The sequence below is a fragment of the uncultured Polaribacter sp. genome (assembly GCF_947500975.1).
GTDB lineage: Bacteria > Bacteroidota > Bacteroidia > Flavobacteriales > Flavobacteriaceae > Polaribacter.
Genome location: NZ_CANMUE010000004.1, coordinates 230,685 through 288,355, shown reverse-complemented (window position 1 = coordinate 288,355; position 57,671 = coordinate 230,685). Strand labels below are relative to the sequence as shown.

At 29.0% G+C, this 57,671-nt stretch carries 64 protein-coding genes, 1 tRNA gene and 1 pseudogene (2 of these 66 cut by a window edge); 33 read left to right on the top strand and 33 right to left on the bottom strand.

Translation table 11 applies throughout. The features are described from left to right. On the top strand, positions 1 to 1,684 hold the 3' portion of the coding sequence (locus Q0733_RS06775; RefSeq protein ID WP_298780503.1) for a SulP family inorganic anion transporter. Its footprint begins 209 nt before the window's first position; only the last 1,684 of its 1,893 coding nucleotides appear in the window; its start codon lies beyond the left edge, outside the window; the stop codon is at positions 1,682 to 1,684. Positions 1,685 to 1,745: 61 nt separating this feature from the next. On the opposite strand, the gene Q0733_RS06770 is transcribed toward Q0733_RS06775, so the two are convergent. Beyond that, a complete protein-coding gene (locus tag Q0733_RS06770) occupies positions 1,746 to 3,962 on the bottom strand; it encodes a molybdopterin cofactor-binding domain-containing protein (protein ID WP_298780500.1) in 2,217 nt (738 codons plus the stop codon). Beyond that, positions 3,959 to 4,429 (bottom strand): (2Fe-2S)-binding protein, encoded by a 471-nt coding sequence (locus Q0733_RS06765; RefSeq protein ID WP_298780548.1) that lies wholly within the window; start codon positions 4,427 to 4,429, stop codon positions 3,959 to 3,961. Before Q0733_RS06765 ends, Q0733_RS06770 begins: the two co-directional genes overlap by 4 nt. A gap of 120 nt (positions 4,430 to 4,549) precedes the next feature. Here Q0733_RS06765 and Q0733_RS06760 point away from each other — a divergent pair, with 120 nt between their 5' ends. Next, positions 4,550 to 5,617, top strand: a complete 1,068-nt coding sequence (locus Q0733_RS06760; RefSeq protein WP_298780497.1) for a T9SS type A sorting domain-containing protein — start codon at positions 4,550 to 4,552, stop codon at positions 5,615 to 5,617. A 58-nt stretch (positions 5,618 to 5,675) separates the two neighbouring features. Here Q0733_RS06760 and Q0733_RS06755 read toward each other — a convergent pair whose 3' ends face one another. From Q0733_RS06755 to Q0733_RS06740, 4 genes are read right to left on the bottom strand one after another with little or no spacing between them, the layout of a single operon-like run. After that, complete coding sequence (locus Q0733_RS06755) at positions 5,676 to 6,191, bottom strand: pyridoxamine 5'-phosphate oxidase family protein (RefSeq protein WP_298780493.1); 516 nt, start codon at positions 6,189 to 6,191, stop codon at positions 5,676 to 5,678. Between the two features lie 9 nt (positions 6,192 to 6,200). After that, positions 6,201 to 7,910 (bottom strand): M14 family metallopeptidase, encoded by a 1,710-nt coding sequence (locus Q0733_RS06750; RefSeq protein ID WP_298780490.1) that lies wholly within the window; start codon positions 7,908 to 7,910, stop codon positions 6,201 to 6,203. Positions 7,911 to 7,960: 50 nt separating this feature from the next. After that, positions 7,961 to 8,416 (bottom strand): pantetheine-phosphate adenylyltransferase, encoded by a 456-nt coding sequence (coaD, locus tag Q0733_RS06745; RefSeq protein ID WP_298780488.1) that lies wholly within the window; start codon positions 8,414 to 8,416, stop codon positions 7,961 to 7,963. A 10-nt stretch (positions 8,417 to 8,426) separates the two neighbouring features. Next, entirely contained in the window at positions 8,427 to 9,404 is a 978-nt protein-coding gene (locus Q0733_RS06740) for a D-alanine--D-alanine ligase (protein WP_298780486.1), read from the bottom strand. Between the two features lie 92 nt (positions 9,405 to 9,496). Between Q0733_RS06740 and Q0733_RS06735 the strand changes: the two genes are divergently transcribed. Both Q0733_RS06735 and Q0733_RS06730 read left to right on the top strand, forming a co-directional pair. Then, positions 9,497 to 10,054 carry a PASTA domain-containing protein gene (locus Q0733_RS06735; RefSeq protein ID WP_298780484.1) on the top strand — a complete coding sequence of 186 codons (558 nt, stop codon included), beginning with the start codon at positions 9,497 to 9,499 and terminating at the stop codon, positions 10,052 to 10,054. A gap of 56 nt (positions 10,055 to 10,110) precedes the next feature. After that, positions 10,111 to 11,148 (top strand): RluA family pseudouridine synthase, encoded by a 1,038-nt coding sequence (locus Q0733_RS06730; RefSeq protein ID WP_298780480.1) that lies wholly within the window; start codon positions 10,111 to 10,113, stop codon positions 11,146 to 11,148. Positions 11,149 to 11,179: 31 nt separating this feature from the next. Here the strand turns inward: Q0733_RS06730 and Q0733_RS06725 are convergent. The 10 genes and pseudogenes from Q0733_RS06725 to Q0733_RS06680 all read right to left on the bottom strand — a co-directional run. Beyond that, positions 11,180 to 11,401 (bottom strand): annotated as a pseudogene (locus tag Q0733_RS06725) (N-acetyltransferase family protein); the annotation flags it as partial. 128 nt (positions 11,402 to 11,529) lie between these two features. Further along, on the bottom strand, positions 11,530 to 11,661 hold the full coding sequence (locus tag Q0733_RS06720; RefSeq protein WP_298780478.1) for a hypothetical protein: 132 nt from the start codon (positions 11,659 to 11,661) through the stop codon (positions 11,530 to 11,532). 2 nt (positions 11,662 to 11,663) lie between these two features. Then, entirely contained in the window at positions 11,664 to 12,137 is a 474-nt protein-coding gene (locus Q0733_RS06715) for a DUF6428 family protein (protein WP_298780476.1), read from the bottom strand. 12 nt (positions 12,138 to 12,149) lie between these two features. Then, positions 12,150 to 12,476: a helix-turn-helix transcriptional regulator gene (locus Q0733_RS06710; RefSeq protein ID WP_298780474.1), complete on the bottom strand. Its 327-nt coding sequence runs from the start codon at positions 12,474 to 12,476 to the stop codon at positions 12,150 to 12,152. A gap of 54 nt (positions 12,477 to 12,530) precedes the next feature. Further along, a complete protein-coding gene (locus tag Q0733_RS06705) occupies positions 12,531 to 12,929 on the bottom strand; it encodes an ACT domain-containing protein (RefSeq protein WP_298780472.1) in 399 nt (132 codons plus the stop codon). 140 nt (positions 12,930 to 13,069) lie between these two features. Further along, positions 13,070 to 13,972, bottom strand: a complete 903-nt coding sequence (locus tag Q0733_RS06700; RefSeq protein WP_298780470.1) for a hypothetical protein — start codon at positions 13,970 to 13,972, stop codon at positions 13,070 to 13,072. Between the two features lie 19 nt (positions 13,973 to 13,991). Next, entirely contained in the window at positions 13,992 to 14,462 is a 471-nt protein-coding gene (locus Q0733_RS06695) for a hypothetical protein (RefSeq protein ID WP_298780468.1), read from the bottom strand. A 47-nt stretch (positions 14,463 to 14,509) separates the two neighbouring features. After that, positions 14,510 to 14,698 (bottom strand): hypothetical protein, encoded by a 189-nt coding sequence (locus tag Q0733_RS06690; protein ID WP_298780466.1) that lies wholly within the window; start codon positions 14,696 to 14,698, stop codon positions 14,510 to 14,512. A 71-nt stretch (positions 14,699 to 14,769) separates the two neighbouring features. Beyond that, positions 14,770 to 15,297 carry a hypothetical protein gene (locus tag Q0733_RS06685; protein ID WP_298780464.1) on the bottom strand — a complete coding sequence of 176 codons (528 nt, stop codon included), beginning with the start codon at positions 15,295 to 15,297 and terminating at the stop codon, positions 14,770 to 14,772. Positions 15,298 to 15,340: 43 nt separating this feature from the next. Next, on the bottom strand, positions 15,341 to 15,880 hold the full coding sequence (locus Q0733_RS06680) for a sigma-70 family RNA polymerase sigma factor (protein WP_298780462.1): 540 nt from the start codon (positions 15,878 to 15,880) through the stop codon (positions 15,341 to 15,343). 182 nt (positions 15,881 to 16,062) lie between these two features. Between Q0733_RS06680 and yaaA the strand changes: the two genes are divergently transcribed. Beyond that, complete coding sequence (yaaA, locus tag Q0733_RS06675) at positions 16,063 to 16,821, top strand: peroxide stress protein YaaA (protein ID WP_298780461.1); 759 nt, start codon at positions 16,063 to 16,065, stop codon at positions 16,819 to 16,821. Beyond that, complete coding sequence (locus Q0733_RS06670; protein WP_298780459.1) at positions 16,822 to 17,469, top strand: ElyC/SanA/YdcF family protein; 648 nt, start codon at positions 16,822 to 16,824, stop codon at positions 17,467 to 17,469. Positions 17,470 to 17,603: 134 nt separating this feature from the next. Here the strand turns inward: Q0733_RS06670 and Q0733_RS06665 are convergent, their stop codons facing one another. Further along, the gene (locus Q0733_RS06665; RefSeq protein ID WP_298780456.1) at positions 17,604 to 19,028 is read right to left on the bottom strand and encodes an L-serine ammonia-lyase; all 1,425 of its coding nucleotides are present in this window, start codon (positions 19,026 to 19,028) and stop codon (positions 17,604 to 17,606) included. A gap of 91 nt (positions 19,029 to 19,119) precedes the next feature. Then, positions 19,120 to 19,461 carry a DUF2853 family protein gene (locus tag Q0733_RS06660; RefSeq protein ID WP_298780454.1) on the bottom strand — a complete coding sequence of 114 codons (342 nt, stop codon included), beginning with the start codon at positions 19,459 to 19,461 and terminating at the stop codon, positions 19,120 to 19,122. A 235-nt stretch (positions 19,462 to 19,696) separates the two neighbouring features. Between Q0733_RS06660 and dnaK the strand changes: the two genes are divergently transcribed. From dnaK to Q0733_RS06600, 12 genes are all read left to right on the top strand, one after another. Further along, positions 19,697 to 21,598 (top strand): molecular chaperone DnaK, encoded by a 1,902-nt coding sequence (dnaK, locus tag Q0733_RS06655; protein ID WP_298780452.1) that lies wholly within the window; start codon positions 19,697 to 19,699, stop codon positions 21,596 to 21,598. 111 nt (positions 21,599 to 21,709) lie between these two features. Beyond that, positions 21,710 to 22,597, top strand: coding sequence for a metallophosphoesterase (locus Q0733_RS06650; protein WP_298780450.1), 888 nt, complete (start codon positions 21,710 to 21,712; stop codon positions 22,595 to 22,597). Positions 22,598 to 22,606: 9 nt separating this feature from the next. Next, positions 22,607 to 23,131, top strand: a complete 525-nt coding sequence (locus tag Q0733_RS06645; protein ID WP_298780448.1) for a hypothetical protein — start codon at positions 22,607 to 22,609, stop codon at positions 23,129 to 23,131. 55 nt (positions 23,132 to 23,186) lie between these two features. Beyond that, positions 23,187 to 24,476 carry an NAD(P)/FAD-dependent oxidoreductase gene (locus tag Q0733_RS06640; RefSeq protein WP_298780446.1) on the top strand — a complete coding sequence of 430 codons (1,290 nt, stop codon included), beginning with the start codon at positions 23,187 to 23,189 and terminating at the stop codon, positions 24,474 to 24,476. Then, complete coding sequence (locus Q0733_RS06635; RefSeq protein WP_298780443.1) at positions 24,469 to 24,780, top strand: hypothetical protein; 312 nt, start codon at positions 24,469 to 24,471, stop codon at positions 24,778 to 24,780. Before Q0733_RS06640 ends, Q0733_RS06635 begins: the two co-directional genes overlap by 8 nt. A gap of 2 nt (positions 24,781 to 24,782) precedes the next feature. Continuing rightward, a complete protein-coding gene (locus Q0733_RS06630) occupies positions 24,783 to 25,136 on the top strand; it encodes a hypothetical protein (RefSeq protein ID WP_298780439.1) in 354 nt (117 codons plus the stop codon). Then, a complete protein-coding gene (locus tag Q0733_RS06625) occupies positions 25,133 to 26,053 on the top strand; it encodes a GyrI-like domain-containing protein (protein ID WP_298780437.1) in 921 nt (306 codons plus the stop codon). Before Q0733_RS06630 ends, Q0733_RS06625 begins: the two co-directional genes overlap by 4 nt. 18 nt (positions 26,054 to 26,071) lie before the next feature. Continuing rightward, positions 26,072 to 26,701, top strand: coding sequence for a GyrI-like domain-containing protein (locus Q0733_RS06620; RefSeq protein WP_298780434.1), 630 nt, complete (start codon positions 26,072 to 26,074; stop codon positions 26,699 to 26,701). Between the two features lie 100 nt (positions 26,702 to 26,801). Next, positions 26,802 to 28,958, top strand: coding sequence for a TonB-dependent receptor (locus Q0733_RS06615; protein WP_298780431.1), 2,157 nt, complete (start codon positions 26,802 to 26,804; stop codon positions 28,956 to 28,958). 131 nt (positions 28,959 to 29,089) lie between these two features. Next, a complete protein-coding gene (locus tag Q0733_RS06610) occupies positions 29,090 to 29,512 on the top strand; it encodes a DUF2141 domain-containing protein (protein WP_298780429.1) in 423 nt (140 codons plus the stop codon). Then, on the top strand, positions 29,512 to 30,129 hold the full coding sequence (locus tag Q0733_RS06605; RefSeq protein ID WP_298780426.1) for a DUF2306 domain-containing protein: 618 nt from the start codon (positions 29,512 to 29,514) through the stop codon (positions 30,127 to 30,129). The genes Q0733_RS06610 and Q0733_RS06605 overlap by 1 nt, the downstream gene beginning before the upstream one ends. An 11-nt stretch (positions 30,130 to 30,140) precedes the next feature. Then, a complete protein-coding gene (locus Q0733_RS06600; protein WP_298780424.1) occupies positions 30,141 to 30,764 on the top strand; it encodes a hypothetical protein in 624 nt (207 codons plus the stop codon). A 58-nt stretch (positions 30,765 to 30,822) separates the two neighbouring features. Here Q0733_RS06600 and Q0733_RS06595 read toward each other — a convergent pair whose 3' ends face one another. The 8 genes from Q0733_RS06595 to kynU all read right to left on the bottom strand — a co-directional run bounded on the left by Q0733_RS06595 (position 30,823) and on the right by kynU (position 37,751). Continuing rightward, entirely contained in the window at positions 30,823 to 31,917 is a 1,095-nt protein-coding gene (locus Q0733_RS06595) for an amidohydrolase family protein (RefSeq protein ID WP_298780422.1), read from the bottom strand. A 111-nt stretch (positions 31,918 to 32,028) separates the two neighbouring features. After that, positions 32,029 to 32,565 carry a 3-hydroxyanthranilate 3,4-dioxygenase gene (locus tag Q0733_RS06590; RefSeq protein ID WP_298780419.1) on the bottom strand — a complete coding sequence of 179 codons (537 nt, stop codon included), beginning with the start codon at positions 32,563 to 32,565 and terminating at the stop codon, positions 32,029 to 32,031. Between the two features lie 153 nt (positions 32,566 to 32,718). Beyond that, complete coding sequence (locus Q0733_RS06585) at positions 32,719 to 32,946, bottom strand: DUF6500 family protein (RefSeq protein ID WP_298780417.1); 228 nt, start codon at positions 32,944 to 32,946, stop codon at positions 32,719 to 32,721. 5 nt (positions 32,947 to 32,951) lie between these two features. Then, positions 32,952 to 34,085: an FAD-dependent monooxygenase gene (locus tag Q0733_RS06580; RefSeq protein ID WP_298780415.1), complete on the bottom strand. Its 1,134-nt coding sequence runs from the start codon at positions 34,083 to 34,085 to the stop codon at positions 32,952 to 32,954. A 7-nt stretch (positions 34,086 to 34,092) separates the two neighbouring features. Further along, positions 34,093 to 34,614 carry a DUF1697 domain-containing protein gene (locus tag Q0733_RS06575; protein WP_298780412.1) on the bottom strand — a complete coding sequence of 174 codons (522 nt, stop codon included), beginning with the start codon at positions 34,612 to 34,614 and terminating at the stop codon, positions 34,093 to 34,095. A 7-nt stretch (positions 34,615 to 34,621) separates the two neighbouring features. Then, entirely contained in the window at positions 34,622 to 35,008 is a 387-nt protein-coding gene (locus Q0733_RS06570; RefSeq protein WP_298780410.1) for a hypothetical protein, read from the bottom strand. 73 nt (positions 35,009 to 35,081) lie between these two features. After that, a complete protein-coding gene (locus Q0733_RS06565) occupies positions 35,082 to 36,491 on the bottom strand; it encodes an NAD(P)/FAD-dependent oxidoreductase (RefSeq protein ID WP_298780408.1) in 1,410 nt (469 codons plus the stop codon). Beyond that, complete coding sequence (gene kynU / locus Q0733_RS06560) at positions 36,492 to 37,751, bottom strand: kynureninase (RefSeq protein ID WP_298780545.1); 1,260 nt, start codon at positions 37,749 to 37,751, stop codon at positions 36,492 to 36,494. Positions 37,752 to 37,851: 100 nt separating this feature from the next. On the opposite strand from kynU, the gene Q0733_RS06555 reads away from it, so the two are divergent. After that, positions 37,852 to 39,039, top strand: a complete 1,188-nt coding sequence (locus tag Q0733_RS06555; RefSeq protein WP_298780406.1) for a C40 family peptidase — start codon at positions 37,852 to 37,854, stop codon at positions 39,037 to 39,039. 335 nt (positions 39,040 to 39,374) lie between these two features. Here the strand turns inward: Q0733_RS06555 and Q0733_RS06550 are convergent, their stop codons facing one another. The 6 genes from Q0733_RS06550 to Q0733_RS06525 form a co-directional block, all read right to left on the bottom strand. Further along, positions 39,375 to 40,103: a phosphodiester glycosidase family protein gene (locus Q0733_RS06550; RefSeq protein WP_298780404.1), complete on the bottom strand. Its 729-nt coding sequence runs from the start codon at positions 40,101 to 40,103 to the stop codon at positions 39,375 to 39,377. Between the two features lie 146 nt (positions 40,104 to 40,249). After that, positions 40,250 to 41,203, bottom strand: a complete 954-nt coding sequence (locus tag Q0733_RS06545) for a hypothetical protein (protein WP_298780402.1) — start codon at positions 41,201 to 41,203, stop codon at positions 40,250 to 40,252. A gap of 157 nt (positions 41,204 to 41,360) precedes the next feature. Further along, positions 41,361 to 42,524, bottom strand: coding sequence for a sigma-54 dependent transcriptional regulator (locus Q0733_RS06540; RefSeq protein ID WP_298780399.1), 1,164 nt, complete (start codon positions 42,522 to 42,524; stop codon positions 41,361 to 41,363). A 1-nt stretch (position 42,525) separates the two neighbouring features. Further along, positions 42,526 to 43,353 carry a mechanosensitive ion channel domain-containing protein gene (locus tag Q0733_RS06535; protein ID WP_298780396.1) on the bottom strand — a complete coding sequence of 276 codons (828 nt, stop codon included), beginning with the start codon at positions 43,351 to 43,353 and terminating at the stop codon, positions 42,526 to 42,528. Further along, entirely contained in the window at positions 43,350 to 44,675 is a 1,326-nt protein-coding gene (locus Q0733_RS06530) for an ABC transporter permease (RefSeq protein ID WP_298780393.1), read from the bottom strand. Before Q0733_RS06530 ends, Q0733_RS06535 begins: the two co-directional genes overlap by 4 nt. 3 nt (positions 44,676 to 44,678) lie before the next feature. Next, positions 44,679 to 45,608, bottom strand: coding sequence for an ABC transporter ATP-binding protein (locus tag Q0733_RS06525; RefSeq protein ID WP_298780391.1), 930 nt, complete (start codon positions 45,606 to 45,608; stop codon positions 44,679 to 44,681). A gap of 179 nt (positions 45,609 to 45,787) precedes the next feature. Between Q0733_RS06525 and Q0733_RS06520 the strand changes: the two genes are divergently transcribed. From Q0733_RS06520 to Q0733_RS06490, 7 genes are all read left to right on the top strand, one after another. Beyond that, entirely contained in the window at positions 45,788 to 46,243 is a 456-nt protein-coding gene (locus tag Q0733_RS06520; RefSeq protein ID WP_298780388.1) for a MarR family transcriptional regulator, read from the top strand. Positions 46,244 to 46,265: 22 nt separating this feature from the next. After that, positions 46,266 to 48,671 (top strand): 3-hydroxyacyl-CoA dehydrogenase/enoyl-CoA hydratase family protein, encoded by a 2,406-nt coding sequence (locus Q0733_RS06515; RefSeq protein ID WP_298780386.1) that lies wholly within the window; start codon positions 46,266 to 46,268, stop codon positions 48,669 to 48,671. Between the two features lie 4 nt (positions 48,672 to 48,675). Then, a complete protein-coding gene (locus Q0733_RS06510) occupies positions 48,676 to 49,866 on the top strand; it encodes an acetyl-CoA C-acyltransferase (RefSeq protein WP_298780385.1) in 1,191 nt (396 codons plus the stop codon). Positions 49,867 to 49,893: 27 nt separating this feature from the next. Further along, positions 49,894 to 51,702 (top strand): acyl-CoA dehydrogenase family protein, encoded by a 1,809-nt coding sequence (locus Q0733_RS06505; protein WP_298780383.1) that lies wholly within the window; start codon positions 49,894 to 49,896, stop codon positions 51,700 to 51,702. A gap of 95 nt (positions 51,703 to 51,797) precedes the next feature. Next, positions 51,798 to 52,388 carry a Crp/Fnr family transcriptional regulator gene (locus tag Q0733_RS06500; protein ID WP_298780381.1) on the top strand — a complete coding sequence of 197 codons (591 nt, stop codon included), beginning with the start codon at positions 51,798 to 51,800 and terminating at the stop codon, positions 52,386 to 52,388. Positions 52,389 to 52,468: 80 nt separating this feature from the next. After that, on the top strand, positions 52,469 to 53,305 hold the full coding sequence (locus Q0733_RS06495) for a sterol desaturase family protein (protein WP_298780380.1): 837 nt from the start codon (positions 52,469 to 52,471) through the stop codon (positions 53,303 to 53,305). Between the two features lie 235 nt (positions 53,306 to 53,540). Beyond that, entirely contained in the window at positions 53,541 to 53,987 is a 447-nt protein-coding gene (locus Q0733_RS06490) for a KTSC domain-containing protein (protein ID WP_298780378.1), read from the top strand. Positions 53,988 to 54,080: 93 nt separating this feature from the next. Here the strand turns inward: Q0733_RS06490 and trxB are convergent, their stop codons facing one another. Further along, complete coding sequence (gene trxB, locus Q0733_RS06485; RefSeq protein ID WP_298780375.1) at positions 54,081 to 55,028, bottom strand: thioredoxin-disulfide reductase; 948 nt, start codon at positions 55,026 to 55,028, stop codon at positions 54,081 to 54,083. A 177-nt stretch (positions 55,029 to 55,205) separates the two neighbouring features. Here trxB and Q0733_RS06480 point away from each other — a divergent pair. The 7 genes from Q0733_RS06480 to Q0733_RS06450 all read left to right on the top strand — a co-directional run. Then, positions 55,206 to 55,280: transfer RNA gene (locus tag Q0733_RS06480), tRNA-Pro, on the top strand. A 321-nt stretch (positions 55,281 to 55,601) separates the two neighbouring features. Beyond that, a complete protein-coding gene (locus Q0733_RS06475; protein WP_298780372.1) occupies positions 55,602 to 55,829 on the top strand; it encodes a hypothetical protein in 228 nt (75 codons plus the stop codon). 74 nt (positions 55,830 to 55,903) lie between these two features. Next, positions 55,904 to 56,119: a hypothetical protein gene (locus tag Q0733_RS06470; RefSeq protein ID WP_298780370.1), complete on the top strand. Its 216-nt coding sequence runs from the start codon at positions 55,904 to 55,906 to the stop codon at positions 56,117 to 56,119. Between the two features lie 38 nt (positions 56,120 to 56,157). Then, a complete protein-coding gene (locus tag Q0733_RS06465) occupies positions 56,158 to 56,634 on the top strand; it encodes a glutathione peroxidase (protein ID WP_298780368.1) in 477 nt (158 codons plus the stop codon). Positions 56,635 to 56,640: 6 nt separating this feature from the next. Beyond that, on the top strand, positions 56,641 to 56,814 hold the full coding sequence (locus Q0733_RS06460) for a Lacal_2735 family protein (RefSeq protein WP_298780366.1): 174 nt from the start codon (positions 56,641 to 56,643) through the stop codon (positions 56,812 to 56,814). Between the two features lie 3 nt (positions 56,815 to 56,817). Next, positions 56,818 to 57,279, top strand: a complete 462-nt coding sequence (locus Q0733_RS06455; protein WP_298780364.1) for a TspO/MBR family protein — start codon at positions 56,818 to 56,820, stop codon at positions 57,277 to 57,279. Between the two features lies 1 nt (position 57,280). Further along, positions 57,281 to 57,671 carry the 5' portion of an SRPBCC family protein gene (locus tag Q0733_RS06450; RefSeq protein WP_298780361.1) on the top strand. Its footprint extends 74 nt past the window's final position, so 391 of the gene's 465 nt are visible here — the first part of the coding sequence; the start codon lies at positions 57,281 to 57,283; its stop codon lies off the right edge, out of view.

The window sequence follows — 57,671 nt, the reverse complement described above, 5'->3', positions numbered from 1 at the left end:
TGCTGTTGCTGTTATTTTTGTTCATATGATACAAGAAGGGCACGCTAAAGGTTTACTCTTTGATTCTCCTGTGGAAAACATGGGTTATTTTTACTTATTAGCTGCCGTTGTTTTAATGGGTATTATACAAGTTTTTGCAGGTTTTTTTAAATTAGGAAAATTTGTACGTTTAATTCCTCACCCAGTAATGATGGGATTTGTAAATGGTTTGGCTATTGTTATTTTTATGGCACAACTTGGTATGTTTAAAGAGAATAAAAAAGATTTCTTTGGACAAAATATGCGTAAAACAGAGTCAAAAGAATTAGTTTATAAAGTAAATGATAATAAGGTAAAAGATATAGTTTCTGGAGCTGTTTTATTTACAATAGAAGGGAATTCTATAAAAAACAAATTAACAAATCAAGAAGTATTTAAAATCTCTGAAGGGCAAGTATTTGACTCAAAAACTAAAAAAGTTATTTTTAATGCTTCTGAAGAAGGATTTTATTCTGTAAAAGACAATGGAGTTGTTAAATCTATGATGCAAGGAAAAACGCTTTACACAATGATTGGTTTAGTGCTGCTTACAATGCTAATTGTTTGGGGGCTACCTAAATTAACAACAAAAATACCCGCTGCATTAACTGCCATTTTAATTGTAACTTTAATTTCAATTTTTAGCGGACTAAGCTCTATTAATGTAGGTGATTTTATTAGAGATGGTGGTGGTGCAGGTTTAAATGGAATTGATGAAATTTCAAAAAAACTAAACATTTTAGAATTATGGAGCAGCCTCCCTTTTAATTTAGATACTTTAAAGTTTATAGCTCCTTATGCTTTTTTAGCAGCCTCTGTTGGTTTAATAGAAACTTTAATGACTATGAATTTAGTTGATGAATTAACAGACTCTAGAGGTAATGGAAATAAAGAATGTATTGCGCAAGGTGCCGGAAACATTGTAAGTGGTTTATTTGGTGGAACTGGTGGGTGTGGTATGATTGGGCAAACCGTTATCAACATTAATGCTGGCGGACGTGGTCGTTTATCTGGTGTAATGATGGCATTAACATTATTAACATTTATTTTATTTGCAGATAAATATATAGAACAAGTACCTATTGCGGCTCTTGTGGGCGTAATGTTTATGATGGTTATTGAAACTTTTGCATGGTCTAGTTTTAGAATATTAAAAAAAATACCCGTCTCAGATGCATTTGTGTTGATTATTGTTTCTGCTGTTACTGTTTTCTTTGATTTAGCAATAGCTGTTTTTGTAGGAGTTATTATTTCTGCATTATCATTTGCTTGGGCTAACGCTAAAAAAATTAGAGCTAGAAAACGTTTTAAATCTGATGGTACTAAAATTTATGAAATTTGGGGTCCTCTTTTCTTTGGTAGTATTACAGACTTTAATGCTAAGTTTGATGTAAAAAACGATCCAGAAAACATAGAAATAGATTTTATAGAAGCCCGAATTTCAGATCATTCTGCCATTGAAGCTATTTTTATTTTAGTAGAAAAATATCAAGCTGAAGGAAAAAAAATAACTTTAAAACACTTAAGTAAAGATTGTAAAATTCTACTTTATAAAGCAAGTCCTATTTTTACTAATATTATAGAAGAAGATATTGATGATCCTCGTTATCATCTGGCTGCAAATCCGGAGAAATTTCCTAAACCTTTGGGTGAGTACAAGTTCTAAAAAAAATAAAATTCCTGCAGAATAGCAGGATTTTATTTTTAATTACTTTTTTTAATACTAATTAAACCAATAATCCTTCATCAATTAAAGGTAAAGATCGGTAGCGTTTACCTGTTGCATTAAAAATAGCATTGCAAATTGCTGGTGCCATTGGCGGTACACCAGGTTCTCCAACACCAGTTGGTTTCTTACTCATATCATCAATAATATCAATATTTATTTTAGGCGTATCTTTCATTCTCGTCATCTGATAATCAAAGAAATTGTTTTGTTCTACAGCTCCATCCTTTGTAGTTACTTTACCATACAAAGCAATTGACATTCCAAAAATAGCAGCGCCTTCTAATTGATTTTTTACATTATCTTTATTCAGCACTAAACCACAATCTATAGTTGTCCAAATATTTTCAACTTTTACTTTTCCATCCCTTACAGAAACCTCAACCGCAGTTGCCACATAACTATAAAAACTATAATGAATTGCAATTCCTATTCCATGATTTTCAGGTAATTTTTTACCCCAATTTGCATTTTCTGCAGTTTTTTTCAAAACGTTTTTCATACGTTTAGAATCATAAGGATATTCAGATTTACCTTGAATAATTCTATCTTTACCAATTAGATTTAAATGAAACTCAACTGGATCTTTTTTGGCAGCAAAAGCCAATTCATCTACAAAGGAGTTATTACCAAACCCGCTATGAATATGAACTACAGAACGCAACCAACCAATTCTTAAATTAGCTTCAGCCTTTACGTTTTCTAGCCTAAAATTATCTAAATTATAAGGATTATTTGTAAAACCTTGCCCAAGTTCAAAACCAGAGGCATAGTCAGATAAAGGTTTAAAAGAAGATGTTATAGAAGGCACAGCAACTCTTTGTAGCCAACCAGAAACATTGCCTTTACCATCTAAAGAACCTTTTAAATATTGTACACTTGTTGCATGATAAAAACTATGTTTTATATCATCTTCACGCGTCCAAACAACTTGTACAGGTGCATTTATTTTTTTTGACAAAGCAACAGCTTCCACCACAAAATCTGATTTTGATTTACGCCCAAAACCTCCACCAATAAAAGTAACATTTACAGTTATATTTTCAATATCAACTTCAAAAAAGTGAGCTAACTCTGCTCTTGCCGTTTGTGGGTCTTGCAAAGGTGCCCAAACTTCTATTTTATCACCCCGAAACCAAGCCGTAGCATTTGGCACTTCCATTGGGGCATGCACCAAAAACGGAACTTTATAGGTAGCTTCTACTATATTCTTAGATTCATTAAAAGCTGAGTTTACATCTCCTGTACTTCCCGGAATCAGCTTTCCTTTCTCATGAACTCTCTTTGTTATTTTTTTAGTAAATTCTTCTGTATTAAAACTTTCGTTTTCTCCATAATTCCACTCAATATTTAAGTTTAATTTTCCTTGAAAAGCAGACCAAGTATTGTTTGCAACTACAGCAACACCGCCTAAAGCTCCAAAAAACGCACCTGTTGGAGGAATCATTCTATCTAATTGAATTACTTTTTCTACACCAGAAATGCTTTTTGCATCTGCTGCATCAAAACTTTTTACCGTTCCGAAAGTTACAGGGCACCTTGCAATAGCTGCAAACTTCATATTCGGAATTCGAACATCTATTCCGTAATTTGCTGTACCGTGCGTAAAATCTTTTAAATCTACGCTTTTTAAGTTTTTACCTATATATTTAAAATCTTCAACTTTTTTTAATTGAAGTTTACTTTCTGCAGGAATTTCTTCTTTTGCAGCTACATTAACCAAATCTCCAAAGAAAATTTTTGCATCTGTTTTTATATTGATAATATGATGGTTTTCTGCTTTACAATCAGCTTCAGCAATATTCCATTTTTTTGCAGCGGCAGCAATTAACATCATTTTTGCTGATGCACCCATTTTTCTCATAGGTTCTAAAATAGTTCTTACACTTCTAGAGCCATCTGTATTTTGATTGCCGTATTTAGAATCTCCTGTTGCTTGTTGAACGGTAATATATTTCCAATCTGCTTCTAACTCATCTGCAATTGCTGATGCTAAAGATGTTCTAATTCCTTGCCCCATTTCAGAACGTGAAGCAATTAAAGTAATAGTACCATCTTTTTGAATTTGAACAAATAAATTTGGTGCAAAAGTCCCTTCCGTTTGCGGAATAAAATCTTTTTTATCCGAAGAAATATTACAACCTAAAATAATTCCTGTAGAAGCTAAACCAAATAATTTTACAAAATCTCTACGATTTATTTGCTGTATATTGCTCATATTGATTGGTTTTTAAGTTCAACAGCCCTATGAATTGCTTTTCTAATTCTTGAATAGGTTCCACATCTGCAAATATTACCACTCATTGCATTATCTATATCTTTATCTGTAGGGTTTTCTACCTTGTCTAATAGTGAAGTTGCTGCAATTAGTTGCCCAGATTGACAATAACCACATTGCGGCACATTACCATCATTCCAAGCTTCTCGTAAAAATTCTAAATTTTCTGAAGTCCCTTCAATTGTAGTAATTTCTTTGCCAACTGCATAAGAAAATGGCATGCTACATGATTTTGTTAAAACACCGTCAATTAAAATTGAACATGCCCCACATTGGCTTACACCACAACCAAATTTGGTTCCTGTTAAACCTACAAAATCTCTAATTGCCCATAAAATTGGAGTATCATCAGCAATATCTATGGTGTATAGTTTTCCGTTTATAGATAAAATTTTATTCACGTGTATAATATTTAAAGCTACAAGTTACGTAAAATGAATAAACTTATATAATTTTATAGCAAAACGTAATTTTTATAATTACATTTACTTTTTAAAAATAGTTAATCAACTCACATATAACTTTTTATGTTCAAAATAAATTTAACCCTTACCCTTTGCTTTCTATTTTTATCAAGAGTTGAAGCTCAAACTGTTTTATCTGCAAACGGTGAGGGTGATACTTATGAATTAATCAATTCTGTTTTAGCTCCAAATTACGATGTTGTAGAAGTACCTGATTGCAATCATGATAATTTTGGTAGACACATAGATGAGACATTTGATAGCGAGTTAAACAAAAATGTATTTAGATTTTACATTCATACAAATGAAGATGATGATCGTTGTATAAATTTTGATAGACAACGAAATGAAATAAAAACCTATGATAAATCTCCAAATAATTTATTAGGCGTTGAAAACGAAAAAGTGATTTATAAATGGAAAATGAAGCTTGATGTTAATTTTCAACCATCCTCTAGTTTTACACATTTACATCAATTAAAATCTGTTGGAGGAGATTACTCTTCTATACCAATGTACACCTTGACAGCAAGAAAAGGAACACCAGATCAACTAGAATTAAGATACACAAATACGGATGATCAAAGTACAATAAAAAAAGTAGATTTAAGTTTATTAAAAGGAAATTGGGTAGAAATAACAGAGAAAATTGCTTATGGTTCCAATACTGAATATTCTATAGAAATTGTAAAGATAAGCACGGGTGAAACTCTTTTTGATTATTCTGATACTTCAACAGAAAATTGGCAATCTGGAGCAGAATTTGTAAGACCAAAATGGGGAATTTATAGAAGTTTAAATGACATTAATAGTTTAAGAGATGAAACCGTTTTATTTGCAGATTTTAGCATTGAGGAAGTTAGCACTTTATCTACGGAAAGTTTTATCATAAATAATTTAAGGGTAAAAATATACCCAAATCCAACTACTGAAAGTATTTTTATTGAAGAAAAAACAGCCAACAGTTATGACTCTATTTTAATTTATGACACTTTAGGCAGATTGATTCAAAGAAATAATAAAGCTGCTGACAACACTATAAGTGTTTCCAATTTAAATACAGGAACTTATTATTTTGTATTTAAAAAAGAAAATGAAATTATTAGTAAAAACAGTGTTTTAATTGATTAATTAAAATATTGTACAAACAAAATGGATTTATAATAACCATTTTCTTAACAAAAACACATTATTTATTAAAATTTAATTCTGGAGTTTTCCAAGTAATTGAATCCCCTAAAACATTATATTTCTCACTAATAATAGTTGCTTTGTTGGGCGTAAATTGTATTAATACATAATCTAAAGTCCTGTTTTTGTAGTAGTTTTTCCATTCTTTTTTCCAGAATTTCTCTTTTTTACTTTGAGCATTTACAATTTTTGCAACTCCTTGTAAAGTAACATAACTTACACTTTTTGTATCAAAATAATACAAGGTTACTTTAGGGTTTTTCTGAATTTGTTTTACTTTTAAACTTTTAGGATTTGTTCCCATCCAAACTGTAAAATCTTCTTCTGGAAAAAATGGATCCATTGTTCTTACATGAGCAACTCCTACAGAATCTACAGTAATTAACGCACAGTTTTTTGCATTATTCATAACCTCTTTTGCAATTTCTTTAAGATCTTTTTTAGCTGTTTTTTGAGTATTATTACAACTAATAATAAAGTGTAAAAATATTAAAATGTAGAAATATTTTTTCATTGATAATAGTTAGTAAACTTTAAAAACGGGCAAACGCATAAATGCTTTTTCATTATGTGGACTTTTTTTGTAAACCCAATTTAATTGTGCTCTTGGGTTATCAGCAAAAGTTTCATCTGAATTCATTTTTTCTATGAATTGTTTTTTAATAGTTGGATTATCAATTAAAAATTGTTCAGCTACATCTTCAAAAACATAACCAGAATATCCTTCTTTTTGCTGTAGAATGGTATCAAAAAAGTTCCAACTAAAAAAAGAATCTGTTGCTTCTGCTTCTAAAGTTTCCAATAAATAACGAACTCCGTTTTGATTTGTAGAAATATACAAATCTCCTTTTCTAAAGTTTATATCTTCTTTAGATTTTTTTATTGATGTATTATAATGCAAATAATGCCCTTCATATGGCGCATTTCTTGTTTGAAATTTATCAATATGATTTACTTCTACCGATATAGTTGTATCTTTTTTAAAACGTGTAAACTGAATATTATTGTTGTTTAATCTATCTACAATTTTATGCCATCCTTGTTGTAAAATATAGGCATTTGGTATTGTTATTTCTTTTTCTGTAATAAAATTATTGTAGTATTTAGTTTCAACATTAAAAGGTAATTTAGTATCGTAAAAAAGCCTTTTACCATTGGTAATTTTACTATCAATATATGTTGCTTCATACCCTTTAAAGTTTAAAATTGACACGTTTTCTTTATCTAATTTATAGGTAATTGGATATGTTTTCTTAGCTAAAACTTCTTCAGTTGCTTTTGATCGTAAGTCTTTTATTTTTTTTGAATTTAACTCTGTAAAATCAAAAACAGAAAACATTAATTCATATGTTTGTTCTACTCTAATTTTATAAGGTTTTAACATGTGTGTCTCTACCATTAAACCTAATGTGTGAAATAGTGTTGTATACCCTGTTGAAAATCTTGGTGAATCAAAAAATTGCGACCAACCATTTTCTGGTGTATTGCCCCAAACATTTACATAAGGGGTAATAATAATATTTTTTTCTTCTAACGATTTTTCAATTTGTGGACGCATTTCTTTTTCTAAAAAGCTACCTAAATTACCTCCTAATTTGTTATGCTGTGTAAATAAATGTGTAATTGCATATTGATAATCTGCGCCATTACTTACATGGTTATCAATAAAAATATCTGGGTTTACAGCATGAAAAATCGCTGCAAAAGCAGCTGCATTTTTAGTGTCTTGTTTTACAAAATCTCTATTTAAATCAAAATTTCTAGCATTTCCTCTAAAACCATATTCAATTGGACCATTTTGATTGGCTCTTGTGTGCGAATTTCTATTTAAAGAACCACCAATATTATAAACTGGAATTACACAAATAATAGAATTTTTATATTTATTTTTTAAAGAATCGTTTTGAACAATATCTCTAATTAACATCATAGACGCATCAATTCCGTCAGATTCTCCTGGATGAATTCCGTTGTTAATTAAAATTCTGTTTTTCTTAGAGCTTTTAATTTCATCTACATTGTAAATTCCTGTTTGATTATAGACAACTAAATGCAAAGGCTCACCAGAATCAGTTTCTCCGAATGAAAAAAGAGAAACCTCATCATAAACTTCAGATAAGTTTTTATAATAAGAAATTACCTCTTTATATTCTGGAGTTTCTGTTCCTTTAGAAGTTTCAAAAAGCGTTGTAAAATCTATATTTTCTTTGGATGAATCTTTACAAGAATTCATTATTATAATTAACAAAAAAAACAAAAAACGCCTAAGATTCTTAATCATAATTATTTAATTCTTACCGTTTTAGGCACTAACTTTGTATAATCACCATTATTTCTTATTACATCTCTTACAATAGATGAAGAAATATAAGATGTACTTGCTGCGGTTAATAAAAACACTGTTTCTATTGGTGCTAAATCTCTATTTGTATGTGCAATTGCCTTTTCGAACTCAAAATCTGCTGGGTTTCTTAACCCTCTTAAAATAAACTCTATATTATTTTTTTGACAAAAATCAACCGTTAATCCTTTATAAGTAACAACTTTAATTTTTGGCTCATCTTTAAAACAATCTTCAATAAACTTCTTACGTTCTTCTAACGAAAACATATATTTTTTATCAGCATTTATACCAATTGCAATTATTAGCTCATCAAAAAGAGTTACTCCTCTTTCAATAATATCAAAATGCCCTAAGGTAATCGGATCAAAAGATCCTGGAAAAATTGCTCTTTTCATTGTTTATTTTTTAGTCGTTAAAAGCTGACTCAATTGCGTTTTCAAATAATTCTGACAAAGTAATTCCTGCTTCAGCAGCTTGTTGTGGCAAAATGCTTTCTTCTGTCATTCCAGGTACTGTATTCATTTCTAAAAAATGAGGTTCTCCATCAACAAAAATATATTCTGATCTAGAAAAACCAGTCATATTTAAAATTGTATATACTTTTTTAGCAACTTCTTCTACTCTACTTTTTTCTTCGGATGAAATTCTTGCAGGCGTAATTTCCTTTGATTTCCCTTCGTATTTTGCTTCATAATCAAAGAAATCATTTTCAGAAACAATTTCTGTAATTGGTAACACCCTTATTTTTTCTTTATATTGAATAACTCCAACGGAAACTTCCTTACCATCTAAAAACGATTCAATTAAAATTTCTGAATCTTCTTTATAAGCAGTTTCTATTCCCTTTAAAATTTCTTCTTTATTATACGCTTTAGATATTCCGTAACTAGAACCAGCGTTGTTTGGTTTAATAAAACAAGGCAACCCAACTTTATCTATAATTTTATTGGTATTTATTTCATCTCCTTTGTTTAAATAGATAGAAATGGCTGTTTTTATACCATACGCTCTAACGACACTCAAAGTATCTCTTTTATTAAAAGTTAAAGCCATTTGATAAAAAGGCGCAGATGTATGTTTTAAATTGATTAAATTAAAATAAGCTAATAACTCTCCGTTTTCACCAGGATTTCCATGAATAGCGTTAAAAACACAATTAAAAATAATTTTTTTATTTCTTAACGTAAACGAAAAATCGTTTTTATTAATTGGATATTCATTAGCATTATCATCTAAAGCAACCCATTTTTCTTTTAAAATATGAACTCTAAAAGCATTGTATTTAGCGCTATTTAAATGATTAAAAACAACATTTCCACTTTTGAGAGAAATGTTAACTTCGGATGAATATCCGCCCATTACAATGGCAATATTTTTTTTCATCAGTATAAAATAATAAAAACAAATTTATCAAAATATAAATAGAAACCACAACGTTTAGTTTTTATATATTTGTATGTTTTAAAAATCAAAAAATGAGTATTATACAGTTTCTTAAAAGTAAAACTTTTTTTAAGCAAATTGCTTTTGCAATTGTGGGTTTATTAATAATTATTTTCTCTTTTAAATTTTGGCTAGGTATAACTACAAATCACAAGCAAAAAATTCAAGTTCCGGAGTTACATAAAATGTCTATAAATGAAGTTCAAAAGAAACTAAATGAACTAAATTTAGATTTTATAGTAATTGATAGTGCTAGTTACAACCCAGATTACCCAAAAAAATCTGTCATTGAACAAAGCCCTGAGGCTGGTGATTTTGTAAAAGAAAAGCGTAAAATTTATTTGACTTTAAATCCATCTAAATATAGAGACATTACAATACCTGAATTAAATGGACGTACAAAAAGGCAAGCAATTTCTGAACTACGAGCAAAAGGCTTAAATGTTGGCACAAATTACACTTATGTTAGAGATATTGGAAAAGACGTTGTAAGAGGGTTAAAATTTGAAGGAAAAATTGTAAATACAAATGATAAATTACCTAAAAATTCTATTGTTGAATTGGTTTTAGGCGATGGAAAACGAAATTAGAAAAATTAAACATACTAAGGTTTCAAATTTTGAAACTAAAATAACAACATAAAATTTTGCAAGAAAACCAACCTCAAGATATAGATAATGACGATTTGTATGAACATCACAGATTTACTGCAAGTCTTGGTCAAGAACCTTTAAGGGTTGATAAATTTTTGATGAATTTTATTGAAAATGCTACAAGAAACAAAGTACAGCAAGCAGCAAAAGCAGGTAATGTTTTAGTAAATGATGTTGTAGTAAAATCCAACCACAAAGTAAAGCCGAATGATGTTGTAAGAGTTGTTTTAGCTTATCCACCAGCAGAAAATTTATTGGTTGCTGAAGATATTCCTTTAGATATTATATACGAAGATGATACTGTAATGGTAGTTAATAAACCGGCAGGAATGGTTGTGCATCCGGGTCATGGAAATTACTCAGGCACATTGGTTAATGGTTTAATTCATCATATAGAAAATTTACCTACAAATAGTAATGAACGCCCAGGTTTGGTGCATAGAATTGATAAAGACACAAGTGGTTTATTAGTAGTTGCTAAAACGGAGTTTGCAATGGCAAATTTATCAAGACAATTTTTTGATAGAACAACAGAACGACTTTATTATGCTTTGGTTTGGGGAAATATTGATGAAGATGAAGGCAGAATAGAAGGTAATATTGGACGTAGCCTAAAAAACAGATTACAAATGGATGTTTTTCCTGAGGGTAATTTTGGAAAACATGCAGTTACTCATTTTAAGGTTTTAGAGCGTTTAACTTATGTTACGTTAGTGCAATGTAAATTAGAAACTGGTAGAACGCATCAAATTAGAGCACACTTTAAACACATTGGTCATACACTTTTTAACGATGAACGTTATGGTGGAGATGATATTTTAAAAGGTACCACTTTTACAAAATACAAACAATTTGTACACAACTGTTTTAAAGTGTTACCAAGACAAGCTTTACATGCAAAAACATTAGGTTTTACACACCCTACAACTGGTGAGTTTATGCAATTTAATTCAGAAATACCACAAGATATTACCGAGTGTTTAGAAAAATGGAGAACGTATTCTGAGAATTCTAAAGATATTTTAGAATAGATTTATCAAATATTAATTAAGAAATAATATTCTAAATAATCTCACTCCTTTTTTCTAAAATAATATTCTCTTTCCAAACTCCATTAAGCTTTGCTATTTTTTCTTTGTAACCAATTACTCTAAAACCACATTTTTTATGAATATGTAAACTTGCTTTATTTTCTCTAAAAATGATGGCTTGTAAAGAGTAAATGTTATTTTGTTGACTAACTTTAATGAGCTCTAAAAATATTTTTTCTCCTAAACCCTTTCCTCTCTCTGAAGATTTTACATATACACTAACTTCTGCAACTCCTTTATAAACGTCTCTTTTAGAAACAAGAGATAAACTTGCTCAAGCTAAAACACAATTATTTTCAACCAAGGCAATTCTTCCAAACTTTAAGTACTTTTTTTCCAAGTTTTCCAGTCAGGTACTTTAGTTTCAAAAGTTGACATATTTGTTGCTAAACCTTCTCTATAAATAGCAGCTATTTGATTATAATTTTCTTTATTTACTTTTATAAAATCCATTGTTAACAACAACCAGATTTAGGATCACAACAAGAAGTCATATTTTGTATTTCAGACAATTTTACTTTAGGTTTTATTGAAGGAATTCCACATTCTTCTAATGCCAAACAAGCAGTCATTTTTGTAGTTAGTAAAAAATTTTCACCATCAAAATCTAAATTGTATTTACCAATGGTTTCTTTACCTTGATATTCTACCTCAATCTCTAAATCATCAAACTTAAAAACCTTTTCAGACAATTCAATTATATGAACTAATTTTTCTGGATGTAATCTGTGATCATAATCATTTTCTTCCCAAAGCTGAAAATTAATTACAGACTCATTTCTTACTTTACCTCCACAATCAATAAAGTCTTTCGTAATTTTACCAACTTCGGTAACGTGAAAATGACTTGGTACTAATTCTCCATTTGGTAATTGAAATCCTATTTCTTTTAAACTTTTTAAGTGGTTTTTAATTTCTGATAATTTCATAATATTTTATTTTTAACAACAGCTACCTGTTGAATTTTTATTTAAAAAATTGTCTAAAGTATTTTTAATTTGCTCCCAATTTTCTTGATGAATACAATAACAAACACTTGTTCCTTCAATTTTCCCTTTTATAATACCAACATTTTTTAGCTCTTTTAAATGTTGAGATATTGTAGGTTGTGCCAATCCAATTTCTTTTACTAAATCTCCACAAACACAAGATTGAAGCTTAATTAAAAACTCTAAAATTGCAATTCTTGCAGGATGACCTAACACTTTTGCTATAGTTGCAATTTTATTTTGTTCTTCAGTAAATATTTCTGACTTGGTCAACCCCATATTAATTTGTTTATTGCAATATTACAATTAAATAGTTAATAAAAAATGTGATTATTAATAATTTTTAGATAGATTACTTAAAACCTCAATTGCTTTTTCAGCATCTTTTTTATCTACAAAAATATGGTCATGATAATAACCAGAAATTACGTTACAGCTTATATTGTACTTGGATAATTCAGTTGCAAAAACAGCGGTTAATCCCACTGCTTCTAGTGAAGAATAAATCATTAAAGTAATCCAAGAAGCAACATATTGATACTCTATTAATAATTCTTCAGCTTTACTTTTTTCTAAAACAATAGTTGTTCCTTCTTCTTCTTTAAACTCACAAATTGTAATATTTCTATCTATTTTAGAAACATCTTTTAAAGTTGCAAATACATAATCACCTTTATTTAATTTTGGTGTCATTCCTTTTAATAATTCTGATAAATTGGTTTCTCCTGACATTTATTTTTCCTTTTTTAAAATGATTTATGTTTATAACAACACTAAACTTTAAGCACCTTCTAAAATAATAAAAAGGCAAACATGCAAAGAGTAATTAAAAAACACTATTACTTTAACAATACCTATCAAATAAATTCGTTTTATTTCTTTAAATCGAACATATAACCAACGGAAAGATTAAAAAAACTAGTTGTACTTAAATCAGCTTCTGAAGCAACTGCATTTGGTAAATTAAAATTATAACCCAATTCAAAATCCCAAGAATTAGACGTTATAGATAAAGGTAAACTAATTTGCGTGTTTAATAAATCAAACACATTTTGAGTAAATACTTGTTCTTCGACCATTAATTGAGGTTCTGTAATTCCTATAAAAGAAATGGTTTGATTTGATATAATAAAATTAATATTTGGTCTTAATCTTAATGCAAAATCAGGGGTTTTCTTTAAAGTAAAGTTCACAAAACTATTAGATATTATTTGAAAAGAATTATCTGTTCCAAAAAGATAAGAACCCGAAATTGTACTTCCAAATATTCTTTTTACATTTCTTATTCCTATACTTAAATCTATAGAATTTGTAAAATCATCAAATTCATCATTATAAAAATATTTAGTGTATCCTAAATTGTAAACTATATTTTTTTTCTTTCCTAAGGTATTATAATAACCTAAAGAAAGACTTGTAAAATCCCAGGTTGGTGAAAAATTCTCATAATAAATACCAGAAATACTAGCATTGAATCCTGAAGAATGGTAATAAGAAATTTGTGGAATGATATTAAATTGATCTATACTTGATCTACCTGAGAAAAAAGTATTGCTATTATAAGAAACAGTTGTATATAAAAAATTGTAATAATTATCACTTTCAATTAATTCATCTACAAATTGTTGATCTGTAAAAAAAAGTTCATCTATTAATCCATCTATATCATCTAAATTTTCTTCTTGTGCATAAGAACAAAAAGAGGTTGCTATTGAAAACAACAGCAACCCTAAAACTTTTATAATAGTTTTAATCCCTTGATATATATGCATCATATATAGCTAACTGCTAATTTCAATTTTTTCTTTTTTTCTTATCACCTGGAGCATTATTTATTCTAGCCCCATCTTTTAACTCACCAATATCTTTAGATTGTCTTATTTTATTAATACGTTCATTTAACATATTTCTTTGCTCATTTGTTAGCGTTTTTCTAAAACTTTCCCTAGTAGTTCTTAAACGAACTTGTTGATTTTGAATCATACTTTTTTGGTCTATTGAAAAGGTAGCTACCAAACGTTTTTTTATTTCATTTTTAGAAATTGTTTTATCTCTTAAAATTGCAAGTTGCTCTTTGGTAAGTGATTTTTTAAAAGCTTCTCTATTAGTTTTTATCACTTCTCTTTCTTTTTGTAACAAATCTCTCTGTGCTTCTGTTAATTCTTTTTGAATTAAATTATAGTTAGAATCTTGGGTAAAAACCATGGTATTAAACAACATTAAACTTAAAAAAGTAAAGGTTAATATGATGTTTTTTAATTTCATTTTAATATATATTTTTACGCTACAAAAATCTAAAATACAAATTTAAATTAATCTTTATAGCTTTCTTTTACTGTATCAAATTCTGTTTGATCTACTAAAGCAATATCATCTGAAATATTTACCTCATCAGAATTTGAACAAGAAGTAAATAATAATACTGTTAGAATAAAAGCAGTAATTGAAAAAAATAAAATAATTGCTTTTAAAATATTTAATTTAGAGGTCGTAGTTTTCATAATTGTAAGTTTTTAATTAATAATCGCTTCTTTATATTTAGAACTACGTTTTTTTAAATAGTTTAAAAAATTTATAAAATAATTGTTTTCAAGAACTCATCATCTATATAATTATCTAATAATGAATCTTCTAAAATTAATGAATTTAAAATCACATTATCAATTTCTTGCTCAAAAAGTTCTGCTTTCACCAAAACTTCATTAAATAAAGTTGCATCCGCAAAGGCATCAATTTCTGAATCTTCAATTAACAAAGAGTTAATTAAAATATCATCAGAAAAAGCAAACTCTTCTAATTTAATTGGAATATCAAAATTGTTTTTATTTGAACTTTGTAACCAAACTGTTAAACTCAAAATAAAAACTAACGAAGCCGCAGCAATATATTTGAATTGTGGTTGCATCCAAAAAACAAACTGTTTTTTAGGTTTTTCTTCTTTTTTGACTTCTTCTTTAATATTATCTAAAATTGAAATTTTAGACTTAGAAAAATAATTATCAGGCACATCGGTTCCTAAATACTTTTTATGATGGGCAGAAATGCCTTCTTTAAAACTTTCTTTTAAAAAGCTTTTATTATTTTCAATTGGTTTATTCATAGTATATTAGTTTAGACCCAAGTATTTTACAATAGTTTGATTTTTATAATAATATTTTTTCTTCTATAATTTTTACAGCTGAATAATATGTAGATTTTAATGTGCTCTCTGAAATTTGTAAAACTTCAGAAATTTGTCTAAAACTCAATTCATCAAAGTATTTCATTTGAAAAACTCTTTTTTGTTTTTCGTTAAAACCACTAATTATTTTATGCAATTTTCTTTGAATTTGATCACCATCATAATATGCATCTTCAAATAAAGCTTCTAAATTTGCTTCAGAAACCTCATCAATATTATCAAAACTTTTTTTGTTATTTTTTTCTAAAAAACGGATAGACTCGTTATAAGCAATTCTATACATCCAAGTATGTAAACTACTTTTTCCTTTAAACTTTTGAATGCTTTTGTAAATTCTAATAAATGTATTTTGTAATACATCATCAGCATTTTCATGTGTAATTACAATTTTTCTAATATGCCAATACAACCGCTCTTGATAAATATCAAGTAACTCACTAAAAGCTATATCTTTTAGTTTGGGATCTTGCAACTTTTTTACAAGCTTAGCGTCTTTACTCAATTAGTTATGGGTTAATTATATTGTTTTTGTTTTCAAAAGTAAAAATAGTTTTATGAATTTATAAAAAATAATTCTATTTATAAAATTCAATCAATTTTATAAATAGAATTATAAATTTAAAGTGATGTGTTTATTTGAAGTTTCTATGAATCCTTTGTATTTTTATCATTCAATTTAAGTTAATGAAAATTATAATATCACCAGCAAAATCTTTAGATTTTGAAAGTAAAGTACCTACAAGCTTACATACGCAACCACGTTTTTTAGAGCAATCTGAAAAATTAAATAAAAAAACAAAAACAATTTCTAAAAAGAAATTATCAGCTTTAATGAAAATTTCTGACGATTTGGCTGCATTAAATTATGACAGAAATCAAGCATGGAAAACTCCCTTTACAACCGATAATGCAAAACAAGCTATTTATGCTTTTACTGGAGAAGTTTTTAGAGGAATAGACGTAAACTCTTTACAAGAAGAAAAAATACCTTTATTACAAGAACGTTTGCGAATTATATCTGGTTTATATGGTTTATTAAAACCTTTAGATTTAATTCAGCCATATAGGTTAGAAATGGGTACTAAACTAAAAGTTGGAAGAACTGAAAATTTATATAAATTTTGGGGAGACACTTTAGCGAACTCTTTAAATGAAGAATTAGATGATGATGAACTTTTAATTAATTTAGCTAGTAGCGAATATTTTAAAGCTCTACCAAAAAAAGTTTTAAAAGTACCAATGATTACACCTGTTTTTAAGGATTTTAAAAATGGACAATACAAAACCATTATGACATTTGCCAAAAAAGCTCGTGGTTTAATGGTGCGCTATATAATTGATAATAATGTTAAAAATTTAGATGAATTAAAAGGGTTTGATATTGATAATTATCGTTTTTCAGAAGAAATGTCAACAGATACTGAATTATTTTACACTAGATAAATGAAAAAAAAATGGTTCAAAATCATTAAAAAAAATATTCGTTATTTTTTTATTTTAAGTTTACTAGCAATAGTTATTGCTAATTTAGTAGTAATTAATAATGCTAAAGAGAAAATATTTAGTAGCACCAAGCTTATACCTAAAAATGAAGTTGGATTATTATTAGGCACCTCTAAAACATTGATAAATGGTCAACAAAACTTTTATTTTACCTATAGAGTAAATGCAGCTGTAGAATTGTTTAAGGCTGGAAAAATTAAATTTATTCTTATCAGTGGAGATAACAGAACAAAAAACAATAATGAGCCTAAAGATTTCAAAGATGAACTCTTAAAAAGAGGGATTCCTGAAAACAAAATTTATTTAGATTATGCTGGTTTTAGAACATTAGATTCGGTTGTAAGATTAAAAGAAATTTTTGGGCAAAACTCCGTAACTATGATATCGCAAGAATTTCATAATGAAAGAGCAATATACTTGGCCGAACATTTTGGTATAAATGCTATTGGTTATAATGCAAAAGATGTAACTAATAGTTTTGGGTTTAAAACTCAAGTAAGAGAATATTTTGCAAGAGTTAAAGTTTTTGTTGATATTATTTTTAATGTTGAACCAAAATTTTTAGGAAAAAAAATTGAGATTAAATAAACCTTTACTTTTTAAGTATAAGAGTTTCTATAACATCCATAAAATTAAAAATCCTTCTATTTTTTTTTTGCATTATCAGTTTACACTTTAAATATTATAAAACAATTAGAAAAAAGAAAAACCTATACTTTTTTTTAACAATCTGCTAAACCTACATTAATAGCCAACCCTCCTTCAGAAGTTTCTTTATAGTTTTTATGCATATCTTTAGCAGTTTCCCACATAGTATCAATTACTTTATCTAAAGGAACTTTTACCTCTTTTGGGTCTGTTTCTAAAGCCATTTCTGCTGCGTTAATTGCTTTTATTGCTCCCATAGAATTACGCTCTATACAAGGTACTTGTACTAAACCCGCAATAGGATCGCAAGTTAAACCTAAATGATGTTCCATAGCAATTTCTGCAGCTACCAAACATTGCGCAGGAGCACCTCCTAATAATTCTGTTAAAGCACCAGCTGCCATAGCGGAAGACACTCCAATTTCTGCTTGACATCCTCCCATTGCTGCAGAAATTGTAGCGTTTTTCTTAAAAATACTACCAATTTCTCCCGCAACTAATAAGAATTTTTTAACGTGTTCAAAATTAGCTTCATGATTTTCAATCACCATATAATACATTAAAACCGCAGGAATTACACCAGCACTTCCATTTGTTGGCGCCGTTACTACTCTACCTAAAGCAGCATTTACTTCGTTAACAGAAAGCGCAAAACAACTTACCCATTTTAAAATTTCTCTAAATCTTACTTCAGTACTTCTTATAGCTACTAACCATTCTTGAGGATTAGCATAACTTGTATTTTTTATTAGTTTTTGATGCGTATCAAAAGCACGTCTTTTTACATTTAATCCTCCAGGAAGCCTACCTTCTGTATGGCAACCAATATACATGCATTCTAACATGGTTTCCCAAATTCTATTTAACTCAAAATCAATTTCACTCTCAGAACGTAATTCTAACTCATTTTTTAATACAATTTCAGAAATTGCTAAATTATCTTTTTCACAATATTCTTCTAATTGAATTGCTCTATTAATAGGATAAGGAAAGTTGTTTTTATTAATTTCTATTTCTTCTTCAAAATGATTATTTTCCTGTACAATAAATCCTCCACCAATAGAATAATAAGTTTCCGTAGAAATTTCATTACCGTTTTCAAAACCTCTAAATGTAATTCCGTTTGCATGAAAAGGTAAAAACTCTCTATTAAATTTGATGTTAGCCTTTAAAAAAGGAATTTTTTTCCCTCCCTTAAAATACAACTCTTCTTGTGTATTAATTCTTTCTATGATAATAAATATATCTTCAATGGGTATGTATTCTGGGTCAGCTTCACTTAAACCAAGTAAAACAGCTAAATCTGTTGCATGACCTTTACCTGTTAAAGAAAGAGATCCATATAAATCTACATGAATACGATCAATTAAATTAAACTTATTTTGAGTTTTAATAGTTTGAATCCATTGTTCAGCGGCTCTCCAAGGACCCAATGTATGTGAACTTGATGGACCAACACCAATTTTCAACATATCAAAAACACTTATAAATTGCGACATTCGTAAAATTTAAATAATAACACGCTGTAAATGTAAAAAATCCAACTTAAAAAGTTGGATTTTTTTACTATATAATAATCTTTTTATTTATTTAGAAACCATAAACAGCCTCTTTATCAAATTTCTTCATTAACATATAATAAACTACTGCTCTATATTTTTTTCTTTCAGATTTTCCAATTCTTTCCATCACTTCTTCAATTCCTGCATCTAATTCACTACTATCTTCTAAACCTAATTTCTTTATTAAGAAATTTTTCTTAACAGTTTCTAATTCTTTTGGATCAGAGCCAGAAACAGTTTCTGCATCTGCCTTATATATAGAAGGTCCTAAACCTTTTGTTACCGCTGCTAATAATTCTGTGTTAGAACGTAAATTTCTATCGTCCATAAATTTTTTGTACAAAGCTACTTTTTCGTCAAATTTGCTCATAATTTTTTTAATTTATTTTTATAATTTATTCAATATTCCAAATATATGAAATTAATTAGTCAATTCAAATACTTGTATTCTTCTATTCTTTAGATACATTTTATGTCAATATGTCACAAATCATTTTTTAAAAGTAAAAAAAACTGACATTTTCTAGTCAATTAAGGGTTGGCACATAGTTTGACTAATGTAAAATGTAAAATTGAAATAAAAATTTTTAATATAAATATTAGTTATGAGTAAAATTATAGGAATTGACTTAGGAACAACAAACTCTTGTGTTTCCGTAATGGAAGGTAATGAGCCAGTTGTAATACCTAATGCAGAAGGAAAAAGAACTACACCATCTATCGTTGCCTTTGTTGAAGGAGGAGAACGTAAAATTGGTGATCCTGCAAAAAGACAAGCAGTTACAAATCCAACAAAAACAGTTTCTTCAATTAAACGTTTTATGGGTAACAAATTCTCTGATTCTTCACAAGAAGTAAAAAGAGTACCTTATAAAGTAGTAAAAGGTGATAACGATACACCTAGAGTAGATATTGATGGTCGTTTATATACACCTCAAGAAATTTCTGCTATGGTATTACAGAAAATGAAAAAAACAGCAGAAGACTATTTAGGTTCTGATGTTTCTGAAGCTGTAATTACTGTACCTGCTTATTTTAACGATGCACAAAGACAAGCTACAAAAGAAGCTGGTGAAATTGCTGGTTTAAAAGTAAGAAGAATTATAAACGAACCAACTGCAGCTGCTTTGGCTTATGGTTTAGACAAATCTCATGACGATAAAAAAATAGTTGTTTTTGATTTTGGTGGTGGAACACATGATGTTTCTATCTTAGAGTTAGGAGATGGAGTTTTTGAAGTATTAGCTACTGACGGAGATACACACTTAGGTGGTGATGATGTTGATGCAAAAATTATTGACTGGTTAGTTGCTGAATTTAAAGCAGATGAAAACATGGATTTAACTACAGATCCAATGGCTTTACAACGTTTAAAAGAAGCTGCTGAAAAAGCGAAGATTGAATTATCTTCTTCTGCATCAACAGAAATTAACTTACCATATATTACTGCAACTGCTAGTGGACCAAAACACTTGGTTAGAACCTTATCTAGAGCTAAATTTGAACAATTAATTGACGATTTAGTAAAAAGAACTATTGAGCCTTGTGAAACTGCTTTAAGAAATGCAGATTTATCTAAATCTGATATTGATGAAATAGTTTTAGTTGGTGGTTCTACAAGAATACCTGCTGTACAAGAAGCTGTTGAAAAATTCTTCGGAAAATCGCCAAGTAAAGGTGTAAACCCTGATGAAGTTGTTGCTTTAGGAGCTGCTATTCAAGGTGGTGTTTTATCTGGTGATGTAAAAGATGTATTATTATTAGATGTTACACCTTTATCATTAGGTATTGAAACAATGGGTAATGTTTTCACAAAATTAATTGATGCAAACACAACCATACCAACAAAAAAATCTCAAGTATTTTCTACAGCAGTAGACAATCAACCATCTGTAGAAATTCACGTTTTACAGGGTGAAAGAGCAATGGCTGCTGATAATAACACAATTGGTCGTTTCCATTTAGATGGTTTACCTCCAGCACAAAGAGGAGTTCCACAAATTGAAGTAACTTTTGATATTGATGCTAATGGTATCATTAAAGTTTCTGCTTTAGACAAAGGAACAAACAAATCTCATGAAATTAGAATTGAAGCTTCATCTGGTTTATCTGAAGAAGAAATCAAGAAAATGAGAGAAGAAGCAGAAGCAAATGCGGATGCGGATAAAGCAGCAAAAGAAACTGCAGAAAAAATTAATGGAGCTGACTCTATGATTTTTCAAACAGAAAAGCAATTAAAAGAATTTGGCGAAAAATTATCTGCTGATAAAAAAGAACCAATTGAAGCTGCTTTAGTTGAATTAAAAGCTGCCCATGAATCTAAAGATTTAGCTCAAATAGACGCAGCAATGGAAAAGATTAATGAAGCTTGGAAAGTTGCCTCTGAAGAGATGTATGCAGCACAAGGTGGAGCTGAAGGAGCAAACCCTGGAGCTGAACAAGGTCAACCAGAAGCAGATGCTCAAGGAGACAATGTTGAAGATGTAGATTTCGAAGAGGTAAAATAATTTACTGAAAAGAAAAACATACTTTCTTAAATAAATAAAACGCAATCATTAATTTGGTTGCGTTTTTTATTTTTAAATAAAAGTCTTCACTTTTAACTATTTTTGAAACTTATGAAAAAAAATATTTTTTTACTTATTGTATTAATATGCTTTTCTACATGTACAAATAAAGACTATTCTTCTTTTAAAGTAGGAGTAGTTTCTGATTGTCAATACTGTAATTGCGAAATTAAATGGAACAGATATTATAAAAAAGCACCTAAAAGACTTAAAGAAGCTGTTACAACTTTAAATAAAGATTCTTTAAACTACACAATTCATTTGGGCGATTTTATAGATCAAAATATCAAAAGTTTAGATAGTATTTTACCAACATGGAACACTTTAAAATCTAAATCTTATCATGTTTTAGGTAATCATGATTTTGATGTTGATGAAACAAATAAGCAAAAAATGCTTGAGAAATTGAACATCAAAAAAAGATATTATAGTTTTATTGAAAATGATTGGAAATTTATCGTTTTAGATGGTAATGACTTAAGTTTTTACGGAACTACAACAAAGATAAAACAACAACAAACAGACTCCTTATTCAATTTATTAAAAGGAAAAAAATTACCCTATTTAAAAAAATGGAATGGAGCTTTGAGCAATACCCAATTATTATGGGTTAAAAAAGAGCTGGATGAAGCTGTTAGCAAAAATCAAAAAGTAGGTTTTTATTGTCATTTCCCTATTTTTCCAATTGATGAGCATAACATCTGGAATAGAGATCAATTTTTATCACTAATAAAACCGTATAAAAACGTAAAAGTTTTTTTTAACGGGCATAATCACGCAGGCGCATATCAAGAAGTTGACAACGTACATTATTTAACTTTTAAAGGTATGGTTGATACAGAAAATACCTCAGCATTTGCAAAAGTGAATTTTGGTAAAGATACAATTACAATAGAAGGTTTTGAAAGAGAACCTTCAAGAAAATTAATTATTAAATAATTATTTCTTTTGAAAACTTACAATCAAACCAACTTTTTTAAACATACTTTTTGTGAATTTGAGCAAGTTGATAATTTTAAGTTTCCAGGCAAAACCAACTATAAAAGTAAATCTGAAAGCATCTATTTTTATACCGACGAAGGTGTTTACAGGAAATCGAATCATTGGGGAAGAGTTGCCAATTGTAGATGGAGATTAATTTCAAACAAAAATTATAAAAATCAACAAATTGTCATTGGTTTTGCAAAATGGACAAATTTCTACCCTATTAATTCTTCAGAAAAAATATTTTTTATTGACGTGAATTTTGAAGAGAAATCAGCAAAAATTCAAACAAAAAAAACAATTGAAGCACAAAAATTATTCACCTTTTCTGAAGCTCAAAAAAAGACAAAACAAATAAATCATTTATTTAAAGATGATAAATGGGCTAGCTATTTTAATGAAGAAATTAATATCCTTAGAAAAAAAATAATCATAAAATTTATCAATTCAGAAAAAACTTTACAACAAATTAAATCTACTTATAAATAATAAAATAACTTTCTTTTCAGTAAATTTGTTTTCGATTTAACCTTATCAAATCTTCATGAATATACCACAGTCAAGTTTTCCTAGAGTAGTAATTATTGGTGGTGGTTTTGCTGGTTTAGCCGCTGCAAAAGGTCTTGAAAAACAAGAATTACAAGTTGTTTTAATAGACAAGCATAATTATCATACTTTTCAGCCTCTACTTTACCAAGTTGCCACGGGTGGTTTAGAACCAGATTCTATTGCTTTTCCATTAAGAAAACGATTTAATGATGTAGAAAACTTCTTTTTTAGATTAACTGAAGTTACAAAAGTTAATACCGAAAAAAATGAAATTGAAACTACTATTGGAAATTTAGAGTATGATGAGTTAATTATTGCCACAGGTTCTACAACTAATTTTTTTGGAAATACAAACATCCAAAAACATACTATGGAAATGAAATCTGTGCCTCAATCTTTAAATATTAGAAGTTTAATTTTAGAAAATTTTGAAGAAGCTCTATTAACATCTGACTTAGAAGAAAGAAAAGCTTTAATGAATTTTGTAATTGTTGGTGGAGGTCCAACTGGTGTTGAGCTAGCTGGAGCTTTGGCAGAAATGAAAAAAGGTATTTTACCTAAAGATTATCCTGATTTAGATATAAGACAAATGCAAATTAATTTAATTCAGAGTTCTTCATGTTTATTAAAAGGAATGAGTGCAAAAGCATCTGAAAAAGCTGAAGATTTTTTAATAAATTTAGGTGTAAATGTTTGGAAAAACTTACGTGTTTTAGATTATGATGGCAAAACAGTAACCACAAAAGGAGAAGATTATTTTAGAGCTGAAACTGTTATTTGGGCAGCTGGTGTAAAAGGAAAAACTATAAATGGTTTAAATGAAGAATGCGTTATTGAAAGAGCTGCAAGAATAAAGGTTGATGCTTTTAGCAAAGTTGTAAGCTATAATAATATCTATGCCATTGGCGATATTGCTTGTATGACATCTGAAGAAAACCCATACGGACATCCTATGATGGCACAACCTGCCATACAACAAGGTAAATTAGTTGCTAAAAATATTATTGCTAAATTATTTAATAAAGAACAAAAAGCTTTTATATATAATAATAAAGGCTCTATGGCTACAATTGGTAGAAATAAAGCAGTTGTAGATTTACCAAAATGGAAATTTCAAGGTGTTTTTGCTTGGTTTGTTTGGATGTTTGTACACTTATTTTCTTTAATTGGTTTTAGAAATAAAGTAATTGTTTTTTTTAATTGGGTATACAACTATATCCGTTTTGACAGAGAAACAAGACTAATTATTCGTCCTTATAAAAACAAAAAAAAACTTGGTGAGTAGTGTTACAAGAATCATAAAATGTTATAATTGTGGTGTTTTTAATACCAATAAAGAATATTGTATAAGTTGTAACACCTTGATTTCTGACGCCAAAAAAAGAGAAATTAAAACAGCAAAAGTTAAGCTAGCTGAAATAGAAAAAGCAGTTTATGAATTAAAGCATCCTAATTTAGCAGAACGTTTAAAAAAACACCCTAATTTTTTATATAAAATTATTGGCTGGTTTTTATATTCTGCAATTATGGTTGTTAGTGCAATTGGTGCAGGTTTAGCTTGGTTTATTGCAATGGTTGCCGCTGGTTAAGTATGAAAAAAATACTTTTATATTATTTCTATTGCTCTATATTTACAGGAACTTTAGTCTACTTTTTACAATATTTTGATGTTATTCTTCCAAAAATTATTGGTTTTTATTTGAATGATTTTTTAATCATACCCATCGTTCTTTTTATCAGTTTACAGGTTTTAAAATGGTCTAAAAATGATAAAAATTACACCATTTCTCTTCCAATAGTTTTATATGTTTGTTTAATATATAGTATCTTATTTGAATTTGTTTTTCCAAAATATTTAGCAAGATATACCAAAGACTTTGTAGATGTTATTTTATATTTTGCAAGTGGATTTTTATATTACAAATTACAGAAAATAAGTACTTGAAAAAAGCAATAAACATACCCAATGAAACAGTTAATAGAATTTGTAATGCAATTATTTATATTGATGAAAATCTTGATAAAAAACTAAATCTAGATAAAGTTTGTAAAAAAGCATATTTCTCTCCTTTTCATTTTCACCGTCTTTTTTCTGTAGTTACTAGTGAAACTCTTAATAATTATATTTCCAGAAGAAGAATTGAAAAAGCTGCTGCTTATTTATTACATCAAAAACAAAAATCTGTCACAGAAATTTCTGAAGCTGTAGGTTTTTCTAGCTTATCTTCATTCTCAAAAGCTTTTAAAAAATTTTACGGAATTTCTCCAGACAAATTCAAAAAAGAAAGCCCTGATAAATACAGCAAGATTTGTAAAACTGAAAGCAAAAAAGGACAAATTACAGTTACATTTGAACAATATATTTGCAATGTTAACAATGCTTTAAAATGGATCAAAATGAATGCAAAAACAGAAATTAAAAAAGTACCAACATTAGACTTAGGATACATTGCTCATAAAGGAAAGATGGAAGAAATTGGTAGTATTTATAATAAATTGGTAAAATGGGCAACACCAAAAGGCTTGATAAATGAACAAACAAGAATGGTTACCATTTATCATGACAGCCCTAAAATTACAGACCCAAATAATTTAAGAATGAGTGCTTGCATTGTTCTAAATGACCCAATTGAAATTGATGGAGAAGTAAATTTAAGAGTTTTAAGACCAAAAAAATGTATTGTTTCTAGATTAGAAATTACCCCTTATCAATTTCAACAAGCTTGGGAGGCTAGCTTTGCTTTTATGGTTGAAAATGGTTATAAAAAATCGGAAGTAGATTCCTTTGAAATCTATTATAATAATGCTGCTGAGCATCCAGAAAATAAGTTTATTGTAGATCTATGCATCCCTATTTTATAATTTTTTTAATCATTAACCATGAAACACGAATGGAGAAAAAAGGAAAAGGAATTATATATTCCAAAAACAAAACCTCAACAAATTTTAATTCCTGAATTTAACTTTTTCTCTATAGAAGGTAAAGGAAATCCAAATAGTCCGTTTTTCTCAGACTTTATAGGTGCTTTATATGCATTTTCTTATGGTATTAAAATGACCTTAAAAAAAGACCCAATTTTAAATGGATATTATGATTACACCGTATACCCTCTTGAAGGTATTTGGGATATTTCAGAAAAAGCTAAAAAAGAATTCGACCCAAGTTTACCAATTAATAAAGACGAATTAGTTTTTAAATTAATGATTAGACAACCTAATTTTGTAACAAAAGAGTATGCCACAAAAATTATAAAACAAGTTAAAGCCAAAAAACAAAACCCAATTTTAGAGCTTGTTAAATTTGAAAAAAATAAAGAAGGTAATTGTTTGCAAATGTTACACATTGGTTCTTATGATGATGAAGCTACTACTTTTAAAATCATGGAAGAGTATTTAGAAAATCATAATTTAAAGAGAGTATCTAAAATACATAAAGAAATTTATTTATCAGACTTTAGAAAAGTGCCCTCAGAAAAACTAAAAACAGTTTTACGTTTTAATATTAAATAAAAAAGCCACAATTCGTCTTTTAAATTTTACAACTGAGTGTTTCTTTTTATTTTTTCCTTTAAAAATCATACACTTTTGTCTCATCAAAAAAACAAAACTGATGAAACGCATATTATCTATTTTATTTACAATTTGTCAAATTTCTTTATTTGCGCAAACAACTATTTCTGGTAAAGTTACTGACTCTAAAAACAATCCAATTTTAGGAGCAAACATTTATTTAGACGGCACTTATGATGGAACTTCTTCAAACGAGAAAGGAGAGTTTTATTTTAAAACATCAGAAAAAGGAGCACAAACTTTGGTTATTTCTTATATCTCTTTTGAAACATTTACCAAAACAGCAGATGTTTCATCACTTAAAAATTTACACATAAAGTTAAGAGATGATGTAAATTCTTTAGACGCCGTAATTATAAACGCTGGTACTTTTAAAGCAGGCGAAAAAGCAAAAGTGACTGTTTTAAAACCATTAGATATTGTAACTACAGCAAGTGCTGTAGGTGATATTTTAGGTGCTTTACAAACTTTACCAGGTGCTTCAGCTGTTGCAGAAGATGGGCGTCTTTTTGTAAGAGGCGGAGATGCAGAAGAAACACAAATTTTTATTGATGGTGCACGTGTTTCTACACCCTACAGCCCTACGCCAAATAATGCGCCAACACGTGGACGATATTCACCTTTTTTATTCAAAGGTATTACCTTTTCAACAGGTGGATATTCTGCAGAATATGGACAAGCTTTGTCTGGAGTTTTAGACTTAACAACCATAGACAAACCAGACCAAGAAAAAACAGAAATTTCATTAATGACACTTGGCGTAGGAGTAGGAAATACACAAATTTGGGGTAATAATTCTTTAAGTATAAATGCTTCTTACATAAATTTAGGACCGTATACAGAAGTTTTTCCAGACAGAAATACTTGGTTAAAACCTTATCAAGCTTCAAGTGGAGAAATGATTTACAGGCATAGTTTTAAAGACGATTCTATGTTAAAAATTTATGGTGCATTTAGTTATACCGATTTAGATGTAATTCAGGATGATATTAATTTTGCTGATGGATTTCGTTTTGGATTGAATAACAGAAACTTATATATAAACAGTTCTTACAAAAATAAATTTGGTAACAATTGGAAGATTGAAAGTGGTTTAAGTGTTACCAATGATAATTCAACAGTTAAAATTAGTGATGATAATGTTGATAATAATGAAAACTCTGCACATTTTAAAACAAAAATAAGAAAGCAATTCTCGAGTAGGTTTAGGATAAATTTCGGTTCAGAATATTTTATTACAAAGTTTACTGAAATGTATAACCCAATCAATAATCAATCTTTTAACTATGGTTTTAACAATAATTTATTTGCCACTTTTGCAGAAACAGACATTTTCTTTTCAAAAAATTTGGCAACAAAAATAGGGGTCAGAGCTGAACACTCTAGTTTTTCAGATGAATTTACAGTTTCACCAAGAGTTTCATTATCCTATAAAACAGGTAAAAACTCACAATTTTCTTTAGCTTACGGAGGGTTTTATCAAAATCCTAGAAACGAATATTTAAAATTTAACCAAGATTTAAAATCTGAAAAAGCATCACATATAATTGCTAATTTTCAGCATACCCAACAAAATCAAATTTTTAGAGTAGAAGCATATTATAAAGATTACAACAACTTGGTAAAATATGATACCGAAACAGCAAATTTAACATCAAAATACAACAATAATGGTAACGCTTATGCTAAAGGAATAGACATTTTTTGGAGGCAAAATCAAAAAATAAAAAACATAGATTATTGGGTGTCATATTCATTTTTAGACACCAAAAGAGATTATAAAAACTACCCAACTGTAGCAACACCAAACTTTGCTTCTACTCATAATTTATCTGTTGTAACCAAACATTGGATTGAAGGTTTAAAAAGTCAGATTGGATTTACTTACAATTTTGCTTCTGGCAGAACATATACAAACCCAAATGAAACAGGATTTCTAAATAACAAAACAAAGAACTACAATTCAGTAAGTGTTAATTGGGCGTATTTAATAGATCAACAAAAGATTTTATATTTCTCAGCAAATAATGTTTTAGGTACAAAAAATATATTTGGGTACAACTACAAAAACGAATCTAATATTAATGGTCTCTTTGATAGGCAAGCTATTGTACCAAATGCAGATAGTTTCTTTTTTGTAGGCTTCTTTTGGACGATTAGCGATGATAAAAAATCAAATAACTTGAATAATTTATAATTTTAATAAAAATCTACTTAACCTCTAAACTTAAATAAATCAACAATTCATCAATAAAAAAATACAATTCAGTATTATTATTTATTTAAAACGCTAAAAACATCAGATATTTGAATCTCAAAACAACAACCATGAAAAAATCACTTCTAACAATTGCTTTTATTCTTACCGTAAACTTATCAATAAAGGCACAAGAAACAGCAACTTTTAACTTAACTATTAATGTTGAAGGAATTGAAAGTAATACAGGAAAAATTTACATTGCAATTTATGATAACGAAGCTAGTTTTTTAAAAACCTCAAAAGGAATTATTGCAGATATTAATGATAAAAAATCAATTGGAGTATTCAAAAATCTAAAAAAAGGAATCTATGCTATCTCCTTATTTCATGATGAAAATAACAATAAAAAATTAGACACAAAGATATTTGGAATTCCAAAAGAACCTTATGGTTTTTCTAATGATGCAAGTGGTTTTATGGGACCACCAAAATTTGAGGATGCAAAATTTACTTTAGAGAATAACAAAACAATCACCATAAAAATAAACTAATGTTAGCAAAAAAAATATCTTATTACTTCTTAGCAATATGTTGTATTGCTATAGGATTATATCCAACTATCTATTTTGTAATTGATAGAAAATTTGGATTATTAGCAAGTAAATCTGAAACACTTTTAGCAGATACAATTTGGAATTCAATGTTTTATACTCACATTGTTTTAGGAGGTGTTGCTTTATTAATTGGATGGCTACAGTTCCATAAAAAATTGCGTTTAAAGAATTTACAACTTCATAAAAAAATAGGAAAAGTATATGTTATTTCTTGCTTATTAAGTGGAGCTTCTGGTTTTTATATTGCACTTTATGCTACAGGTGGTTTAAGCCCCAAATTAGGTTTTACTTCAATGGCAATAGTTTGGTTTTGTACAACATTTTTTGGATTTACTGCTATTAAAAAAGGTGATATCATTAAACATCAAAAACTAATGATTTATAGTTATGCTGCTTGTTTTTCTGCTGTAACTTTAAGAATATGGTTGCCAATTTTTTCTAGCATTTTAGGTGGTTTTCTTCCAGCTTACAGAATTGTAGCTTGGTTATCTTGGGTGCCCAATATTATAGTTGCTTACTATATCTGTAAGTATCAATTTAAAACAACAAATTAAATATCAATACAATGAAAAAAATAACAATTATTATTGCAATTTTATTTGCCACAACACTTTCTGCTCAAACAAAATATCAAAAAGGAATGCAACAAGCTTTCTCTCTTTGGGAACAGAAGAAAATGACAGAAGCTTCACAGCTTTTTGAAAGGATTTCTAATGCTGAACCAGCAAAATGGTTACCTCCTTATTATGCAGCAACAATAGAAATTATTGGAAGCTTTGGTTTAAAAGATGAAGCGCTATTAAAAGCTAAATTAACAAAGGCTCAAAAGTTTTTAGATATAGCAAAATCAAATTCTAAAGAAAACCCTGAAATTATTATTACACAAGCCTTTTTAAATTTAGGGTACATTGCTTTTGATGGTCAAAAATATGGCATGACTTTATCAGGAAAAAATGCTCAACTATACGCAAAAGCTTTACAAATTGCACCAAAAAACCCTAGAGTTGTCTTAGGTAATGCAGAATGGAATATGGGTTCTGCTCGTTTTTTCGGAAAATCTACAAAACCGTATTGCGATGAAATAAAAAGAGCTATTAAACTTGGAAAAGAAGAAAAAATTGACATTGAATTTTATCCAAAATTTATGTTAGAAAGAGCCCAAGAAGTTTTAAAACAGTGTGAAAATTAATTTATTGTTAGTAATCTTCAGTAGGTAGCTTATTATCAAATTTCTGATGTAAAACTACTTACTGAGAATTACCAATTATTTTATCAACCAAATTTTTCTTGGCTTTTTCATCATCTCCAAACAACCATTGCAACACATTATCTTCCCAAATTTGCCGTTTTTCGGTTTCAGTAATAATATTTCTTTCAATGGCTAAATCTAAAATTTTTCCAGGATAAGAAGATTGCTTATCACTTTCCATTTCTCCTAAAGGATAAGGATCATCTAAGCCCATTAAAACCTGACTTGTACCTTGCCTTTGAAACATTAATTTTAAAGAATCTGTATCATGAACCAGGGTATCAAAAAAGATATTTTTATGTCCAACCGCTTTTCTTGGATGCGTTTTTCCTTCAAACAAATCTGGTCTTCCATCAAAACCCTGTATTCTTCTTCCTAAGTTCATTTGTGCTAATTGACCTCCGTGAGCAAAACAAGTTCTAATATTTTTAAAGCGTTCTTGCATACCGTTTAAGGTATAAAAATGATAGGCATCACCACATTGTGCTAACATCCAAATTAAATGAAAACGCCAATTGGTATTTTCTAATTTTATCATTTTATCGCCATCATAAGGATGAATTTCTATGGCAAGTTTATATTTATCAGCAAGTTCAAAAATACGATCATTTTCTTCATCAAAAACGCATCTCCACTGCCCAATAGAATCCATAAAATGTGTTGGTAAACACAATACTTTTAACCCTAATTCTTCTACACAACGCTTCATTTCATCTAAAGCTCCATAAATAAAACCTGGATGAACTACAAAGCCACAAGTAAACTTAGAAGGATGATTTTTTTGAACTTTTGCATTAAAATCATTTTGAAAACGTAACGCTTTTTTCATTTCTTCTAAGCGTAATCCATTTCCGTACAATTGAGATAGATTTAAAATTACAGCATGGTCTAACTTATTTTTTTCCATCCATAATAATTTTTCATCCAAGAAAAAACTAGAATCTGTTACGGGTCTACTCCACCCTTTTTGTAACATATGTTTACGCTCATCATCTACCCAAAAAATTTCTTTTTCCTTCATAAATTGAGGAATTTCTTCAGGATAAGGTAATAAATGTGAATGCCCGTTAATGCGTAATTTTCGTTTTTCCATCTTTCTATCATTGCGATTTTACAAAACAATCTCTAAAATTAATTTACAGATTACTTTATTCGTTCCTCATTCATAATGACGAACTATTAATTTTTTATTATCTACTTTAACCTATTTACGAACTACTTTATTAGGCTTTTCCATCACAGTTCCACAATTATCACAAGTACATTTTTTTTCATCAGAATAATATGTATCAAAAATAACAGGCATATCAGTTTCTATATTATCCAAAGCAAATTCCTCTCTGTATAACGGATTTCCACAATTTTCACAATACCATTCTAGTGCATCTAACATTCCTTCAGAACGCGGATATTCTATTACCAAACCAACAGTATTTTCTTTTCTTTGTGGAGAATGTGGTACTTTTCCTGGCAATAAATAAATATCACCTTCATTAATTTCTACATCAATCATTTTACCTTTATCATCTATGATTTTTAAAATCATATCTCCTTCAACTTGATAAAAAAACTCTGGTGTTTCGTTATAATGATAATCTTTTCTGTTATTTGGCCCACCAACAACCATTACAATATACTCGCCATTATCCCAAACTTGTTTGTTACCAACAGGCGGTTTTAATAAATGACGATGCTCATCAATCCACTTTTTAAAATTTAACGGTTGTACTAAATTACTCATAATATTATTTTTGGGCGTTACCTAAAGGTCGGGCTTTTCACTATATCTTTTTTCTTCTGCTCTCGATACAAATTTTTCATTCTTCAAAATTCACTCGAACGGACAGAAAAAAGGATGCCGTTTCAATCCCTAACGCGAAATTTCGTTATAAATTTAACTATTTTTTATTTCTTCTAAAATCATTTTTTTAATCTTAACCGCTTTTTCAAAATGATCTAACTTATGGGTTTCAATCCACCATTTAGCAACTTCCATTAACAAAGTTGGATTCTCATTTTTATTCTTGAAAAATGCATAAAAAGACAAACCAACATTGTCTCCTTTTTTAGCGATTTTATCATCACAAACCTGTATTATTTTGGCTTTAATTTCTTTATTCATCAATATCATTTTTCAAGTTTATATAATGCAATCATTTTTTTATTAATTATCTTTTTAGGTACATTTTTAATCAGAAAATTTCTAATATTTTGACCATATTTCCAATGCGCCATTTTACCTGTATTCCAAGATTGATTTACAACTAAATTTACTTTCTTTTGCCTTTTTTGTTGAAATAATTCAAATATATTTTTGTTTAAATTTTCAGCAATCAAATTACTTAAATAATAAGCATCTTCTATAGCTTGTGCACCACCTTGCCCCATATTTGGTGTTGTTGCATGACCTGCATCACCAATTAAACAAATATTATTTTTGTGCCAACTAGAAAGTGGTTTTAAATCGTTAATATCATTTTTTAAAATTTGATGTAAAGGAGTTTCAGAAATCAATTTTAAAATTAGAGGATCAAAATCAAAAAATAAATTCAATAATTTTTCTTTTACGAAACGAGTATCTTCTTTACTATTTTCCGTTGCTAAAGCTACTGCAAACCAATATACTTTGTTTTTTGCTATGTGTGAAATTCCAAATCTAATTTGATTCCCCCAAAGTTCATAACCTCTATGGGCATATTTCTCATCTAATTTTATATCTACAACTCCTCGCCAACAAGTTTGACCAGAATACCTTTTGTTACTTTTAGGAAAAAGCTGATTTCTAACTTTAGAATTTATACCATCTGCTCCAATTAAAAAATCTGTTTCTGTTGTAGAATTATCATTAAAAGTAATTACTATTTTCCCTGATTTTAATTCTTTAAGTGATTGAAAACCTTTATTTAAAAATATTTTTTCTTTAGGTATTTTATCAAACAACAATTTTTGAAGCGCAGCTCTATGAATTGCAATTGTTGTATATCCAAATTCGGTTTTAATAAAATCTTGTGAACTATCCGAAATTGGAGACAAATCTGCTTTACCAATGGTTATTCTATCAATTGAATTCCCTTTTTCTTTTACCTCATCTAATACTCCAATACATTCTAAAACTTGTAACGCATTGGGAGCTAACCAAATTCCAGCTCCAACTTCATTCAATTCTGGTGCTTTTTCAAAAATCTGATACGGAATTCCTTTCTTCTCAAATGCTAATGCCGTTGTAAGTCCTCCAATTCCTGCGCCTATAATTGTGTACATCTTCCTATTATTTTTCTGCTAATTCTAACAACTTTAAAGTTGTATTATAATTTCTAGTTGTTGCAATTACATTCAGTTTTTTTTCAAACAAATTATTAGTAAGTTTTGTTTTTCCAAAACCGGAAGGGCAATAAATATAAACCATATCTTTCTCAATATGATAATTGTCGTTATTAATACCTTTTACTTCAATTTTTAATACTGATGCTTTTTTATTTAAAAATACAAAAGCTATTATTTTAGAATTATCTTTTAAAAATGGATAGCTAGCAATTGCTTTTTTCCATTCAGGAATTGTTCTTGCTATTACCGGAACATCATATCCAAATTTAGTTGCAATTCCTCCTTTTATTTTTTGACAAATTTCTAATTTTGATTTATCAGATTCTAAAATGATATTTCCGCTCTGAATATAAGTTTGTACATTATGAAACTTCAAATCGTTTAATAATTGACGTAAATCAGCCATCGGAATTTTATTTTTTCCAGACACATTAATTCCCCTCAATAAAACAATATATTTATTCATTTTGTTTTTAATATCCAAAAACAGGATTTCCATTTTCACATATTACAACACTAGGTTGTGATGGAATGGAACAATCGCTAATTATTGCCCATTTTTCATTAAATTCACTCTGAGCAGTTCTATGTTCTTCAATTTTTTCTAGAAAAAGTTCGGTGTCAATATTTGTCGAATATGCAATAAAACCAACAGGTCCTCCACAAGCCTTATTCCCATAACTAGTGAAAGTCCATTCAGCCAAATCATCACAATTTTCGCTAGTCGCTAAATTCTCTATTTTAGAAAACAATTGATTTAAGTTTTCCTCTTCTTGTTCTTGAGTTAATTCATTATTGTTGTTACAAGAAATAAATACTCCGAATATAAAGATTATTCTTATAAATTTTACTTTCTTCATAATTTCGTTTTTATTTTAGATACTCAATTTTCATTTTGGTTGCATCTAATTACGCACAACTATAAATTTAGCTTTATAAACCTGCTATTTTATCTTCGTTTAATATTTGTGCTGTTTCTTCTTTTACTTTACTTAATATTACCTCTAACTCATCTTTTCTCATATCTAAATGCGTATGAACTTCATCATCTGCAATTAAATTTAACAAAGCTTTATCTTGTGCCCTACCTCTTTTCATTGCTTCATTATAGCCAATATTTTCATTAAAAGTAACCAAAGAGTATTTAGAAGAATATTGCGTTGGAAACGTTTTTTCTAATTCCATTTCTAGCTTTCTTTTTTCTTTAAAAAGCGGATTTGAAACATGATTTTTCATCTCATGAAAATTATCGATTGCCAAATCTGCAATTGCGTCTGTATCCTGCTTTCTAACTTTTTGGTAAGCTTTAAAAACTTCTTCCCAATTACTTAAATTTTGATTCAAAATTTCATCAAAAACAACAACATCCTCAAAAGAAGCATTCATTCCTTGACCATAAAATGGCACAATTGCATGTGCTGAATCTCCCATCAACAAAGTTTTATTTTGATAACTCCAAGGCGAGCATTTTACGGTTCCTAAAGCACCGGTTGGGTTTTTTAAAAACTCCTCTTTTATATTGGGTATCAATGCCAAAGCATCTGGAAATTCTTGCTCAAAAAAGGTTGTAATTTTTTCTTCAGATGTTAAGTTTTCAAAATTAAATTCGCCTTCATTATAACTTAAAAATAGTGTAACGGTAAAACTGCCATCTAAATTTGGTAATGCAATTAACATAAAATCGCCTCTAGGCCAAATATGTAAATGCTGTTTACTTATTTGATGATTCCCTGTTTTACCCGCAGGAATTTCTAATTCTTTATAACCATGATTTAAATAATTTTGAGAATAGCTAAACAAGAATTTACGCTCTAAATAATAACTTTTTCTAAGTGAAGAACCGGCTCCGTCTGTCCCAAAAATCACATCAGATTTTAGTGTAAATTCTTCTTTCGTTTTATAATCTTTAAAATGTACAATTGAATTTTCTATATCAACTTTTTTACACTTCTTATTAAAATGGATATTTACATTTTGGTGTTTTTCTGCTTCTGTTAGTAAAACTCCATTTAAATCTCCTCTTGAAATTGAATTGATATATTCATTTTCTCTTCCTGAATAATTAGACGCAAATGTGTTTCCCTGTCTATCATGTATTAATCTTCCAAACATTGGAATACAAATTTCTTTTGCTTTTTCTTCTACCCCACACAAACGCAAAGCTTTAAAACCTCTATCTGACAACGCTAAATTGATACTTCTTCCTGCAGAAATATCTACTTTTCGTAAATCAGGTCTGCTTTCATATACCTCAACTTTATAACCTCTTTGCGCAAGTCTTAAAGCTAGTAAACTACCACATAAACCTGCACCAATAATTAGTATTTTATCTTGTTTATTCATTTATAGTAATTCTTTTAAAATTGAAACCATTTGATATACATCTTCAAAAGAATTATACATTGGCGTTGGTGCACATCTAATTACATCTGGTTCTCGCCAATCTGTAATAATATTATTTTCTGTTAGTTTTTGATGTAAACTTTTATCAGCATTTTTTACTTGAATAGATAATTGACAACCTCTTTCTTTTGGGTTTGTTGGTGTAATAATTTTAATGTCATCAGAATTAATTTCATTAATTAAAAACTCAAAATAGCCTGTTAGTTTTTCTGATTTTTCTCTTAAAGGCTCCATGCCAACTTCATCAAATAAATCTAAAGAAGCTTTTATTGCTGCCATTGATAATATTGGCGGATTACTTAACTGCCAACCTTCTGCTCCTTCCATCACATCAAAGGGTTGACGCATATTAAAACGTGTTTTTTTATTATGATTCCACCAACCAGAAAAACGTGGCAGTTCTTTATTATTAGCATGTTTTTCGTGCACGAATACCCCTGCTAAACTTCCTGGACCAGAATTTAAATATTTATAAGTACACCAAGCTGCAAAATCGATATTAGAATCGTGTAAATTGGGTTGGATATTTCCGGCTCCATGCGCCAAATCAATTCCAACAATACAACCTTTTGAGTGTCCAATTTCTGCAATTTTTTTAAGATCTAAAAACTGACCCGTGTAATAATTTACTCCGCCGATTAATAGCATCGCAATTTCATCGCCTTGGGTTGAAATAATTTCTTCTAAATCATCAATATTTAATAAAACTTCACCCTTTTTAGGTTTCCATTCAATAATATCATCCTCAGAAAAACCATGAAATTTTAATTGTGATTGCACAGCATATCTGTCCGAAGGAAACGCATCACTTTCAATTACAATTTTATATTTTGCTTTTGTTGGCCTGTAAAAAGAAACCATTAATAGGTGTAAATTGGTTGTAAGTGTATTCATTACCACAACTTCAATCGGTTTTGCACCCACAACTTTTGCCATTTTATCAGTTAAGAATTCATGATAATTTAACCACGGATTCTTAGCTTCAAAATGCCCTTCTACGCCTAAATTTGCCCAATCTTCTAATTCTTGATTGATATACTCTTTTGTAGATTTTGGCTGCAAACCCAAAGAATTTCCTGTAAAATACAACCAATCTTTTCCGTTTTTATCTTTTGGTATATGAAACCGTTTTCTTAAATGAGATAAACCGTCTTGTTTATCTAATTGTTTTGCAAACTCTAAGGTATTTTGGTATTCCATTAAAATAAAAAAATGATTGTTATCAAATATAAAACAATCATTTTTAGATTTCAATTTTTTGAGTTTTGATTTTTTGTATTTTAGCTAAAATTATTCTTTAATGAAATATTTAAAATCAATTACTTTCATATTATTAATGATTTTTATGTCTTGTAAAAAAGACACAAAAACGATTTCTGAATTAGAAAATATTCACTCCACAATTAAAACAATTTTTGCACCAGACAAACGTGTTGAATTATTTGATATTAATTTTGAATTGACTGACAATCAGCTTATTTTAGAAGGGGAAACTACTTCTGAAAAAGCTTTTGATATTCTATTAGATAGTTTAAAAAACAGAAAGTTAGCATTTACAAATAAAGTTCGTATTTTACCAGATTCTGCTGTTGGTAATCTAAAATATGCTATTGCAAGAAACTCTGTTATAAACATACGTTCTAAGCCAAAACACTCTGCCGAATTAGGTACGCAAGGTCTATTGGGAATGCCTCTAAAAGTATTAGATAAAAAAGGTGATTTTTATAGAGTTCAAACTCCTGATAATTATATTTCTTGGGTTGATAAAGGTGGAATTACACGAATGAACAAAGAAGATTTTGATACTTGGAATCATAAAAAGAAAATAATATTCACCAAAAATTTTGGATATATTTATGCTAGAATGGATGAAAAATCTCAAATAGTTTCTGACATTACTTCCGGAGGAATATTAAAATATATAGCTTTACATAAAGATTTTATAGAAGTTGAATATCCTGATGCTAGAAAAGGCTTTATAAAAAGAAACGAAGCTACATTATTTGAATCTTGGCTTACTAATTTAAACGCAACACAAAACAATATAGAAAATGTTGCAAAAAAAATGGATGGTTTTCCTTATTTATGGGGAGGAACTTCTACGAAAGGAATGGATTGTAGTGGGTTTACAAAAATGGTGTATTTACTAAATGGATTTATAATCCCAAGAGATGCATCGCAACAAATAAATGCTGGAAAAATTGTTGACAAGAACTTAAACTTTAAAGATTTACAAAAAGGCGATTTACTGTTCTTCGGAACAAAAGCGACTTCAAATAAAAAACAAAGAGTTGTACACGTAGGTATTTGGTTAGGAAACAACAAACATGAATTTATTCATGCCTCTGGCAATGTACATTTAAGTTCTATGGATGAAACTCAACCTAATTATGATGAAATGAATAAAAATAGATATTTAGGAAGTAGACGTTATTTGGGTGTTGACGATGATTTGATTATGGACTTAAAAAAACAAATAAAGCTATAACTTTTTTGGTTAAATAATTTAAAGTATAAATTCAAATTGTTCAAAATAACGGTTGTTGTAAATTATTAAAAATAAAATTGAAAATACTCGAACCTAAAAAACATAAAAAAATAGCCAATCACGAAAAACAAGTAACGGTTAGGCTATGATTAGTGCGGGATTAGAGAAGCGGAGGCTTTTCGATTAAGCACTTAGCCAAAACTTTTTATTTTGTTTTAATTTTTCATTTTAAAAGCCAAATCAAAAGATTTGGCGGACATTATAAAAATACTCTAAACTTTGGATTAAACACAAAAACCCGTATTAATTATAGCCATTGTCAGCAATAGTATTTTCTATTGTACTTCTCCAATTATAACTCCAAAGTTACCACTTGTCTGAATCCAATCTTTTTCAGGCAAATAAGTTTTAGAGACAAAACCATCTAAATAAAGAGCATTCTTGCATCCAAATGACTTAAAATATTTAGCAAAATCATAGAAATTTATTTTCTCTTTAGACATTGCAAATAATAACCTTCCGTTGGGCAAAACCCCAACTCCGTTTCTGATATTTAAATTTTTGGAAGCATCTCTGAATTTTGAATGTATTTTACCCTCGATTAATAGAAGCGGACCAGATTGGGTTGCATATTTAATATTCGTATTTTTAAAATCCGTTGTTTTACAAACGAAACCTTTATTGTCGTTTGTGATGTAGAATACTCCGTTCGGTTGTAGATAGAAATTTCCATACCCTTTAACCGTATTATTTGTTTTAGATCTTATAATTCCATTTTCTATATAAAGTCCTTGAGGAGAAAAATCTTTTTGATACATTCCTCCATTCATAGCAAAAACTAATTTTTCAGATTTTGAACTTAAATATTCTTTTAGGTTTATGAAGTTGTTGATAATATCACCATTTTCTGTTTTCCAGAATAGTCTTAAGTCTTGCTTATTTAAATCTACAATATGAGACAGGATTTTATCGTTCCTTTTACTTATGGTTTTTGAAAATGAAAAAGCACTTAAAACTCCAATAATTAGAATTTCAAATATTATTATTTTAATTCGTTTTTTCATTTTTTATTATTGCTAACGGTTTGCATAACGTTAGTTTGGGGTTTAGAAAAATCAATTATCAAACTAACTTGAATTTTTACTAAAAGTAACGAACTTTAAGTTTATAACAAAGCCCAAATTAACGTTATGCGTTGTTGGGTGCTGTTTTATTTTTCAAATAAATTTAATTTCGGAATCATAAAACCTGGAAGTATTTCACTTAAGTAAAAGTATTTATTGAATAATTCAATATTTTCTTTAGTCATTGATTTATACATATTTGGTGAAGTTCCCCAATTTTCGATGTTTCTACAGAATACTTGTGATAATTGTTCACTCAAATTATCATTATTAGTTTTTCTCCATTTTTTCACAAACTTTTTCAAATATCTATTTACGTATTGTTTGTGATAACCAACAATAACCTTTAAACCGTCTTCCAAAGGAATTACATGTATAAATCCTTGTTCATATGGTTTCTCAGGGTTTGTCGAACCAAAAGTAAATGTCTTAGGAGGACTGAATATTGCAGAAGCATATGTTTCAAATTTAGAAAACTCAAAATATTCAAAATGAAAGCTATTTGTTGGAGTTTTTATTTCAGCTTCGATTAATTTTTTGAATTGAGTTAAATCTTTCATTCCATATTTTGTTCCTCTCAGAAAGGCTTTATCATTCTCTGGATTTCGGAGTGTTATTTTTTCAGAGTTAATTATTCGAGTATAAGTATCAACAACAATTTCTTTTTTTCTTATTTCTGCTAAAGTAACTCTATAGCTAAGAAGTAACTGAGCATGATAGTTTTCAAAATCTAAAGGAGGAGTTTCAATAGGTTTAAATATCTCGCTATCGTGTTTGCTGCACATTAAAGGCAATGAAAAAGCTTTTTTTAATCCAATTTCTCTAAACTCGCTTATCTCATCATTTTTAGCCCATTTAAAAGGATCTTTTAATTTCCGTTCAACTAAATGTCCATTGTTAGAGATGTTTTTTAAGATTCCGTTCCTTTGAAGTAAATGAGAATTAATAGCTTTTTTATTACAACCATCTATTATACAATTTCTTTTCCTTGTATTCTCCTCTGTACTTATTTTAAAGATTTCTTTTTGTCTTGAATTCATATAAAGAGGAGTATGTTTTTGGAATGGCACCCAACAATGGCTATAATTAATAAAGGTGTTACTATTTATCTAAATTAGTATATTTTTATAAAGTCTGCCAAATCTTATGAGATGCTTAGAAAATAAAAAACTAAAAAAAATTGGCTAAGCTTTACAATTATTTACTAGCAAATAATTGTACATCTTTACTAGAAACTTGTTTTTCTCCTAAAATAATTAAACGTTCAACAACATTTCTTAACTCTCTTATATTACCGGTCCAATTATACTCTTGCAATAGTTTTATAGCTTCTATAGAAAATTCTTTTTTTGGCATTCCTTGTTCTACAGATATTTTTTTAGAAAAGAAATCTACCAATAGAGGAATATCTTCTCTTCTATCATTTAAAGCCGGAACTTTAATTAAAATTACCGCTAATCGATGATACAAATCTTCTCTAAAACGTCCTTCTGCAATTTCTTCTTGTAAGTTTTTATTTGTTGCTGCAACTACTCTAACATTAACTTTAATGTCTTTATCAGAACCTACTCTAGAGATTCTACTTTCTTGTAAAGCTCGTAAAACTTTTGCTTGAGCAGATAAGCTCATATCACCAATTTCATCTAAAAAAATGGTACCGCCATTAGCAGCTTCAAACTTTCCAGCCCTATCTTTATTCGCTCCTGTAAAAGAACCTTTTACATGACCAAAAAGTTCACTTTCTATTAATTCTGATGGAATTGCAGCACAGTTTACCTCAATCATTGGTGCTTTTACTCTATCTGATTTTTCGTGTAACCAATGCGCAACTAATTCTTTTCCCGTTCCGTTAGGACCAGTAATTAAAACTCTAGCATCTGTAGCAGCAACTTTTTCTATGATTTCTTTAATGTGAGAAATAGCATCACTATTTCCAATCATTTCGTAATTTTTACTAACTTTTTTCTTTAAACGCTTGTTTTCTACAATTAATACTTTTTTATCTAAAGCGTTTCTTACAGTATTTAATAATCTATTTAAATCTGGTGGTTTTGATATATAATCAAAAGCTCCTAAACGCATTGTGTTTACTGCTGTATCTAAATCTCCATGGCCAGAAATCATTACTATTGGCACTTCTGGCTTTATTTTTTTAGCTTTTTCCAACACCTCAACACCATCCATTTTTGGCATTTTTATGTCACATAGCACTAAATCATAATCATTATTTTTTATCATTTCTATACCTAACAAACCATCTTCAGCTTCTTCAACTTGATATGTTTCATTTTCTTCAGAAATAATTTTTTTTAAGACTCTTCTAATAGCAGATTCATCTTCAATTACTAATATCTTAGACATATTATTGTTTTTTTATAAGGTGTACATCTCTTTGTGGAAAAGGGATTGTAATATTATTTTCTCTAAATTTTTTATCAATTTCAAAACGTAAATCACTTTTAATAGTTAAGTGCTCATAACTATTACTAATTACAAATAATAACTTAAAATTTAAAGAACTTTCAGCAAAATCAGTAAATAAAACTTTGGGCTCTTTTGTTTTTAAAATCTTTGAATGCTCTTTTGCAACATCAATTAAAATACTTTTTACCAATTCTACATCAGAGCCATACGCCACACCTACCTCTACACTTTCTGTTGTTTGCACTCCATTTTGTGTCCAATTAAACAAACTTTGAGTTAAAAACTTATGATTGGGTATTATTAAAACTTTATCATCAATTGTAATAGCTCTTGTTGTTCTTAATTTAATTTCAAGAACCTTGCCAACTTTTCCTTCAACCTCTATAATATCATTTACGGTTAATGTTTTATCTAATAAAATAAAAACACCTGAAATTATATCTTGAAACAAGGTTTGCAAACCCAAACCAATACCTACCAATAATGCTGCTGAACCCGCTAATAATACACCTACTTGTATTCCTGAGGATTCTAAAGCAATTATGATTACAAAAATGTATACAAAATATTTTAAGAAAGAAAATATGGCTTTAAACTTACCTTTATCATCTTCACCTAACCTTTTATTTACAATTTTTCTTACCAACCTTAACAAAGAGTTCGTTATCAATAAAATAAAGATTAAAAACAAAATAGTTTTTACATCAATGTGAATCTTTTCTGATATTTCAAAAGAATAATTTAAGAATTCTTTAAATTTTATCATCCTTTATATTTTAACCATTTGTACAAATCTTTATAGGTTGGTTTTTTACCATACATTAAAATACCTACTCTATATATTTTTGCTGCCAACCAAACCATAAACACAAATGTTACCAATAATAATGTCATAGATATTACTAGTTCGTACCATGAAACTCCAAAAGGAACTCTCATTAACATTACAATAGGTGATGTAAATGGAATATGTGAAAATAAAACTGCAATTGAACCATGAGGGTCATTTATTACCGTAGCAAAACCTACATAAACCCCTAAAATTAAAGGCAACATAATTGGTAACATAAACTGCTGGGTGTCTGTTTCATTATCTACAGCAGCGCCAACTGCAGCAAATAAAGAGCTGTATAACATATAACCTCCTAAAAAGTAAAAGATAAATAAAACAAACATTTTTAAAATTGGTAATCTTAATATTTCTTGAATTATAACTTGCATTTTATCTCCACCAGCTGCTTGTTTTGCAGCTTCTAATTGATCTGCAGGTAATTTTGCTGTTTGCATTTCAACCATATCAACTCCAAAAACAGAAGATGCAACGGTCATTATTATAAACAATAATATTCCCCAAATAAAAAATTGTAATAAACCAGCTGCTGCATTTCCAACAATTTTACCCATCATTAATTGAAAAGGTTTTACTGATGAAACAATGACCTCTATAATTCTACTTGTTTTTTCTTCTATAACACTTCTCATTACAGAGGTTCCATAAATCATTACAAACATCATTAACAAATAACCAGCAATTGCACCAACTCCTATTTTTAAACCATTAATTAATTTAGATGATTCTTCTCCAGAAAAATTATACATTTTAATATCAGTCTGAATTTTAGATTCTTTTATTTTATCTAAATCAATACCAAAATTGGTTAACTTTTCATTTCTTAATTTAGTTTCTATTTTATTTTCTAGAGAATTCATAACTGACATTCCTGGCGAATCTTTTGAATAAAATTCGATTGACTTTGCCAGTAACTCTAAACTCTCTTTCTTTGGAATTATTAATACTCCTGCATAATGCCCTTCTTCTACTTTTTTCTTGGTAGCCTCAACACCTAATGCTGTGAAATCTTGATAATGAATTGTTTCTGTATCAGAAAAATCATCTTTAGAAAATAATTTAGATTCATCAACATAAACAATTTCTTTTATTTTTTCTTCATTTTTTTTCATCAAAAAGAAAACCAAAGCACCCATACCCACCATAATTAACGGACTCAAAAAAGTCATTATTATAAATGATTTATTACGAACCTTTGCAATAAACTCTCTTTGTATAATTAGTTTTAACTTGCTCATTTTCTAATTGTTTTTATTTATTGCTTGAATGAAAATATCGTTTGCACTTGGAATTAATTCTACAAAATGCTGCACTTCTCCTCTACTCGTTAAAAAAGATAATAACTCGTTTGTAGATTCTTGTTCTTTTAACTTAACATTCATTGTTAGCTCATTTCCTAACAATGTAAAATCTGCCGGAAAAACCTCGAAATTCTCTTTCAACTTTTCTTCAACCTCTTTAGGGTTGGCTGTATTTAAACCAACTTGAAAAGTATTAGTTCTAAATTGACGTTTAATATCTGCTAAATTTCCATCTAAAATTTTATTAGATTTATCGATCAAAGCAATTTCATCACACATTTCTTCTACAGATTCCATTCTATGTGTAGAAAAAATTATAGTTGCCCCTTCATCTCGTAATTTTAAAATTTCTTTTGCTATTAATTGTGCGTTTATAGGATCAAATCCAGAAAAAGGCTCGTCAAAAATTAACAATTTTGGATTGTGCATTACCGTAACAATAAACTGTACTTTTTGCGCCATTCCTTTTGATAATTCTTCAATCTTTTTTCCCCACCATGCAGATATATCAAACTTATCGAACCAATATTTTAATCGCTTTTTTGCTTCAGATTTACTCAAACCTTTTAATTGCGCCAAATACAAAGCCTGTTCACCAACTTTCATGGATTTATACAAACCACGTTCTTCGGGTAAGTAGCCAATATTTGCTGTATGTTTTGGCGATAATGGCTCTCCATCAATAAAAATTGTACCAGAATCTGGCATTGTAATTTGGTTGACAATTCTTATCAACGAAGTTTTCCCTGCTCCGTTTGGCCCTAACAAACCATATACACTTCCTTTAGGAATATGAATGGAAACATCGTTTAATGCTCTAAAGTCACCATAATTTTTTACAACATTATTAATCTCGAGTAAATTCTTCATTGATCGTTATTGATTTATTTTCTAAAAGTTCAATAGTTACAAATTTAGTTATTTTAAAGGTATTAATTATTAAAATCCTTAAATGCTTATCACATAAAAAAATGTTAAATTTACTATGCATGCATAACTTTTTTACAATTTATTATGCATGCATAATAAATTTTCATATCTTTGATGCAATGGATAAAAGTAAATCAATAGACCACCAATTAAGAGCAACTTGGCAAGCTGTTGCAAAAATGTATAATGAACAAGCTACAAAATATGGTAGCACAATGGCTAGTGCTTTTGTATTATTAACCATCAATAAAGAAAAAGGGACTCCTTCAACTTCTTTAGGCCCATTAATGGGAATGGAACCTACAAGCCTTTCAAGAATTTTAAAATCTATGGAAGAAAAAGGCACTATTTGCAGAGAAAGAAATCCTGATGATGGTAGAAGTGTAATTATTAAATTGACAGATTTTGGCTTAGAAATGCGTAAATTTTCTAAAAGCCATGTATACCAATTTAACAATATAGTTAGAGAACATGTTACTGAAGAAGAATTAGAATCATTTTTTAAAGTAACTTCTATTGTTAATAATTTAATCGCAGAAAAGAAGGTTTACGAAAACGTAAATCAAGATAAATAAGCACAAACAAACCTTTATAAAAATGACAAGAAGAATTAAAAAAGTAGCAATAATCGGATCTGGAATTATGGGATCTGGTATTGCTTGTCACTTTGCTAATATTGGTGTTGAAGTTCTTTTATTGGACATCGTTCCAAGAGAATTAAACGACAAAGAAAAAGCAAAAGGACTTACGCTAGAAGACAAAGTAGTTCGTAATCGTTTAGTAAATGATGCATTAACTACTTCTTTAAAGTCTAAACCATCACCTATTTATAGTAAAAAATTTGCAAGCAGAATTACTACTGGTAACCTAGAAGATGACATTGCAAAAGTTGCTGAAGTAGATTGGATTATGGAGGTTGTTGTTGAAAGACTAGATATTAAAAAAATAGTTTTTGAAAAAATAGAAAAACACAGAACTCCAGGCACTTTAGTAACTTCTAATACTTCTGGAATTCCTATTAAATTTATGAACGAAGGACGAAGTGAAGATTTTCAAAAACACTTTGCCGTAACTCACTTTTTTAATCCACCAAGATATTTAAAACTATTTGAAGTGGTTCCAGGTCCAAACTGTAAACAAGAGGTTGCAGATTTCTTAATGATGTATGGTGATAAATTTTTAGGTAAAACTTCAGTTTTAGCAAAAGATACTCCAGCATTTATTGGAAATAGAATCGGAATTTTTGGCATCATGAGTTTATTTCATGTTGTAAAAGAAATGGACTTAACAATTGAAGAAGTAGATAAATTAACTGGTCCAGTTATTGGTCGTCCAAAATCTGCAACGTTTAGAACTATTGATGTTGTTGGTTTAGATACATTGGTTCACACGGCAAATGGTGTAAAAGACAATTGCCCTGATGATGAGATGAGAGATCAGTTTGTAATACCTGATTTTGTAAACCATATGATGGAAAACAAAATGTTAGGTAGCAAAACCAAACAAGGTTTTTACAAAATGACAAAAGACGCTAATGGTAAAAGAAATATCTTATCATTAGATTTAAATACATTAGAATACAGACAAAAAAAATCAGCAAAATTTGCAACATTAGAATTAACAAAAACTATTGATAATGTTGTTGATCGTTTTAAGGTTTTAGTTGCTGGTAAAGACAAAGCTGGTGAATTTTATAGAAAATCATTTGCAGCAATGTTTGCTTATGTTCAAAATAGAATTCCAGAAATTTCTGATGAACTATATAGAATTGATGATGGTTTAAGAGCAGGTTTTGGCTGGGAACATGGGCCTTTTCAAATATGGGATGCAGTTGGTGTTGCTAAAGGTGTTGAGTTGATGAAGGCTGAAGGGCATGAAATTGCCGCTTGGGTAACAGAAATGTTAGCAAATGGACAAACTTCTTTTTACTCTGTAAAAGAAGGAGCAACTCATTATTATGATATTCCTGCAAAAGCACAAGTTAAAAAACCAGGTCAAGATTCATTTATCATTCTAGATAACATCAGAAAATCAAACGAAGTTTGGAAAAACTCTGGCGCAGTAATTGAAGATTTAGGTGATGGTATTATTAATTTAGAGTTCCAATCTAAAATGAATACTATTGGTGGTGATGTTTTAGCAGCTGTAAATAAAGCAATTGATTTAGCCGAAAAAGATTTCCAAGGGTTAGTTGTTGGTAATCAAGCAGCAAACTTTTCTGTAGGTGCAAATATTGGAATGATTTTTATGATGGCTGCAGAACAAGAATATGATGAATTAAATATGGCTATCAAATACTTCCAAGACACAATGATGCGTATGCGTTATTCTGCAATACCAACTATTTCTGCTCCACATGGAATGGCTTTAGGTGGTGGATGTGAAATTTCTTTACATGCAGATAAAGTAGTTGCAGCAGCAGAAACATATATGGGATTAGTAGAATTTGGAGTAGGTGTTATTCCAGGTGGTGGTGGTTCTAAAGAAATGGCTTTACGTGCTTCTGATACGTTTAGAAAAGGAGATGTTCAATTGAATGTTTTACAAGAAAACTTCTTAACTATTGGAACAGCAAAAGTAGCAACTTCTGCTTATGAGGCTTTTGATTTAGGTTTACTTCAAAAAGGAAAAGATGTTGTTGTTGTAAACAAAGATCGTCAAATTGCTGAGGCTAAAAAGCATGCTTTATTAATGGCAAATGCAGGTTATACTCAACCAACTTCTCGTAAAGATGTGTTGGTTTTAGGTAAACAAGCATTAGGTGCGTTTATGGTAGCTACAGACTCTATGCAAGCAAGTAGATTTATATCTGAGCACGATCAAAAAATTGCAAATAAATTAGCTTATGTAATGGCTGGTGGAGATTTATCTGAACCAACTAAAGTTTCAGAACAGTATTTATTAGATATAGAACGTGAAGCGTTTTTATCACTTTGTACTGAAAGAAAAACGTTGGAAAGAATTCAGCATATGTTAAAAACTGGTAAACCTTTAAGAAACTAAAAAAATGAAAACAGCATATATAGTACAAGGATATAGAACAGCAGTAACAAAATCTAAAAGAGGCGCATTCAGGTTTAAAAGAGCTGATGAGTTAGCTGCTGAAACCATTCAACATTTAATGAAGAATCTACCAGAGTTTGATAAAACAAGGATAGATGATGTAATCGTTGGAAACGCAATGCCAGAAGGTTCTCAAGGACTAAACATGGCACGTTTAATCTCTTTAATGGGATTAAAGATTGAAGAAGTTCCTGGCGTAACCGTAAATCGTTTCTGTTCTTCAGGATTAGAAACTATTGGTATGGCAGTTGCAAAAATTCAGTCTGGAATGGCAGAGTGTATTATTGCAGGTGGAGCTGAAAGCATGAGTTCTGTACCAATGACAGGTTTTAAACCAGAACTAAATTATGATACAGTAGCTGCAGGAAATGCAGATTATTACTGGGGAATGGGAAATACAGCAGAAGCTGTTGCAGATCAATTCAAGGTCTCTAGAGAAGATCAAGATAAATTTGCTTTAAACTCGCATTTAAAAGCTTTAAAAGCACAAGAAGAAAATCGTTTTCAAGATCAAATTGTACCAATTGAAGTAGAAGAAACTTACATTGATGCAAATGGTAAAAAAGCAACAAGAAAATATACTGTTAATAAAGATGAAGGGCCACGTAAAGGGTCTAACATTGCAGGTTTACAACGTTTAAAACCTGTATTTGCTGCTGGTGGAAGCGTAACTGCAGGTAACTCATCACAAACTAGTGATGGTGCTGCTTTTGTAATGGTCATGAGTGAAGAAATGGTAAAAGAATTAAATATAAAACCAATTGCAAGAATGGTAAGTTATGCCGCAGCTGGTGTACCTCCAAGAATTATGGGAATTGGACCTGTTGCTGCAATTCCGAAAGCATTAAAACAAGCTGGTTTAAAACAAGAAGATATTAGCCTAATTGAACTAAACGAAGCATTTGCTTCTCAATCTTTAGCTGTAATTCGTGAATTAGGATTAGATGCTGACATTATTAATGTAAATGGTGGTGCAATTGCTTTAGGGCATCCATTAGGTTGTACAGGAGCTAAATTATCTGTTCAATTATTTGATGAAATGCGCAAAAGAAATATGCAAGGAAAATACGGAATGGTAACTATGTGTGTAGGAACTGGACAAGGTGCTGCTGGTATTTTCGAATTTTTAAATTAACAAAAATAAAGTTTAACAAAATATAGAATGGAATCAAAAGAAAAAGAAATTTTAAGAGGAGGTCAGTTTTTAGTAAAAGAAACTGCATGTGAAGATGTATTTACTCCTGAAGATTTTTCAGAAGAACAAGTAATGATGAAAGAAGCTGTAAGAGAATTTACAGATCGTGAAATTATTACTAAAAGAGAGCGTTTTGAAGCAAAAGATTATGCTTTAACTGAAGAAGTAATGAAAAAAGCTGGTGAACTTGGGTTTTTAGGTGTTGCCGTTCCTGAAGAATATGGAGGTATGGGAATGGGTTTTGTATCTACAATGATTACTTGTGAATATATTTCTAGTGGAAATGGTTCTTTAAGTACTGCTTTTGGAGCGCATACAGGAATTGGTACAATGCCAATTACTTTATACGGAACAGAAGAACAAAAACAAAAATATGTGCCAAAATTAGCTTCTGGAGAATGGATGGGTGCATATTGTTTAACGGAACCTGGTGCAGGCTCTGATGCAAATTCTGGTAAAACAACGGCTGAACTTTCTGAGGATGGTAAATCATACAAAATTAACGGACAAAAAATGTGGATTTCAAATGCAGGTTTCTGTAATTTGATGATTGTTTTTGCTCGTATTGAAGATGATAAAAACATTACTGGTTTTATTGTTGAATATGATCCTGCTAATCCAAACGGAATTACGTTAGGCGAAGAAGAACACAAATTAGGAATTCGTGCTTCATCAACTAGACAAGTATTCTATAATGATACTATTGTTCCTGCTGAAAATATGTTATCAGTAAGAGGCGGAGGCTTTAAAATTGCTGTAAATGCATTAAACGTTGGTCGTATTAAATTAGCTGCGGCATGTATAGATTCTCAAAGAAGAGTTTTAAGTATAGCTTTACAATACGCAACTGAGCGTAAACAATTTAAAACTCCTATTGCAGATTTTGGTGCAATAAAGTACAAATTAGCTGAGATGGCAACAAATACCTATGCAGGTGAATCTGCAAGTTATAGAGCTGCTAAAAATATTGAAGATAGAATTAAAATGAGATTGGCTGCTGGAAACTCACACTCTGAGGCAGAATTAAAAGGTGTAGAAGAATATGCAATTGAATGTTCTATCTTAAAAGTTGTGGTTTCTGAAGATGTTCAGGCTTGTGCTGATGAAGGAATTCAAATTTTTGGAGGAATGGGATTCTCTGAAGAAACACCTATGGAAGCTGCTTGGAGAGATGCAAGAATTGCTCGTATTTATGAAGGAACTAACGAAATTAACAGAATGCTTTCTGTAGGAATGTTAATTAAAAAAGCAATGAAAGGTCATGTAGATTTATTAGGCCCTGCAACTGCTGTTGGTAACGAATTATTAGGTATTCCTTCTTTTGATACCCCAGATTACTCTGAGTTATTTGCTGAAGAAAAAGAAATGATTGCAAAAATCAAGAAAGTATTCTTAATGGTTTCTGGAGCGGCAATTCAGAAATTTGGAACTGAATTAGAGCAAAATCAACAATTATTAATGGCTTCTGCTAATATTTTAAATGAAATATACATGGCAGAATCTACTCTTTTAAGAACTGAGAAAAACGTAAAACGTTTTGGTGAAGATGCACAAAAAGGACAAATTGCTATGGCTAGATTGTATTTATACAATGCTGTAGAAATTATAGAAAAAAATGCTAAAGAAGGTATTATTTCATTTGCTGAGGGCGATGAGCAACGTATGTTGTTAATGGGACTAAAACGATTTACAAAATACACTAACTACCCTAATGTTATAGCATTAAGAAATACTATTGCTGAAAAATTAAAAGCAGAGAACAAATATTGTTTCTAAAATTATAAAATATTTTAAGTCGTAAAAAAACTTAAAAATTAGTTGTTTGTTTAACCACTTCTTAATTGAAGTGGTTTTTGTAATTTAGTTAAGTTATGATTGATTTCGAAAAAATAAAAATTCTTTACCAATTTGGTAAAAACCTTAATTCTAATGATCTAAAGGTTTTAATTAATTCTGCAAAAAAAGTATCTTTTTCTACTAACGAAAATCTTATAAATGAAGGAGAAACAAAAAAAGAAATTTATTTTATCACTAAAGGATTAGTAAGAGCATATATTAATACCGAAAAAGGCGATGAAATTACTTCAGAAATTTATCAAGAGAACAAAGTATTAGCTAGTAAAGATATCATCCTTTTTAATAGACCTTCTCGATTTAATTTTGAAGCTTTAGAAGATACACAAGCCTATTTCATAGATTTTTCTTTGATGGAACAAATTATTTCTAATAACATAAAGCTGCAAGAAAGTAGAAAACAAATTTATCAAAATATACTTAAGGATTCATTATTTAGATTAGACAGCTTTATTCTATTAACTCCAGAAGAAAGATACTTAGAATTTGTAAAAGAAAATCCTAACATTATAAACAGAGTGCCTAATAAGTATATTGCCAATTTACTAGGAATCACACCTGTATCTCTAAGTAGAATTAGAAAAAGAATTGTTACAAAAAAGAAATAATTACATCATTAATTATCTTTTGTTAACTTCAAAACCTTAATTAGGGTTATAAATTTGTGATATATAAAAAAACATATATTATGAAAGAAATAATCCAATACATTTTTCCATTTGCAGAAAACATCTTAAAATACTTTATAATTTCTGGTTTACCCTTTATCATTTTTTATCTATTATTTCCTAAAAGTTTTAGTAATAATAAAATTCAAAAACGAATTGCAAAAAGTAAAGATTTTATTAGAGAAATCTCTCATTCAATGCAAAGTACTATCGTATTTGCAATTATAAGCCTTATTATATTAAACTCTCCTTTAAAAGAATACACAAAAATGTATACATCTATAAACGAATTTTCAATTTGGTGGATTCCGTTAAGTGTTTTGGTTGCTTTAATTATACATGACACTTATTTTTATTGGATGCATAGGATTGTACATCATCCAAAATTGTATAAGAAAATACATTTAATCCATCATAAATCAATCAATCCAACCCCTTGGGCTTCCTACTCTTTTCACGCAATAGAAGCTTTTTTAGAAGGACTTATAGTTCTTATTATAATATTTTTAATTCCAATGCATCCCATCGCATTAATATTTTTTGGAATAGCAGCTTTAATGATAAATGTTTATGGACATTTAGGTTATGAGATTGCTCCAAAATGGTATAGAAAAACCTGGTTATTTGAAATTATGAATAGCTCTGTATATCATAACTTACATCATAAAAAATTTAATGGAAATTACGGTTTGTATTTTAGAATTTGGGATAGGTTAATGAAAACTGAAAATCCTGATTATGTTAAAGAATATGATAAAATACAAGAAAAAAGATTTTCTAAATCTAATTCTAAACAAAAGAATTTTATATTAGAGTTGAAAGAACATTTTAACAAGCTCTTTCTTCGTTTCTCATAAATACTTGTGCTGATATAGAGATTAGTGTTAAACCTTTTAAGAATAAAGCTAGAAAACTAAAAGTAAATTATAAATTTAATAGACCGCTAAATTATTATTATTCGAGTAGTTAACTGCAAAAACAAATTATAGACTTGGTATAGAAATATCTAATTTTTATTTTAACTTATAATTAATAATTGTATTATAATTAATTTAATACCAGTACTTTTGCACGCAATTTGAAAACAACAAAATGAAGCGAATAAAACAATACAAAAAACTTTTTAACATAGAAGGTTCAATCGATTTAAAAGAACTTAAAAAAACTTACAGAAGTTTAGTTAAAGAATGGCATCCAGATAAATTTTTAGAAGAAGATAAAAAAGCAGAAGCTGAAATAAAAAGTACAGAAATTATTGATGGTTATCACTTTTTGGTAAGTATTGCTCCTGAAACAAAAGAAGCAAATTTAGAGGCTTATAAAACCACAATAACAGAATTTAAAGTAGCAGATTGGCATCATAAAAGCATGTTATTAGAAGTTACTTTTACTGATGGTAATTCTTATGAGTATTTTGGTGTTAGTAAAATTCTTTTTGGAAAATTTGTAAACGCAAAATCTATGAATAACTTTGGTAAGAGAAATATTTTTAATTCTTTTACCTACAGGAAATCAATGAAAGCTTCTGTTAATGCATAATTATTAATTGCAATTCTATTTAATTAACACAAATAAAAAAGAGGTTACTGTAAAAGTAACCTCTTTTTTATTTAAGTATTTTTTTTATAAAACTTATTCTAAAGCTCCTAAATAACGCTCTGCGTCTAAAGCCGCCATACAACCAGTTCCCGCAGCAGTTACGGCCTGTCTGTAATCTTTATCTTGAATATCGCCAGCAGCAAAAACTCCTGGTAAATTTGTCTTAGTAGTTTTTCCTTTAGTAATTAAATAACCTGTTTCATCCATGTCTAAAACACCTTTAAACAGGTCTGAGTTTGGTGTATGACCAATAGCAATAAATACTCCAGTAACAGGAATATCATGCGTTTCTTTTGTTTGATTATTTATTGCCCTAACACCTTCTACAACATTACTTCCTAAAACCTCATCAATTTCAGTATTGTATAAAACTTCAATATTTTCAGTTTTATTCACTCTGTGTTGCATTGCTTTTGACGCTTTCATATAATCTTTACGAACCAATATTGTAACTTTACTACAAATATTAGCCAAATAAGTTGCCTCTTCAGCAGCAGTATCTCCTGCTCCAACAACTACAACATCTTGTCCTTTGTAGAAAAAACCATCACATGTTGCACATGCAGAAACTCCACCACCAATTAAACGTTGTTCACTTTCTAAACCTAAATATTTAGCAGTTGCTCCAGTAGAAATAATAACTGTTTCAGCTTCAATTTCTTTTGATTCATCAACAATAACTTTATGTTTACCACCAACTTCAGAGCTTAAATCTACTTTTGTAACCAATCCAAAACGCACTTCAGTACCAAAACGTTCTGCTTGACTTTTTAAGTCATCCATCATTGCAGTACCATCAGTTCCATTTGGATATCCCGGAAAATTATCAACCTCTGTTGTAGTTGTTAATTGCCCCCCCATTTGCATACCTGTATACATTACTGGTTTCATATCTGCTCTTGCAGCATAAATAGCAGCTGTATAACCAGCAGGACCCGAACCAATAATTAAACATTTTATTTTTTCTATTGTATCTGACATTTTTGTATAAAATTTAAGAATTACAAATGTAATTTTTTTTAAGTTTTAAACCTTTATTGTGTATATCTTTTGATAATTAAACGATAGGTAAAAGTAATCTTATATTCTAAGAGTATTTCATCAAAAAAAATCTCATAATTAAAGAAATATTGTATATTTGCAATCCGAAATAATTTTCGGGGTGTAGCGTAGCCCGGTCATCGCGCCTCGTTTGGGACGAGGAGGTCGCAGGTTCGAATCCTGCCACCCCGACAAAAAGTGATTACAAAGTATAATAAACCCCTGAAAATCAAAAGATTTATAGGGGCTTATTATTTAAACTATTTTTTAAAAAACATTTTTTTCAAATAACAAACTAAAAAATAGTTAAAACTTAAATTTTAATAAACTACTCTTCTTTTAAAGTTAGAACGATAAAAATTACTTCATAAAAAAAGAAATTATTTTTCAACAGTAAAACTATCAAGTTAATTTATAGCACTATATAAATTATTGTTTAACAAAATCTACCTAACAATAAACAGTTTTATATATTTGATAAATTCATTAAAAAAAACAGGATAAAAAGTAATCATGAAAATAATAGAAAAAGCTTTAGAGTTCGAAACTAGAAAAATGAGATTTCCAACAACTAGCGATCGTATTATGGCAGCTAGGGAAGCAAAAGATTTAATTTTGAGCTTAAACGAAGTTTATAAACAAAATAAAGATAATAATATTATGGATATTATGAAACGCTTAACTGCTATAAAACAGAGAATTGAAAGACGTTTAAAAGGAAAACCTTTAACTAGCTCTTAAAAAGTAAGATTTTCTCTTGCTTTTCTAACTTTTATAATTATATTCGAAAATTAGAATAAAAAGAAAATTTACGGATGGAATTATTAGAAAAGGCAATTGAATTTGAGAACAGAAAATTCTCTTTTAAAACAACAAGTGATAGAATTCTAGCTTCAAGAGAAGTAAAAGCACTAATCTTAGAGTTAAATGAAGTATATAAAGTAGAAAAAGATCCTGAAATAATGGATCAAATGAAACGTTTAACTGCTGTTAAACAAAAGATTGAAAAACGTTTAAAAGGAAGGCGTTAAGAATAAATTTAGTCTTTCTAATATTTTTAAAGACTAAAATGAACAACATAATTTACAATATAAAAATCAACAGTTTACAAGGTAAACTCGTTGATTTTTCTTTTTTTAAGGGAAAACATTTATTATTTGTAAATGTCGCTTCCAAATGCGGTTTTACCCCTCAATACAAAGATTTAGAAGAACTCCACAAAACCTACCAAGACAAATTAGTTGTTATCGGAGTTCCTTGTAACCAATTTGGCAAACAAGAACCTGGTAACTCAGATGAAATTGAAGAATTTTGCCAAGTAAACTACGGAGTTTCCTTTTTAATCACCGAAAAAATAGATGTTAAAGGACCAAACCAACATCCTTTATACACTTGGTTAACTTCTAAAAAGATGAATGGTAAGAAAAGCTCATCTGTAAAATGGAACTTTCAAAAATATTTAGTTGATTCAGAAGGGAATTTAATTGATTATTATTTTTCAATTACAAAACCTTTAAGTTCTAAGATTACCAAACACTTAAAATAATAAAACATGTTTAATTTATTTAAAAAGAAATCTGAAATTGAAAAGTTACAAGATTCTTATAAAAAATTAATGGAAGAAGGTTTTAAACTGCAATCTATTAGCAGAAGTGATAGTGACAAAAAGTATTTTGATGCTGATATTGTTTTAAAGAAAATTGAAAAGCTACAAACAAAATCTTAAAAAATGAAACAATTAAAGCTAACATTTGTCTTTTTAATTATCAATTTTGGAGGATTAGCAATTGGAAGTTGGCTAATGAATAACGGACCAATGAGCGATTGGTACATCAATTTAAATAAAGCTCCTTGGACACCTCCAGGTTGGGTTTTTGGAGCTGCTTGGACATTTATTATGATTTGTTTTTCTATATATTTAGGAAAACTTTTTACACAAAGTTGCACTACCAAAAAACTGTTGATTTTTATTATTCAATTTATTTTAAATGTAAGTTGGAACTTTATTTTCTTTAATCAACAATTAATTTTAACAAGCTTAATAACAATCATTTTACTTACCTCTCTCCTATTTATTTACTTCTTTAAGCTAAGTAATAAGGTTGATAATTACAAGTATTTATTGCTACCATACATAATTTGGCTTTGTATTGCAACCTCATTAAACCTCTATATCTTAATACATAACTAGAATGAAAATTTATACTTTGCAGAGTAAACAAAACTTACCTATTTCTTTAGATACAGCCTGGGAATTTTTATCAAGCCCTAAAAACCTAAAAACCATAACTCCAGATTATATGAGTTTTGATATTCTTTCTGGAGCAGAAAAACCAATGTTCGCAGGTCAAATAATTCAATATATAGTTACTCCAATTCTTGGGATAAAAACAAAATGGGTTACAGAAATTACTCATGTTAAAGACAAAGAATATTTTGTTGATGAGCAACGCTTTGGACCTTATGCTTTATGGCACCACAAACATTTTATCAAAGAAATTGATGGTGGTGTAGAAATGGAAGATATTATAGATTATAAAGTTCCAATGGGGTTTTTAGGCCAACTTGCTCATCCTATTATAG

Bases quoted from the DNA above. Each gene is read 5' to 3' on its own strand.
- Q0733_RS06760 (WP_298780497.1), top strand. From the start codon at position 4,550: ATGTTCAAAATAAATTTAACCCTTACCCTTTGCTTTCTATTTTTATCA.
- Q0733_RS06495 (WP_298780380.1), top strand. From the start codon at position 52,469: ATGAAAGAAATAATCCAATACATTTTTCCATTTGCAGAAAACATCTTA.
- Q0733_RS06545 (WP_298780402.1), bottom strand. From the start codon at position 41,203: ATGAATTCAAGACAAAAAGAAATCTTTAAAATAAGTACAGAGGAGAAT.
- Q0733_RS06540 (WP_298780399.1), bottom strand. From the start codon at position 42,524: ATGTCTAAGATATTAGTAATTGAAGATGAATCTGCTATTAGAAGAGTC.
- Q0733_RS06570 (WP_298780410.1), bottom strand. From the start codon at position 35,008: ATGAAGAAAGTAAAATTTATAAGAATAATCTTTATATTCGGAGTATTT.
- Q0733_RS06470 (WP_298780370.1), top strand. From the start codon at position 55,904: ATGGAATTATTAGAAAAGGCAATTGAATTTGAGAACAGAAAATTCTCT.
- Q0733_RS06665 (WP_298780456.1), bottom strand. From the start codon at position 19,028: ATGTCGCAATTTATAAGTGTTTTTGATATGTTGAAAATTGGTGTTGGT.
- Q0733_RS06685 (WP_298780464.1), bottom strand. From the start codon at position 15,297: ATGAATAAACCAATTGAAAATAATAAAAGCTTTTTAAAAGAAAGTTTT.
- Q0733_RS06550 (WP_298780404.1), bottom strand. From the start codon at position 40,103: ATGAAAAAACGAATTAAAATAATAATATTTGAAATTCTAATTATTGGA.
- Q0733_RS06595 (WP_298780422.1), bottom strand. From the start codon at position 31,917: ATGGAAAAACGAAAATTACGCATTAACGGGCATTCACATTTATTACCT.
- Q0733_RS06490 (WP_298780378.1), top strand. From the start codon at position 53,541: ATGAAGCGAATAAAACAATACAAAAAACTTTTTAACATAGAAGGTTCA.
- Q0733_RS06715 (WP_298780476.1), bottom strand. From the start codon at position 12,137: ATGAAATTATCAGAAATTAAAAACCACTTAAAAAGTTTAAAAGAAATA.
- Q0733_RS06610 (WP_298780429.1), top strand. From the start codon at position 29,090: ATGAAAAAATCACTTCTAACAATTGCTTTTATTCTTACCGTAAACTTA.
- Q0733_RS06575 (WP_298780412.1), bottom strand. From the start codon at position 34,614: ATGAATAAATATATTGTTTTATTGAGGGGAATTAATGTGTCTGGAAAA.
- Q0733_RS06660 (WP_298780454.1), bottom strand. From the start codon at position 19,461: ATGAGCAAATTTGACGAAAAAGTAGCTTTGTACAAAAAATTTATGGAC.
- Q0733_RS06565 (WP_298780408.1), bottom strand. From the start codon at position 36,491: ATGAATAAACAAGATAAAATACTAATTATTGGTGCAGGTTTATGTGGT.
- Q0733_RS06650 (WP_298780450.1), top strand. From the start codon at position 21,710: ATGAAAAAAAATATTTTTTTACTTATTGTATTAATATGCTTTTCTACA.
- Q0733_RS06740 (WP_298780486.1), bottom strand. From the start codon at position 9,404: ATGAAAAAAAATATTGCCATTGTAATGGGCGGATATTCATCCGAAGTT.
- Q0733_RS06455 (WP_298780364.1), top strand. From the start codon at position 56,818: ATGAAACAATTAAAGCTAACATTTGTCTTTTTAATTATCAATTTTGGA.
- Q0733_RS06705 (WP_298780472.1), bottom strand. From the start codon at position 12,929: ATGTCAGGAGAAACCAATTTATCAGAATTATTAAAAGGAATGACACCA.
- Q0733_RS06700 (WP_298780470.1), bottom strand. From the start codon at position 13,972: ATGATGCATATATATCAAGGGATTAAAACTATTATAAAAGTTTTAGGG.
- Q0733_RS06510 (WP_298780385.1), top strand. From the start codon at position 48,676: ATGAAAACAGCATATATAGTACAAGGATATAGAACAGCAGTAACAAAA.
- trxB (WP_298780375.1), bottom strand. From the start codon at position 55,028: ATGTCAGATACAATAGAAAAAATAAAATGTTTAATTATTGGTTCGGGT.
- Q0733_RS06535 (WP_298780396.1), bottom strand. From the start codon at position 43,353: ATGATAAAATTTAAAGAATTCTTAAATTATTCTTTTGAAATATCAGAA.
- Q0733_RS06770 (WP_298780500.1), bottom strand. From the start codon at position 3,962: ATGAGCAATATACAGCAAATAAATCGTAGAGATTTTGTAAAATTATTT.
- Q0733_RS06460 (WP_298780366.1), top strand. From the start codon at position 56,641: ATGTTTAATTTATTTAAAAAGAAATCTGAAATTGAAAAGTTACAAGAT.
- Q0733_RS06465 (WP_298780368.1), top strand. From the start codon at position 56,158: ATGAACAACATAATTTACAATATAAAAATCAACAGTTTACAAGGTAAA.
- Q0733_RS06640 (WP_298780446.1), top strand. From the start codon at position 23,187: ATGAATATACCACAGTCAAGTTTTCCTAGAGTAGTAATTATTGGTGGT.
- kynU (WP_298780545.1), bottom strand. From the start codon at position 37,751: ATGGAATACCAAAATACCTTAGAGTTTGCAAAACAATTAGATAAACAA.
- Q0733_RS06505 (WP_298780383.1), top strand. From the start codon at position 49,894: ATGGAATCAAAAGAAAAAGAAATTTTAAGAGGAGGTCAGTTTTTAGTA.
- Q0733_RS06755 (WP_298780493.1), bottom strand. From the start codon at position 6,191: ATGAAAAAATATTTCTACATTTTAATATTTTTACACTTTATTATTAGT.
- Q0733_RS06710 (WP_298780474.1), bottom strand. From the start codon at position 12,476: ATGGGGTTGACCAAGTCAGAAATATTTACTGAAGAACAAAATAAAATT.
- Q0733_RS06695 (WP_298780468.1), bottom strand. From the start codon at position 14,462: ATGAAATTAAAAAACATCATATTAACCTTTACTTTTTTAAGTTTAATG.
- Q0733_RS06605 (WP_298780426.1), top strand. From the start codon at position 29,512: ATGTTAGCAAAAAAAATATCTTATTACTTCTTAGCAATATGTTGTATT.
- Q0733_RS06620 (WP_298780434.1), top strand. From the start codon at position 26,072: ATGAAACACGAATGGAGAAAAAAGGAAAAGGAATTATATATTCCAAAA.
- Q0733_RS06580 (WP_298780415.1), bottom strand. From the start codon at position 34,085: ATGTACACAATTATAGGCGCAGGAATTGGAGGACTTACAACGGCATTA.
- Q0733_RS06720 (WP_298780478.1), bottom strand. From the start codon at position 11,661: ATGGATTTTATAAAAGTAAATAAAGAAAATTATAATCAAATAGCTGCT.
- Q0733_RS06555 (WP_298780406.1), top strand. From the start codon at position 37,852: ATGAAATATTTAAAATCAATTACTTTCATATTATTAATGATTTTTATG.
- Q0733_RS06615 (WP_298780431.1), top strand. From the start codon at position 26,802: ATGAAACGCATATTATCTATTTTATTTACAATTTGTCAAATTTCTTTA.
- coaD (WP_298780488.1), bottom strand. From the start codon at position 8,416: ATGAAAAGAGCAATTTTTCCAGGATCTTTTGATCCGATTACCTTAGGG.
- Q0733_RS06525 (WP_298780391.1), bottom strand. From the start codon at position 45,608: ATGAAGAATTTACTCGAGATTAATAATGTTGTAAAAAATTATGGTGAC.
- Q0733_RS06600 (WP_298780424.1), top strand. From the start codon at position 30,141: ATGAAAAAAATAACAATTATTATTGCAATTTTATTTGCCACAACACTT.
- Q0733_RS06585 (WP_298780417.1), bottom strand. From the start codon at position 32,946: ATGAATAAAGAAATTAAAGCCAAAATAATACAGGTTTGTGATGATAAA.
- Q0733_RS06520 (WP_298780388.1), top strand. From the start codon at position 45,788: ATGGATAAAAGTAAATCAATAGACCACCAATTAAGAGCAACTTGGCAA.
- yaaA (WP_298780461.1), top strand. From the start codon at position 16,063: ATGAAAATTATAATATCACCAGCAAAATCTTTAGATTTTGAAAGTAAA.
- Q0733_RS06750 (WP_298780490.1), bottom strand. From the start codon at position 7,910: ATGAATTCTTGTAAAGATTCATCCAAAGAAAATATAGATTTTACAACG.
- Q0733_RS06475 (WP_298780372.1), top strand. From the start codon at position 55,602: ATGAAAATAATAGAAAAAGCTTTAGAGTTCGAAACTAGAAAAATGAGA.
- Q0733_RS06515 (WP_298780386.1), top strand. From the start codon at position 46,266: ATGACAAGAAGAATTAAAAAAGTAGCAATAATCGGATCTGGAATTATG.
- Q0733_RS06630 (WP_298780439.1), top strand. From the start codon at position 24,783: ATGAAAAAAATACTTTTATATTATTTCTATTGCTCTATATTTACAGGA.
- Q0733_RS06590 (WP_298780419.1), bottom strand. From the start codon at position 32,565: ATGAGTAATTTAGTACAACCGTTAAATTTTAAAAAGTGGATTGATGAG.
- Q0733_RS06670 (WP_298780459.1), top strand. From the start codon at position 16,822: ATGAAAAAAAAATGGTTCAAAATCATTAAAAAAAATATTCGTTATTTT.
- dnaK (WP_298780452.1), top strand. From the start codon at position 19,697: ATGAGTAAAATTATAGGAATTGACTTAGGAACAACAAACTCTTGTGTT.
- Q0733_RS06530 (WP_298780393.1), bottom strand. From the start codon at position 44,675: ATGAGCAAGTTAAAACTAATTATACAAAGAGAGTTTATTGCAAAGGTT.
- Q0733_RS06735 (WP_298780484.1), top strand. From the start codon at position 9,497: ATGAGTATTATACAGTTTCTTAAAAGTAAAACTTTTTTTAAGCAAATT.
- Q0733_RS06500 (WP_298780381.1), top strand. From the start codon at position 51,798: ATGATTGATTTCGAAAAAATAAAAATTCTTTACCAATTTGGTAAAAAC.
- Q0733_RS06690 (WP_298780466.1), bottom strand. From the start codon at position 14,698: ATGAAAACTACGACCTCTAAATTAAATATTTTAAAAGCAATTATTTTA.